Below are 57,671 nucleotides of genomic sequence, written 5' to 3'. Positions count from 1 at the left end.
GAAGAATAAACCATACTTTCTATTTGGAGATCTGTATTGCGAAGTGAACCTGAAATTATTATGACTTGCATTTTGGTTCTTCACATTACCCGGAGCATTGCTAAAACGGTATTCCAATGAAAAGTTGAAATTATCCTTTCGATTTTGTGTGTGCAGTACATTGATCAGTTGTTCTGCCTTACTACCTAACAAATAAGCCAGCTCTGTGTATGGACGGGTGGTTTGATAGAATTTTGTTTGTTGAATGGTAAATTGATAGATATCATAAGCATGAAACCCTGCATCAAAACCCGGGCGCATGTAGGGAGTAAATAAAAGTGGTTGAGCCGCAGTTCCATAATTTCCTAAAGAATGATATTGATATGGAAGTGGGAAGCGGGTATAAAAATCATTAATGGATGAGTCGATCGTTCGATTACGTGTAGAATCAAAATAGCGATAGAAAATAGTGATAGAATCAGCTAAACTATTACGGGTTTTCAAAGAATCACTACCGGGTGTACTCCGAACAGGTCTGCCGTTACGGTCATAGCTAATGGAATTGTTTTGACTTCCTGATTGACCTCCAAAATTACGAGTACGAAAAGGACCTGTCTGAGCATGTAGCACATAGCCCATGAGTAAGAACAGTAAACCAAGAAAAGGTCTTTTAGCTAAACGCATGTGGTGGAATGTACTGCAAAATAAGGGTAAAGCTTTCTTGCAGGTAAGTTAAAACTATCAAATAAATGGGAAGTCGGGATCATAGTTTTTGTACCAATTCCCTGAACAAAAGGGTTAGTTTAGGTTCCGCATCGGTAGCTGCTTGCAATACTTCTTCATGAGTAATCGTATTTTCTTCCTCACGGATACCAAGATCTGTGATCACACTCATGGCAAAGACCTTCATGCCACAATGAACAGCGGTAATGGTTTCTTGTACGGTACTCATACCCACAGCATCACCCCCCAACACTTTTATTAATTTATATTCAGCTCTTGTTTCAAAAGTCGGACCTGTAACACCTGTGTAAACCCCTTCATGTACCTGAATATTATTTGCCTTGGCAATTTCTTTCACTGTATGAATTAATGCCTTACTGTATGGTTCACTCATATCAGGAAAACGGGTTCCGATCGAATCTTCATTTTTGCCCAATAAGGGATTCACCGTAAAAAAGCTGATATGATCTTTGATGATCATCAGATCTCCAACATTAAATGACGGATTCACACCTCCTGCTGCATTTGAAAGTAGCAAAGTATCTACTCCTAGCATTCGCATCACTCTTACCGGATACGCAACCTGGCTTGGGGTATATCCTTCATAAAAATGAAAACGACCACCCATTACCCAAACTTTTTTACCTCCGAGCTCTCCGAAAATAAGTTTGCCTTTATGACCCTCAACAGTACTCACAGGAAAATGAGGAATATCATTATAAGCGATTTCAAACTCGGTAATGATCTCATTGGCCAAATTGCCCAAGCCACTTCCCAGAATAATACCGACCGTAGCTGTTCCTGAAACCTTTTCACGAATAAAAGCTGTTGTTTCTTGCAACTGTTGCATCACCAATGACATAGATGTTAATTTAAGGCGCAAATATAACCAAAGCTAGAAGCATATGTACATTCTACCTGTACATACATAAAAAAACCATCCCGCCGTTGGCGGGATGGTTTATAAGGTTAAGATGTATACTTGAATTAGTTGATACGCTTAACATTAACGGCGTTAGGGCCTTTACGACCTTCCTGCACGTCGAAGATAACTTTATCGTTTGCTTCGATCTGATCGATCAGACCGTTAGCATGTACGAAAGTTTCTTTGCTGGAGTTATCATGCTTAATAAAACCAAAACCTTTTTCCTCGTTGAAGAACTTTACAGTTCCCTGAATTTGTGTGTCCATTTGTAAATTTGTAAATTGTAAATAAGAGTGCAAATGTACAGCTAAAAAGCTCCCCCACCAATTAAATGAACTACTGATGATCATCATGATCCTATTTTCTTACCAGTAATACCATTGCAATACGCTAACAATCAGTACTTAGCAAGCTTTTCCTTCGCCTCTCTCTCTTTTGAGAATGATCTGTTAAATTAGCGTTAGCGTTCACTCATCACAATGATGCGCTTTGAAAATGAAATAGAAAAATTTCTAGATCACTGTTGCCTTTACATTAAAAATATACACACATGAAAAAATTATTTCTACTTTTTATTAGCTACTTTTTTTTCTCTTCATTAATAGCACAGACTCCTGAAGACAAATTAAAAACCATGGGCATTGTTTTACCTGCACCTACAAATCCGGTGGCGAATTATGTGAAATTTGTTCGCACAGGTAATCTCATTTTTTTATCAGGTCATGGTCCTGCTAATAGCGAGGGTAAGTATACAACAGGAAAAGTCGGGAAAGATCTTACAATAGAAGAAGGATATGCTGCTGCAAAATTGACGGGCATCAATTTATTATCGACAATAAAAGCTGCAATCGGTGATCTTTCAAAAGTGAAACGAGTGATAAAAGTATTGGGAATGGTAAACAGTACAGAGACATTTGCAGATCAACCCAAAGTGATCAATGGCTTCTCTGATCTGATGGTGGCGGTATTCGGTGATAAAGGTAAACATGCCAGAAGTGCTGTTGGCATGGTAGCATTACCGATGAATATGGCTGTTGAAATTGAAATGATTGTTGAAGTTGAAGATTAGCTTACTGGCTTTTAGTATGCAATGCCTTATAAGCATAGTAAGTACTAGCGATCATCAATAATGCACCTAAAAAGAATGCGGCGCCCGGAAAATAAACGGGCGCTTCTTTATGAGTAAAGTAGGCAAAAAGATTTGTCATCACAAGCGGACCGACAATAGAGGTAGCGCTCATTAAACTGGTCAGCGCCCCTTGTAATTCCCCTTGTTCATTGGGCGGAACATGGCCAGATATGATCGATTGTAAAGCGGGTCCTGCAATCCCACCCAAACAATAAGGGATCAAAAAAACAAACATCATCCATCCTTCAGTTGCGAATGCAAAGAGTAATAGACCCAATGCATACAGCCCGAGCCCGACATAAATACTTTTTTCATTTCCGATACGGGGATTGATCACACGTACCAATCCACCCTGAACACCCCCTACCAATAATCCAACAATTCCCAAAGAAATACCGATCATCTTAGGACTCCATCCAAAACGTTCAATATTAAAATAACTCCAATTGCTTTGAACGGCATGTCCGGCGATATAAATCAGGATCAAAGAAATGATGAGCCCCGCAACAGAAGGATATTTTCTCAATTGCAATAAAGACCCGATTGGATTGGCTCTTTTCCATTCAAAGGGTCTTCGGTTTTCTTTCGATAAAGATTCAGGCAATACGAAATAACCATATGCACAATTCAGTAATGCCAAACCTGCAGCAACAAAAAATGGAACACGTGCTCCTAATTCGCCTAATAAACCACCGATCATAGGACCCAGGATAAAACCCAATCCGAAAGCAGCACCGATCATCCCAAAATTTTGTGCACGATTCTCATTCGTACTGATATCAGCTATGTATGCAGAAGCAGTGGTGAAACTGGCACCTGTAATTCCTGCAATAATTCTTCCCACAAATAACCATCCGATAGAAGGAGCGAATGAAAGAAAAAGATAATCGATCCCAAACCCCAGCAAGGATAAAAGTAAAACAGGTCTGCGGCCATACTTATCACTCAAATTACCCAAAACCGGAGCAAAAAGAAACTGTATGAATGCATAAGCGAACGTAAGCCATCCTCCATACTGTGATGCCTTACTAATATCAGAAGTTTGTAAAAGATCTTCTATCAATTTTGGCATAACAGGAATGATCAGCCCTAATCCGGTTACATCGATCAATAGTGTAATAAAAATAAATCCGATCGCAGCTTTACGGTTTTGCATACATACTATTTTGAAATGACCGATGCAAAGTTGCCATATTCCCGCGAAGATTGAACAAGGAACCAAAGTTTGGGCATAAAAAAAGAGGAGCCCGAAAGCTCCCCTTAACCCTTGCTCTTGAAAACCTACTTTTTGAGTTCGATAACACCTACATTGGTATTCTTAGGTGCTTCAACTTTAATATTATTAATGGTTGTGTCTTTGTAGTTATTAGAACCATTGATGAATAATGAGTATACACCATCTTTCAAACCTCTCATCTTAAATTCACCATTCTTATTCGGTAATGCATAAGCAGTATCAGTATTGTTGAACAGTGTCAAGACAGCTTTTGCATCCTGAGGTTTTACTTTACCGGAAACACTCGCTGTTCTCTTCTCAACGAAAATGTGGAAGATCGGCTTCAGGTAAAACTTATTGTTATTCACAACGATCACAGATCTGCTGATATCAAAATCAAGCCACAAACGAATTCTTCCCGGCAGGTATTCTTCACATTCGTTTCCTTTCAATTTGATCAGGATATAATTAGGTTTATTTTCAGGCCAGTAAAGCGGATATGTAACACTATCTTTCACTACTGAATTTTGCGTGCCGATCTCGATTCTGATCAATCGAATGGCTCCTTTAGGGATATCGGTAGCTGCCAATAGGGTGTCTACGCCATTACGAAGATTCAAAATATCATAGACGCCTGCACGAATATTCAAATTCGTCCATACCAATCCTGAATCTTTTCTGTTGCCTAATGTAGATCCGATATATGCACCTAATCTATCCCAGTTACAGGTATCGTTCTTGCGGGTATCTTTACTGGTATCCACTAATACCTGAATCGATTTGATATCTACGAATACCTGATCGAAAAAACCAGGACCATCCGTCATATACAAACTAAGATTTTGTTTTCCTGCCGGTGCTTGTGCAGATTCAGATTTTTGACAAGATGTTATTGTAAATGCAATAGCAAATAACATCAGGGTTCCGAGTAATACTTGTTTTGTTTTCATGTGTGCTTGATTTTAGCGTAGCATTCAATCATCGGCATTGATATTTATCTGTATTATTTGGTTAGAGACAAAAAGAATGCCTAATGTGTACTAAGGTTTTGTTAAAGGATATTTTTAGGTTCGCTTATGGATACGATACTGCCCTATACCTCACGATATCAATTTTTCTCTGTAAAGTTTTGGGTGAATGATCGCATCTTCCTGACCACTAACAAACTCATCTCATCAGGTATTTGGCCAAATTCCTGTCACAGATGAATGAAATCTCATTAACTTGGTCTTCATCAAACGAGTTACATGAAAAAGATACAGGCTTTGGTTGTTGCGTTGCTTCTGATCCAAAAAATTTTTTCGCAGGGACTTTCAGATACCGAGATCAAGATCATGAATTGGGTAAAATCGAATCGGATCTATGCGGAAAAATTACTGGAAGAGGCTGTAAATATTAATAGTGGCACATTTAATATTGCCGGTGTCAAAAAAACGGGTGAAGTTTTTAGCAGGGAATTAAAAAAAGCCGGTTTACAAACTGAATGGGTATCATTACCTGACTCATTAAAACGAGCCGGACACCTAGTTGCCTCCAGAAAAGGTAATAAAGGAAAAAAGGTCTTTATTATCGGACATCTGGATACAGTTTTTGAGCCCGACATGCCTTTCACCCCCTATACTAAGATCAATGACTCCACAGCTACCGGTCAGGGTGTGAATGACATGAAAGGAGGCGATGTAGTGGTGGTAATGGCATTACAGGCATTAGCATCATTAGGGCTACTGGAAAATTCATCTATCGTAGTATACTTTACCGGGGATGAAGAAGAATCGGGTAAACCTACCAGTATTAGTCGTGCAGACTTCATTGAAAGAGCAAAAGCAGCGGATGTTGCGCTAGGATTTGAAACTGCGCAAGGAATGAATACCATTGCAATTGGTAGAAGAGGCTTCAGCAGTTGGAAATTGGAAGTAAGTGCTAAAACCGGACATTCTGCAGGTGTGTTTGGGCAAGGATCAGGTTATGGCGCTATTTATGAAGCAGCGCGTATTTTGAACACCTTTCGTGAAAACTTATCGAGTGAAAAATACCTCACTTTTAATCCAGGCATTATAGTTGGTGGATCAGAAATGCAGTATGATCATACACAAATAAAAGCTTCGGTATTAGGCAAGACCAATATCATTTCCCCCGCTGTGATCGTGGAAGGAGATCTTCGTTTCCTCACTGAACAACAAAGAGAGAATGCCCGTGAAAAAATGCGGGCTATTGTTTCAAACCAAAACCTGAATGGTACAAAAGCAAATATCTCCTTCACTGACGGGATTCCTGCTATGGAGCCTACTAAAGGGAATGATGCATTGAGATCATGGGTCGATAAAGTATCCCAGGATATGGGGCTCGGTCCTGCTCGTGCCGGAGACCCGGGTTCAAGAGGTGCCGGAGATATTTCTTATATAGCAAAATATGTAGATTGTATTGATGGATTGGGGGCATCAGGTAAAGGAGCTCATGCAGTTGGTGAAACCATCAATCTCAACGACCTGCCACTTTTGATACAGCGTGCTGCAATTTTAATTTATCGTCTTACACAAGCTCAATAATTATTTATGAAAAAGATATGGATATGTATTTATCTGATGTTGGTCACCTTCTCGGGCTATACACAATCGAAAAGAGATTTTTATCTGATCAGGGTATACCACTGCAAGAATGATGAACAATTAACAAGAACTGAGACGTTCATCGAAAAAGCATGGAAGCCTGCTGCAAAAAGATATGGTGTTACAAAAGTGGGAGTATTCAAGCCTATAACCAATGATACAGCTGCCATGAAAAAGTTATACCTATTGATACCCGCTCCTTCAACAGACTATTTTTATCAACTGGAAGATCGTATGCTAAATGATACAAAATTTCAGGGTGATGGCATGGACTATCTACAGGCTAAACATGATAATCCGACTTATGAACGCTTTGAAACGATTGTATTACGTTCATTCACAGATATGCCTCATTTAGATTTGCCCGCTTTAAAGAATCCGGCTCAAATGCGTATTTACGAATTGAGAAGTTATGAGTCTGCTTCGGAAAAGATCTATCGAAAGAAAGTAGAGATGTTCAATAAAGGAGGAGAGATCATATTGTTCAAGCGATTAAATTTCAATGCTGTCTTTTATGGCGAAGTATTGAGTGGCGCCCGAATGCCCAATCTTATGTACATGACCAGCTTTGAAAATATGGATGACCGTAATGAACATTGGAAAAGTTTTGTTGAAGATCCAGAATGGAAAAGACTTTCAACAATGTCTGAATATCAAAACACCGTCAGTAAAATTGATATTGTGTTTTTAAGACCTACGCAGTATTCAGATCTTTAAAAGTGATAGCCTGATAGGTTTCTATCAGGCTATCATTAGTTTTACTGACAGTTGTTGTATTGTTCGATCAGTTTTGTTATTTGCGTATAATCGGATTGTCCGGACTTGATATTGCTTATTACCAGGCTACAATCAGCGCATAACTTCGTGAGTTCGTCCTTAAAATTCTTTTTTGACAGCCAGTTCAGTTTATCATCATTTTTTAATTGAAGATAATAATCGCCTGATTTTCCTTCTGCAGTAGATACTGATACCACTTCAGCTCCATTATATAAGAGTTTACCGCTGTTATCTGTAACACGTACATAAAGAGCAGCTTTCTTACCGGTTACTATTTCTTTATAAAAATCACTTGCATAAGCGATATACTTACTGCCATTCATGGTAAATCCTGATACATCCGCGGGTGAGTAAGTTTTTTTATCACCTGATGCACTTAGTAATACAATATTTCCTTTTTTCTGTAATTGATCTTTGATCGTCCCTTCTAACACGTTATTGGAACTGGTAATGATAGTGCCTTTGGTTTCTGTTTGCGCAGATAATGACACTGGCAATAAGCCTAAGATGAAGGCAGTGTAAATAAATACTTTTTTCATGGTTTTGATTTTAGATGATATATTACTTACTAATAAGTAAGTAATTTGATTAAAAAAAATTTACTCTTTAAGTTGACGAATGATCGCACGTTTTATTGTATCATAGTCTTTTTTGCCGGTAATACGAGCCAATTGTACACCAGCAGCTAAATTTGTCATCACCAATAAAGCCTTTGTCTTGGGGGTTTCAGCAAATTGAAACTCTCCGGTACGTTTTCCTGCAGCTAGCGTTTCCTCTACCATTTTCAACACCATGGTCACAAGTTGATGTACTTTTTCTTTTACAGATTCAGGCAGTGTATTGTAATCTGAGGCAATAGACCCGATGATGCAAATACTATTACAATCAACTAAAACAGAATAACGTTCTACAAATTTTTCGATGGCAAAAGTGGCACTGGCATTCAACTGAAGCAACTGCTTTTTCAATAGTTGATATTGAGCAATATATTGATCGATCACTTCTGCTAACAGGTCTTCTTTACCCCTGAAATGGTAATGTACTGCCGCATTTTTGATCTGCAATTGTTCTGATATGTCTGCATAACTAAATGCATTATACCCATGACTTTTGATCAACTGAGTTCCGATACGGACAATCTCTTCTCGTGTATCTGTATGACGGGCTGCCATGTTTTGAAGTTAGGAATAACTTACTAAATAGTAAGTTATTGGGTGAAAAATTTGATGAATGGTCGATCTTATTGTTTTTTTCGTGCTTTCAGGTATTGCATAAATGCTACAAAATTATATCCAAGATGTAGTGCATCAATTACTTGTGCGATTCTCGTAGCCTGTAATGACTCTGACTTAACCGCAACCACCCAGTTACTATAATAATTACGTTGCGATAAAGGCAATTGCTCAAAAAAAGTTTTTGCCTGAGGTTCGTCATCCAAACATGCAGCCAAAGCAGGAGGGATTTCGGGTTGCATAGGATCTTTCGCTAGTGAAACTTTGACAAGGGCTCCTTTTCGCTTTCCTAGTGCTTTACGCATTTGTGCATTCACCGGTAGAATAAAGGATCCATCTCCCATCGGCATCACAGCTACCCCTTTGATATTATATTCATCAATCTTTCCTTTAACACGAAATGTTTTTCGACTTCCCGGTGACAATGATAGCGCCATATCTTGTGGAATAAGAATATAGGTCCATCCGGACTTCTCCCCTTTTTCATCAAATTGTTGGAGCGAGGTTGTAAATCGGGTCATAGCACTTACAAAATACAAAAAAGGCGGTTCATGTATGAACCGCCTTTTCATTAATCTTCATTTCTAAATACGACCACTCCATCAAAAGCATCGATCAGTACTTTTTGTGATTTATCGATCTCTCCTGCCAGGATCTTTTTGCTTAATGCATTGACAATTTGTTTTTGAATCAAACGTTTCAATGGTCTTGCTCCCATTTGCGGATCGTAACCTTGCTCACTCAAAAACTCCAGTAGATATTCGGTAAACTCTAATCGAATTCCTGTTTCTGCGACCATTTTTTTCAAGCCGTCAAGCTGGATCTTTACGATACCCATGATCTGTTTTTTCATCAATGGACTAAACATAATGATCTCATCTACCCGATTCAGGAATTCAGGCCTAATGGTTTTACGCAACAGGTCCATTACTTCATGCTTAGCTCTATCAGTAGCTTCTGCTACATTTTCTTCGCGAACACCTTCAAAAGCATCCTGAATCAAGTGACTACCAATATTACTTGTCATAATAATAATGGTATTCTTGAAATTGACAGTTCGGCCTTTATTATCAGTTAAATGTCCGTCATCCAGCACTTGTAATAATACGTTCCAAACATCCGGGTGTGCTTTTTCGATCTCATCCAACAATACAACACTATAAGGTTTTCTTCTTACAGCCTCGGTTAGTTGTCCACCCTCATCATAACCAACATAGCCCGGAGGCGCACCTACCAATCTAGATACTGTGTGCTTCTCCTGGTATTCACTCATGTCTATTCGGGTCATCAAATGTTCGTCATCAAATAAATATTCGGCTAATGCTTTGGCCAATTCAGTTTTACCGACACCTGTGGTACCAAGGAATATAAATGACCCGATAGGTTTACGTGGATCCTGCAGACCTGCTCTACTTCTTCTCACAGCATCAGCCACTGCGGTGATCGCCTCTTCTTGTCCAACTACACGCTGATGCAATTCTTCTTCCAGATGTAATAATTTCTCTCTTTCACTCTGCATCATCTTGGCAACAGGAATACCGGTAGCTTTTGCAATATTCTCAGCGATATCTTCTGCATCTACTTCCTCTTTCATCAACCTTCTGCTTTGTTCACCCAATTGATTCAGTTGCTCTGTATAATCAGCGATCACGGCTTCCTGTTCTTTGATCTTTCCATAACGTATCTCAGCGACCTTACCATAATCTCCATTTCTTTCTGCCTGTTCTGCTTCCAGCTTTAATGTTTCAATACCTGCTTTTGCTTGTTGTATCTTATCTACAATCTCCTTTTCATTTTTCCATTTGGCTTTCAGGGTATCTCTTTGTACACTGAGATTACTGATCTCAATATTGAGTTCTTTCAGTTTCTCTTCATCATCTTCACGTTTGATCGCTTCTCTTTCAATCTCTAATTGACGGATCTGTCTTTCCAAGGTATCTAGCTCCTCCGGCATAGAGTTCATCTCTAATCGAAGTTTTGCTGCACTTTCATCGATAAGATCTATTGCCTTATCTGGAAGGAAACGATCAGTAATGTATCGATTGGATAATTCCACCGCTGCAATGATCGCTTCATCTTTGATGCGAACATGATGGTGTGTTTCATAACGATCCTTTAAACCACGAAGAATAGAAATAGCATCTTCAACTCCCGGTTCTTCAATCATAACTTTTTGAAAACGGCGTTCCAATGCTTTATCCTTCTCAAAATATTTTTGGTATTCATTCAAAGTGGTTGCTCCAATAGCACGTAATTCACCACGTGCTAAAGCTGGTTTGAGAATATTTGCAGCATCCATTGCACCTTCACCTCCTCCGGCTCCAACCAGCGTATGGATCTCATCAATAAATAATATGATCTCTCCATCACTTGCTGCTACTTCTTTCACAACCCCTTTCAATCGCTCTTCAAATTCACCCTTGTATTTAGCACCCGCGATCAACTGTCCCATATCCAATGTGAAGATGATCTTGGATTTCAAATTTTCAGGAACATCACCATTAATGATCCGCATTGCCAATCCTTCTGCAATAGCAGTCTTACCTACACCCGGCTCACCTACTAAAATTGGATTATTCTTACTTCTGCGCGATAAAATATGGAGTGTTCTTCTGATCTCTTCATCCCGCCCAATCACCGGATCCAATTTCCCTTGTCTTGCAGCTTCATTCAGATTACGCGCATACTTATTCAAGACATTAAACTGTGTCTCTTGTGTTTGTGATTGTATGCTCTCTCCTTTACGAAGATCTTTGATGGCGGTCTTCAATCCTTTCTCAGTAAGACCTGCATCTTTCAAGGTCTTTGCGGTATTATCATTGATCTGAAGTAATGCCAACATCAAGTGCTCAGGACTGATGAACTCATCATTAAACTCTTTTAGCAATGCATTTGCCTTTAAGAAAACAGTATTCAAGTCGCGGCTAATAGTTTGCGCCGGCTCGCCTGTTTGATTCTTCGGCAACTTTTCAAACGCCTCTTCCAATTTGGTTTCCAGTAAAGGAATAGCAACATTGTTTTTCTTTAATAAAAAAGCGATTGGACTTTCTTTATCCGCAATCAATGCCTTTAACAAGTGTTCTGTTTCAATAGAAGGATGATTGGCATTGAAAGCCAGCTGTTGAGCAGCTTGTATTGTTTCTTGTGCCTTGATCGTATAATTATTAACGTTCATAATCGTGTATTTGCAATATTTAAAAGGTATTTAGCAGAAATTTGATCTGCGTTCACAAATCAATCCCTAATTTGTAAGCAAAAACTGTTCTATTGTTTTTTTGAGCTGATAAACCCATGAAATCCTGAAATTATGTCTGCAAAATCACATTATTCCTGCATGAAAGTCAGTCTAGTACTGTGTTTTATGCTATTCTTACAGTTTTCAAACGCACAATATGATTTTAGTTCATTAGACAGTAAACTAGAAGCATCTAAAAAAGAATTGGATGGACATGTTGTTGCGATGATCTATAAGGATGGTAAAGTGATTTATCAAAAAGCGATAGGTACTGATTTTAATGCAAAGGTACAAGCGCCTATCGCCAGTGCCAGTAAGTGGCTGACAGCGGCATTGGTTATGGTATATGTAGATGAAGGTAAAATTTCGTTGAATGACAGGATCAGTAAATACCTACCCATCTTCACTAAGTATTCCAAAGGTTATATTACCATCAAAGATTGTTTATCTCACTTAACAGGAATAGAGTCAGAACCGATCCGCAACCTGAAAGAGATGCTGAATCGAAAAAAATATTCAAATCTTGAAGAAGAGATCAATGATTTTGCATCTGAAAGAGAAATCGTGGCAAATCCTGGACTAGAATTCAGGTATAGCAATATCGGTCTGAATATTGCTGCTAAAATTCTTGAAGTGGTTACCAAAAGAAGTTTTGAACAGATCATGGCAGAGAAGATCACAAGACCATTACAAATGCGCAATACCAGCTTTGCAAGTTTCAATGCTGTGAATCCATCCGGTGGTGCACAATCAAGTGCAGGTGATTATATGAGTTTTCTTGCTATGATCCTGAATAAAGGTGTCTATAATGGTAAACGTATTTTAAGTGAGAAAGCCATTGAACAAATGGAAACGGTATATACCACTTCTGATATGATCAAATATGCTCCTAAAGCTGCGGAAGGTTTTCAATATGGTTTTGGGCAGTGGATCATGACCACTGATGAGAATGGTAAAGCCACTTCTATGACTTCTCCCGGTCTATTTGGTACCTGGCCAATGATAGACCGATGCAGAGGGTATGCCTGTATATTTTTTACCAAGGGAACACTCGGAGAAGAAAAAAAACAACTGTATCTTTCTCTAAAAGATATCATTGACGGTATTCTTCCTTCTACTTGTAAATAGTAAGAGCCATGTATGAGAACAAACGTGAACCGCTGGCATCCAAGAGACTTTTTTACAGAAGAGTTGTAAAAAATCTTGTATTTGCGTTGAGTGTGTTGGTCATTTGTTTACTCATAGGTGTATTGGGATATCATTATACCGCTGATGTGGAATGGCTCGATGCTTTTCACAATGCCTCAATGATCTTATCAGGTATGGGACCTGTGGTAGAGATCAAAACAGTAGGTGGCAAATGGTTTTCTTCTTTTTATGCGATCTTCAGCGGAGTAGCATTTATCACCAATATTGGAATCGTTCTTGCTCCTTTGGCACACAGGTTCTTCCACATTTTACATCTCGAGTTGGAATAAATTTTACATATTTTTTTTCCGACATCGTTGATTTTTAGCTAACACGAAATGGAACCCATGCTAGCTAAAGAATTATTCGAGATATCGAACTGTTCGAGTCATTTTACCTTCTGAGTTGATGCCTTCCAGTACTACAAGCAGTTTTCTTGAGAAATCATTGTTATGAAATTCAACCCTGAAACGAGGGGTTCTTTTATTGGTAAGGATATAGGGATTCCAATACAATGTACTCCTCACATCTGGGTCATAAGAAGGGTTTTCTTTGGTATATACCGGATTATAAAATTCTTTGAACTTTGAGTAGCCTGCAAGTATGGTGCTTTCCATTCCTTTTTTACTTGGGTCATTGCGCTGAACATCTCCGCCCTTCTTGGTATAAATAGCAATAGCTCCATCTGCACCACCACCTCCAGAACCAAAGAATGGCGGTCGCATTACTTTGATGTAAGCAATGTCTGTAATAGGAATACTCTGTACCATATCTACATTTGTGATCATTTCATTCAAATACAATGATGGGGTACCGCCACGCCAACTCATTGACATCTGTGACCCACTTCCTGAAATTTGTAATCCTGCGACCTTGCCTTGTAAATAGGTAAGCACATTCAATGCACCCGGCATACGATCATTCATTAAATCAAAACTATACGCATCGCCTCCGGAAAAAAGTCCACTTGCATATTTTTCATCCAATACCTGTATAGGGTCTTTGATCTTTGCTTTTACAACTACTTCTTGTAAAGTAGCACTAGCCATGCTTTTACGTAGTTTTTCCTGCTCTTGTAAAAACAGATTCATCCTTGCCAATCCAATACTATCCGACCATACCTGAAATACAGGTACTTGTCCCATACGAATGGTGCTACCTGGTTCTTTCTTCAAGAGACCATTTCCCAATTGAACTTGTCCTACAAAACCGATTTTATTTTTATCATTAAAATTATAATAGACGCGTGCAGTATCAAAGAATATGGGTAGAGGTTCGTCGAAAGAACCATCCTTTTGTATCGGAACAAAATAAACATTGGAGCTACTATCCTTTCCTTTCAGGATAATGTTCAATAATTCCGGACCACCGGCCCTTCCTGCTTCCATACCATAAACCTTACCTTTGATTTTGAGGAAATCTGTCTCCGGTGCATATTTTAGAACAGGCTGTGTAGCTGCTTTTAATTTATCCCAATCAAACCGTCTCCAACCATTCGTTAGCATCACCAGATCCAACCTAGCTGTGATACTGTCTGCATCACTCTTTAAGTAATATGCGGGATTGTGTATATAACCTCTTAACTGATGACTCAATAAAAAATCTGAGAAAATGGTATGTTGATCTTCTCCGCTCAATGCTGCATCGGTAACAGAGATAGACATATTAGCTGCAGCTGTATCTGACACCAAAATTTCCAGAATATTTTTACCTCGTTTTTCGAGACTCACAATTCCGGGATTGATCTTTGAATTGAATTCATGCATCCTGTTATTCACGAATAAAATTCTTTCCTCCATCGGAATCCAATCATTGGTAAATAAAGAAAATTGAAGGATGCCTGTTTGCAGTTCTTCAATTGGAACCGCCGTGTTGATCACAGTTTTAGCGGTCATATTCAATCTCAGCTTGTATATGGGACGCTCATTCATATGAACTAACAAATACAGCTGCTGCATATTTTCGGGAACATTTGCTGTTCTTTCTACTAAAATCAGTGCTTTATCATTGGTGCTGGCAATACTGAGTGATAGGCCTTCTTTTTGTATTCCGGTTAATGGCGTACTACCCTTGGCTCCATATTCATCTATCCAGTCTACACGATATTGTTCACCAGCTACAGATTTTAGGAAAAAGAAACCCATACCATCATGCTTAACGCGTAAAGTATCCAATACCTGATTTTTGCTGTTCATCAATTGAGCTTTGACCATTACGGGACGACCATTCTGATCAGAAGCCTTGAATGCAATTTTTTCATCTAGGCCTAATACCAGATTACCTCCTTCAGGGAATAACTCAACATGTGTTTTACGTACAGGTTTTGCTTTACTGACCGGAGTACCGTTATTAATAGGGATATCACGCTGATAAATAAAACTGGTATCATCATTCAACATCCAACTGGTATAAGCTTTTACTCTTACGAACTCTCCTTTATAATCAACCGGTATATCGAATGAGCCTTTGGCCGTTGACTGAAACAATGGAGCTACAGTCTGACGTAACATTTTACCTTCTGTATCATACCAGTTTACATATATGTTCTTGCTCAAAGGACTCGGAACATATTCCGCTAACAGGTATAATTTATACCAGATGGTTTCATCTTTATTGTACAATTGTTTATCAAAATGAATATGTACTTTCTCTTTGGGAAAGATATTCGCATGTGCATCCATGATCGAGTCTAGTTGCTGAGCATGGGTTTGTTTAGTCACCATGACAAAGAAAGTCAATACAAAAAGAAGATAAACACGCTTCATTTCACTCGTTTTATGGCGTAAGATAAAACATTAAATTAGTTTGCACTTGTTCTGTTCCACTGATCCCAGAATGCGCACTTTCATTAAAGATGTAAAGCAAAATTAAGTCGAAGAAAAGAAGTTCGTATTCAAGTGATCAAATCCTATGTACATTTGAATAATCCGATCAATTGATACCGTGACCACCACTCAAACCATCAAACATATTGCCTCTACAAACGGGTTTGATTATTGTGGCATTGCGAAAGCAGTTCCACTGGATGATGACGCGCGGAGGTTAGAATCATGGCTTAATCAGCAGAGACATGGCTCCATGTCATATATGGAAAGCTACTTTGATCTTAGGGTTGACCCCACTAAGTTGGTTCCGGGAGCTAAATCTGTGATCACTTTATTAAAAAACTATTTCCCTTCTCAGGAACAAGGCCCGGGTGCTCCAAAAATTTCTAAATATGCCTGGGGTAAAGATTATCATGAAGTGATCAGGCAACAATTACAAAAATTGTTAGATGCTATTCGGATCCATATTGGCGATATACAAGGAAGAGGATTTGTAGATTCTGCTCCGGTATTGGAAAGAAGCTGGGCTACCAGAAGTGGTGCCGGGTGGATCGGTAAAAATGGAAATCTTATCACCAAGCAAAACGGTTCATTTTTCTTTATTGCTACCTTGATCGTTGATATTCCATTGGAATATGATGATCCTTTCGCTAAAGATTTCTGTGGCACTTGCAGAAAATGTATTGATGCTTGTCCAACTGAAGCCATATTGGACAACAAAGTGATTGATGGCAGTAAATGCATTAGTTATTTCACCATCGAATTAAAAGATGCTTTGATCCCGAATGAAATGAAAGGGAAATTTGATAACTGGATGTTTGGTTGTGATACCTGTCAGGATGTTTGTCCATGGAATCGATTCAGTCATCCGCATCAGGAACCCTCATTTGATCCTTTGCCTCAGATATTAAATTTAAGTACCCATGAATGGGAACTCTTGACCGAAGAAGCTTTTAAAAAAATATTTCAGCATTCCCCTCTTAAACGAAGTAAATTCAAGGGTATTCAGCGAAATTTATCTTTCCTGAAACATGAAACCGATCATTCGAAAAAAATATAAGCTTGAAAAATTCCCGGGAAAAGGTGGCTGGACCTATGCTACAATCCCAGAGATAAGTCAAGATCCCAAACAACCATTTGGATGGGTTAAAGTGAAAGGTACAATTGATGATCATGTTATTAGTAACTATAAACTCATGCCCATGGGCAATGGGAAACTCTTTTTACCTATTAAAGCTTCCATCAGAAAAAGTATAGGAAAAGAAGCGGGTGATCATGTGCTGATCACACTCTATCGGGATAATGACCCCATCAGTGTTCCAGCAAATTTTTTAGCGTGTCTAAAAGATGAGCCAAAAGCTTATACCCATTTCTTTGAATTGAAAGAGGGTGAACAAAAACAATATATTGATTGGATCAATGAAGCAAAAAAAGAAACAACCCGAACAGAAAGAATGGCAAAAGCTATTACCAAAATCGCTGCCGGGTTGACACTGAAAACCAACACATGAGAACTAATCAGGCTTACCATAAACGATAAGCCGCTCTGAATGAAAGTCATTTATATGTAGCATCATACTTTCTGCTAGCAGAATTCTTGTTTCCCTACCAATAGTTGATACCTATCTGACACATGCCCCATAAGCGTATTGCATTATGGTGAGTTCTTTGATAACTGCCATGCAACTTTAATCGTGGGACGAAACAAATGCTGATTTACTCCTGCTTGTTTTGAAATATTGCTAAGCATGTACATTGCTTGCGGTGCTACAAATAAGCGTTTATGTTTTCCTAAGGCAAATTCAATCCCGGTAGTAATATCCAGCTGAGCAGTTCGTAATAAAGATCTGTTTTTGAAATAATAAAGATTATTATTTGCAGTACCCAGATGTAACCCATTCCCTGAAACCATTGTATTGAATCCTATACCTGCATACCAGCGAAGATCCGTTTTAGGTATCCATTTCAATGAGCGATAATACTGCACGCCCAATCGTATAAAATGATAGGAGGCAATATAATTGGCACTATCATTTACTCCAAAGTATACTGAAGATTCATTTGATCGATTGACATTAGAGAACTGCAAAGTACCTGTGTTACTATTACCGATTCTAGTACGTGTTTGATACAAATCATATCCCAACTGTAATCCAATACTATTTTTTTTCTTCTTTCCAAAAGTTCTGATCATTTCAATAGAAACGCCTAGTGAAAGATGATCGTTTGATTTTATTCTCGATGATGCAAAAGAACCCGCCCCTGTTGAAGGAGAGCTCGGGAGATTAGATGAAGTAAAAAAGCCTGTATAGGCATCTGCACTATTCGCTCTAAACAATGACCCCCAGGAATTGCGAACACCGCTTTGTCCACCTTGTACGGCCAATCTCCATTTCCATTTAGATATTTTCTTTTGCTTGTCTGATGGGCTCACTGTATCGCGAGATACAAACAGAACTGTTTTGTTTTGTACAGAATCAATGACAGCCTTTTCACTAATACCAACAATTGAAGGGATCACAAATTGACTATCTTTTTGTGGAGTACTGACCTGAGTTGCTGTAGCTACGGAATTAGCATCTACTATCATAGAAGAAGATACTGTATCACTCACAGGCACTACTGATTGGGGTAATTCTTTTTGTACATTGATCTTTTTCTCCTTGGCAGCCGGTTGTAAAAAAGTGTTTGATACCGGTGATGCTAATCGTACTGTCCGATCAGGAATATTTATTTGACTGAGTATTTCGTTATCAGAAGACTTTGGTAATTTTTTGATGGATGCTTTGATCTCTAAGTCATCCGTAATGGATGATTTTTTTTGAGTATCACTAGTGATTTTTGACTTCACAGATGCGGATGTCAGTGGCTGTTGCTCTATGAAAAACCAAAAAGAAGCCCCGGATAATCCGACCAATAATGTAAGAAACCAAATTGCCCATCGACGTTTTCTTTTTTGCTGGAGGCTTGCGGCAACAGACTCCCATATCGCATCATTGGGCTTGATACGCAGACCGGAAAGTTCTTCCCTCACTTGCTCTTCAAAAGACTTATTGGGCATAACGATCTTTTTTTCCGTTAACAGAATATTTTTCTAACCAGCTGATCAATAATGCCCTCGCTCTTGCATATTGTGATCGACTGGTGCCTTCACTGATCCCTAATATTTTAGCGATCTCCACATGTGAATATCCTTCTACCGCATAGAGGTTAAAAATGGTTTGATAGCCGGAAGGCAATTGTCTGATCAGATTTAAAAGGTCCTTCATTTGTATCTTTAGATCAGGCTGATGGCTATCAACCGGATGCAAATGAGTGTCTTCAAAGCTTAGATCTAATTGATATTGCGGCTTTCGTTTTAAATAATTGATCGCAGTATTGACCATAATTCTTCTGATCCATGCACCCAGATCACCTTCAGAACGAAACTGATGCAGGTTCTGAAATACTTTGATAAAACCTTGTTGCATAACCTCCTCTGCATCATTCATACTCTTGGTATAACGGAAACAGGTACCCAGCATTTGCTCGGCAAATGTGTCATACAGCAGCTTTTGGGCAGCCGGATGTTGCTTCAGGCAGTCTTTTACCAGTTTCTGTTCGTCTAACATGCAGTGAATTCAGTGCTTTGACACGGTTGGTTATACCTGCGTTGCATGCAGGAAAAAAATCAGGGCAAAACTACCTGAATCAGTGACTAAACAACTACCATTTACACCCTACATTTGCCGTATGAGTATTGTTTCACGTGATAAAGAATGTATTTGGCATCCGTTTACCCGACAAAAAAACATGGCTGATCCGATAGCCATAGTTAAGGGTAAGGGTTCATTGTTATTTGACGAAAACGGGAATCAGTATATTGATGCAATCAGTAGCTGGTGGGTAAATCTGCATGGCCATGCGCATCCTTATATCGCTGAGAAATTATACCAACAGGCTTTGGAACTGGAACAGGTGATCTTTGCGGGATTTACTCACCGTCCGGCAGTAGAACTGGCTGAACGATTATTAGCCATCTTACCGGGTAATTTTTCAAGGATCTTTTATAGTGATAATGGATCAACCTCTACAGAAGTGGCGCTGAAAATGGCCATACAATACTGGTGGAATCAGAATCAAAAACAAAGAAATAAGATCATCGCTTTTAAGAATAGTTATCATGGTGATACGTTCGGAGCGATGAGTGTAAGTGATCGTAGTGTTTTCACACTGGCATTTCATGAATTACTTTTTGATGTTGTTTTTCTGGATACTCCGACACAAGAAAATATCAGTGAATTAAAAAATACCATGCAGCAACACGCATCACAAACTGCTGCATTCATCTATGAACCTTTGGTACAGGGGGCAGGCGGTATGAATATGTATGACCCTTATCTACTGAATGAATTACTGAATACCGCCAAGCTGAATGATATCATCTGTATTGCGGACGAAGTAATGACCGGATTTGGAAGAACCGGAAAATTTTTCGCAAGTGAATACATGCATAAGAAGCCTGATATCATTTGTTTAAGCAAAGGCTTAACAGGAGGTACAATGGCGCTTGGTGTAACAGCTTGCACTGATCGTATCTATCAGGCTTATGTCGATGATGACGCCATGAAAACATTTTTCCATGGGCATTCCTTTACAGCGAACCCATTAGCCTGTACAGCAGCACTTGCCAGCCTAGATCTATTGGAGAAAGAACAATGTCTGTCACAGATTGAAAATATATGCGCTTCGAATCTTACCTGTGCAGCTGAGCTTCGCAAGAGCAAACTGCCTATCAAAGATGTTCGTACACTGGGAACGATCCTGGCTTTTGAGATCGATCAGGGTAAAAAGGAGTACCTGAATCAGGTAAGTACGGTGATCACCAAGAAAGCGCTAGAAGCGGGCATGTATATTCGTCCATTAGGTAACACTGTATACATCATGCCCCCATATTGCATTGAGGAAGTAGAATTACAAAAAATATACTCCTTCTTATTGGGTGCATGGTGAGTAGTAACCTATTTTGATACTGACTACTCACTTCTCTTAACAGGCGGTTTATAATCAAAAGGTAGCATGGTTGCTAATTTTTCCCACCAACCCCAGTATCCGGAAGAGATGAGGTCTATACCTTCAAAATAGCTACCATTGGCAAGTACTGCAATGGTCTTTTTTCTTGGCAAATAGATTTCAGACATCACGGGTGTTTTAGGTTGAACAGATAGGGTATTCATCCTAACGAATTCATCTGGCACTTGTTTGTATTTGTAGATAATTTGTAGATGATCATCAAAATATAATCCGGCAGTAAAGCTATCAATCGCAAACGCGATGCTATCGCCCGGTAAAAGTTGATTGATCAATACAGCCATTTTTTCCGGCTGTCGCATCACTTTTCGGTAGTAATCAGCACTGTCTTTGTTTCCGTTACCCAGCAAACTATCATTGACGATAATGTTTCCACTACCATTTATATAGGTCCTAGAATTATAAATGCTTCTAACTCTCTTCTTTTCTTCTTCACTGACCTTAATGAGTTTCCTTACTTCAAAACCATTTTCAATCAATTGATTTCTGAATAGTGAACGCATAAAATGCATCATAGACCCTGCGTAAGCATCCGCTCGATTCTTTTCCCAACGATTCAATAAACGTTTCCGATCCGTAATTATGTCTTCAAACAAGGGATATCCCTGAAAGTAAAATATTCTTGTTCCATAATTATATTCAAACACTTTTAAGTCATAGTGTAAAATATATCCGAGTGCTCTATTCTCTAATACAATTGGTTCATCTGCAAATGCCCGAAGAATATTTTCTTTTTTATTGAATCGAAATCGGATCGTCTCAGGATTTTTTAGTTTACAATCAGCTGCCAATGCAGACATCCCTATGAAATTTTCCATGAAAAATTTTCCATACCGATCCCAGCCATTTTTTTCATAAGGTTCTACCACTACTTCTTGCAATACATTTATTCTAGGATTTAGTACTACTTCAATTGAAGCAGGTAATTGAGCATATTGAATAGTGGTCACATAGGTCTCATAACCAATACAGGACACAACTACATCAAAACGTCCTTGGGGAAATCTATCCAAGACAAAAGACCCGTCAGCATTGGTCACTGTTCCAATGGAGGTATTGCTTAAAAAGACATTGGCTAAATGAATAGGCTGCTTCGTATCACCTGCGATGACTTTCCCCCTTAATGTTTGCTGAGCAAAGGAGATTTGAAAACTCACAATACAAGTGATCAGTACAACTACGATTCTCATGCCATGATTTGAAACAACAATTTCAATAAAAAAAGCCATCCGTCTAGACGGATGGCTTAAATATTAACGTCATTTAACATTGATCACAATCCAAATAAGCCGCTATTGAGTAATTGCAATGTTTTAGTCTTGTACTGACTAGGTACCAATAAAGAAATATTGTGAGTGCTGCCACCATAGCTAACCATGGTAACCGGTATTTCCTGAATGGCATTGAACAGTTTTTGCAGAACTGCATCTGTTTGAGCGATCTCATTACCTACAATTGATACGATGGTTTGATCCTTATCAACTTCAACTGTTCCGAAAGGTTCCAGTTCTTTCACGATACTACTCAAAGCAACATCTGTATCAATGGTCACTGATACGGCTACTTCAGAAGTGGTGATCATATCAATAGAAGTTCGATATTTTTCAAAAACTTCAAACACTTTACGTAAGAAACCGTATGCCAATAACATCCTACTGCTTTTGATCTTGATGGCTATGATACCATCTTTTGCAGCTACTGCTTTCACACCTACACTACCAGCTTCTTTAGTGATCACAGTTCCAGGTGCATCAGGCTGCATGGTATTTAATAACTTCACCGGAACATTCTCCTGTTGTGCAGGCCAGATACATGTTGGATGCAAAATTTTAGCACCGAAATAAGCCAACTCTGCTGCTTCATCAAAACTCAATTGTTCAATAGCTACAGTTTTATTAACGATACGAGGGTCGTTATTGTGCATACCGTCAATATCTGTCCATATCTCACAAACACTTGCCTGAATAGCTGCGGCTACCAGTGAAGCGGTATAATCACTACCTCCTCTTTTCAAATTGTCCACTTCTCCTTTCGAATTACGACAGATATATCCTTGAGTAATGAATAATTTTTTGTCTTTATGTAGTTGCAGTTGCTGACTCAATTTCACTTTGATGCTACCCAACTGAGGCTCTTCATTGGCATCAATCGTCATAAATTCCAATGCAGGCAATAGCATATGATCGATACCTTGCTCTTCAAGGTAGCAACTAAATAGTTTGGTACTCATCAGTTCACCTTGCGCTAAAATATCTTTGTTGAGCGCTTCACTGAAGGAAATACGTAAAATGATATTCAGGAATTCAAAATGTTCACTAACAACAGCATTCGCTTTTGCACGAACATGATCTGTCTTCACTAGATCAAGTACAAACTGACGATAATGAGCTTCTAACTGATCGATCTTTTGTTTGGCTGCTTGCCTGTCTGCCAATGAAAGGCTATTACTGATCTCAACAAGAGCATTGGTTGTGCCACTTAGTGCACTTAACACAACGATCTTGGGTTCTGCATCCTTAGTGATCAATTGTGATACTTGGTGCATACGTTCCGGCTTTCCTACGCTGGTACCGCCGAACTTCATTACTTTCATAAGAATCCCCCTCCCCCGATTTTTTAGTTGTTAAATGAGGTGCAAAGGTAACTGATGGAAGGCTAAATCAAGAGGGATTTTAAATGAACAGTCGTTAGCTTGATAGTTTTATGCTGTTATCCAGTCGACTTCCAATTTTGCAGCCACAGTTTTCAGATCCTCTACAACACTTGTTACGATTGGAATACCTTTCTCCATTCTTTCCTTTTCATAAGCACGTTCCGGATCACCTGGAATCAATACACGATCATGACCAGAAGCGGGTTTTGCATTCCTAAACCTGGTGATCCAGTTATCCATATGTGATTTGAATTCTGCTGCAGGACGGAAAGCATCTATTCTCATGGCACCAAAGAAATGACCCAGCCCTTTACCGGGCATATTTTCAGGCATGGGTACATAGGCCGGAAATGGCGGAGCCCAGGGACCATAGCTACCCCCACTGAGTACTGCTGAAAAAATATCTACGATCGCACCTAGTGCATATCCTTTATGACTTCCATGTTCACGATCACTACCCAAGGGTAATAAAGCTCCTTCCTTCTTTAAGATATTGGCATCAGTTGATGCATGTCCATCCTTGTCTTGGACCCAGCCCAATGGGGCTTCTGCATTTTTTCTTTGCAGTATTTCCAGTTTACCATTTGCGGCTGTTGTGGTAGCCATATCTGCCACAAAGGGTGGTTGCTCTCCTGCCGGAATAGCTACAGCGATTGGATTGGTACCCAACATTCTTTCGATGGAAAAAGTAGGTGCTACCAATGCACTTGCGTTGGTCATGGCCATTCCGATCATTTCATTTTCCAATGCCATCATAGCATGATAACCAGCGATACCAAAATGATTGGTATTGCGCACACTTACCCAACCTGTACCTACTTGCTTTGCTTTTTCAATAGCGATCTTCATAGCAAAGGGTGCTACCACCAATCCCAACCCTGCATCTCCATCCACAACAGCTGTGGAAGGCGTTTCATGAACCACTTGAATATTGGGGGTAGCATTGATACGCTCAACTTCCCATAAACGAACATACCCACTGAGTCGGGCCACACCATGACTATCGATCCCTCGAAGATCTGCAGACAACAATACATTTGTTGCAGTAGTGGCATCTACATCTGAACATCCCATTTTAAGGAATACCTTCTTTGTAAATGCATATAAAGATGCATAAGAAAATGTCTGATCCATGACTGCAAGTTACGAAGGGAGTAGCAGTCATCATAAATGCACAATAAATATTACTCTTGATCTGGGTTATAGAGTCCATTCTTGATGGCATAGATCGCGACACCGGCGGTGGTCTTTACATTCATTTTTTCCAGGATCTTAACGCGATGCCCTTCAACGGTCCGAGAACTCATGAATAGCAGTTCTCCGATCTCTTTACTGGTTTTTTCTTCGCAAATGAGTCGGATGATATCTTTCTCTTTATCCGAGAATAATTTAGGAGCATCTGTTTTATAAGGATTGAATTCACTTCGGGCAATCAGTTTTACCAATCGGCTTGATGTGGTTTTACAGTAATAAGGACTTCCGGTAAATACCATTCTGATAGCATCTATGATTTCACCGCGATCTGCATTTTTGATGATATAACCCATTGCTCCGGCTTCTAATGCGTCAATGACCATTGCATCACTATCAAAAGAAGATAAAGCGATGGTTTTAATTGCGGGCAATTGTTCTTTGATGGTTTTAATGGCTTCTATCCCATCTATTTCGGGCATTTTCAAATCGGTCAAAATAATATCCGGATGCAGTTCTTTGGCCATTTGTATCAATCGCTTTCCATTGGCAGCATCTCCCACTAATTCAATCGTGGGCTCCTTCATTAGTAACAATGAAAGTCCGTCTCTGAAAATATCATGATCATCTGCAATTAGTACTCGAATCGGGAGAAGCTGTTCCATGGTCATAAAGGTATTCTGAAAAGATATTCTGTTCCGTTTCCTGGTGCAGTTTCAAGGTATACTTTCCCTTTTAAGATGCCTGCTCTACGAAGAATATTTTGAAGGCCAAGCCCTTTTCCTTGACTCATTACTTTCTCTTTATCAAATCCGCATCCATTGTCTTTGATCAAAAGACAAATTTCTTTTTTCTCCTGATAGAAATGAATATTAATTTCAGAAGCATTGGCATGTTTAATAGAATTATTTAGCACTTCTTGAAACAATCGGAAAATATGGATCTCTTTTTCTTTAGTGATTGCTAAATCCTTTATAGAATTATTGAATTCAATAGATAATTTGTTGCCTTCTACCAATAATTCTGTCATTTCAGCCATTGCTGTTAATAGTCCCTTTCTTTGTAAAGTATAAGGCATGATATTATTGGATATTTCTCTCAGTCTTTTTGCGGTATGGTCGATATGACTGGTCGTTTTACCCAATATGATCAGGTCATTTTTATCTTTTGTATCCAATAAGTGAATATTCATTTTAATAACAGAGAGTAGTGGACCTAGATCATCATGAAGATCAGAAGCGATTCTTCCTCTTTCAGTCTCCAACAATTCAACTTCCATCCGCAAACGGTCCTCATAGAGCTTTGATCTTTTTTTATGTTGCCGGATAATGGTCACAAGAAAAAAAGCGAGGATCGTACCAATGATAAAGGTGGTGATCAGTATCGTAAGGTAAATTCTTGCTTCGCTGGAATACATAATACCGCTAATGTATAGATCAAATGTGATAAAAAATTCACAATAACCATGATACTATATACTCCCCGAAAAAAATCATTGCTGAAATCCTCTTGAAAAAGAAACAACCCTTCAATAAAAACACGGTAGCTGTAATAAAACACTGAAGTAATACTAATCAAGAAAGTTGCATTTTTCCAGAGCATAATGTTATCCTGAAAAATGACTTTATTTAATTGATTGATGGAACACAGTATCAGTACCAGAGAATAATAGATCCTATAATAAGAATTGATTTGAAAAATACTATTAATGATCAGATTATCAAATATCCAGATCACTACACCAATGAGAAATAGTCCGATAAAATAAATCTTGTTGTTTCTGGAGCTCCAATTATAAAAAAGCCATAGAAAAATGGGGAATTCTATTAGAACATAACAGTTGCTGACAAGTGAACTTTTATAACCTGAATAAATAATGATTTTAATCAGTAATTCGAATACAAGTGCCACAATCAAATAGACGTAAAAAGGTCTATAGTAATTCTTCATTCTATCTTTACGGATGATGGCATATACAACCCCTACAATCATTACCATAATCAGAAAAAACGCTATAATTTGTTTAGCCTGGGGAGTCATTTAAATTAACCGTTCAATGGTGAAGGAGGAGTTGGGCATTCCGGTGGGCAACGTTGGCCTTCCTCTAGAATAAGATCGGATGTTTGAATCATATCAGCCCCGGTTTCATCCACACCTACTAATATCGCATGAATGGTATCATCATTTTTTTTACCATAATAAATTCTAAGTGATACACATCCGGGTTGATTCAATAAGGCTGAAACCGATTCTTTGCTAAACGTTTCAGAGTTTACCATTCCTGATGGAATGTTAGATCTGTATAGGGAAGTCATATCAATGGCTTCCTGTAAGGAAATGAGGTGTTGCATGTATCCAAGCAGTTGGTAGTTGTAAATATAAGGTAGGAAATCAGTAAACAGGAGCGGGTTGATCCCCCCATGAACCGACCCGCTCTTGAAATGCCCGGTTTGATGTCACAAACAGTTAGCCGGTATTTCAATAATATCCTGTTATCTGATGAGTATTCTTCTGATGTCCTGGAAGAAATAGAAGACCTCTTTTCAAGGCAATATTATTCCAATCCTTGAGAAAACTACAACGTAGAACTACGCAAAAATGTACGTACAACTACGGTATTTCGCATTATAACTACTTATTGATGAACACATTATAATCTAAAATAATAAAAGGAACCCGTGGGTTCCTTTTATTATTTACATGCGATCAGCAGGTACATTAGAATGGTAAATCATCCATAGGTTCTGTGAGTTCATTCGGGGAAGACACAGAAGGTTGGCTACTGTAAGATGCACTTTGTGGTGCGTATCCGCTATTACCAGCAGACGAGCCATTGCCCCCTTCATTACCTCTCGTTCCTACTAATTGAATACTCTGTACTCTTAATGTAAGTGTAGCACCATTTCTACCATCTTGAGTAGTATAGGTTCTTACATCTGGATTACCTTCTACATACACTTGTGTTCCTTTTTTAAGGTATGGAACAACACCTGTGCGATCAGTCCAATAAGAACAATCAACCCATACTGTACGGTCTTTTTGTACACCCTGAGCATCTTTATATTTTTCAGTATGTGCTACCGTAAAGTTGATCACGTTCTTTCCATTCACATTGTTCAGGATGGCATCTTTACCCAGATTGCCAATCACCAATAATTTTATCATAACAAAGAGTTTCGGTAAATATCGTCAAAATGACCAAACAGAAACCGCGTATTTCCCGCAATTTTTCAACGTTGTTTAATAAGGCAAGGAATTTGGTTTAACAAGCTTTGTAACTCTCAGATAGTGAATATAAATTGTTTTCAAATGCAGGGATTACAATTAACCATTCCAACCTTACAGGACCACGGTCCGATCGTTGAAGCCGAAATTCACACGGATGAAGAAACTTTTTTAAATGTCAAGAACTTCAACGGATACCATACCTATATCACTACAAAATTATTGATTGACACCGGTTCGAATATTTCCGGGTTAGATAAGTCCATCATTGAACGCTTACAACTGAATCAATACCGTGATGATGCAACTGTAGATGGCGCTGGTGGACGCTACGAGTTAAAGCTCTTTCGAGCCATTCTTTACCTTCCCATTTTCCGGGAAAAAGCACTGCCTATTGACGTTGTCGAGGGTGATTATAGCAATGCTCCTTATGATGGCATCATTGGTAGAGATGTTCTTAGGTATTGCAGTTTTGTATATGACGGATGGAGTCATACTTTCAAACTGATGGCCGTAGACCTCTGATTTTTCGTTATTCGAAAGCCATTAAGCATCCCATCACCCCCTATCTACCCCTCAATTCGCGCGCTTACTGTATTTTTGCAGACTAATTTAATTGACATGAGCCGTAAAGGAAAAGTGTTGGTAGCGATGAGTGGCGGTATAGATAGTACCGTTACGGCACTCATGCTCCATAATGAAGGATATGAAGTAGTAGGCATTACCATGAAAACATGGGACTATGCCAGTAGCGGTACAAGTTCCAAAGAAACAGGCTGCTGTAATATTGACTCTTTCAACGATGCCCGTCAGGCTGCCGTACACCATGGCTTCCCTCACTTCATCCTCGATATCCGTGAAGAGTTCGGAGATTTCGTGATCGAAAATTTTGTTGAAGAATACCTCGCAGGTCGTACTCCTAATCCCTGCGTGATGTGTAATACCCATATCAAATGGCGAGCCTTGCTGAAAAGGGCGAATGCACTCAACTGTGATTTTATTGCGACCGGGCATTATGCTGAAATCAGGCAACATACCAATGGCCGCTATGTCATCAGCAAAGGGTTGGATGCAACCAAAGATCAGAGTTATGTATTGTGGGGACTGGATCAAGAATTACTTAGCAGAACCATCATGCCCTTAGGTAAATATCATAAAAAAGATATTCGCCAAATGGCGATGGATATGGGCTACCCAGAACTCGCTAAAAAAAGCGAGAGCTATGAAATATGTTTTGTGCCGGATAATGATTACCGTGGCTTCTTAAAAAGAAATGTTGATGGACTAGAAGAAAAAGTCAATGGTGGTTGGTTTGTGGACAAAACAGGAAAAAAATTAGGTCAGCATAAAGGCTATCCTTTTTATACCATCGGTCAGCGTAAAGGACTTGATATTGCATTGGGTAAACCTGCATATGTCACTGCGATAGATCCGAATACAAATACTGTAGTATTGGGCGACGAAGAAGACCTTGAGCAAAACGATATGCTGGTCACCAAAATGAATTGGATCAAGTACGATGGTATCACGGACGGTATGGAAGCCATGGCTAAAATCCGTTATAAAGACAGTGGTGCGTTAGCCAATCTATACAACCATGAGAATGGTATACGTGTTCGTTTTTATGAACATGTAAAAAGTATTGCTCCCGGACAAAGTGCTGTTTTCTATGAAGGCAATGATGTGATTGGTGGTGGAATCATTCAACGTGGTGAGCTGTCTACGCTTTAGACTTTTCGTTTGAGCAAGGCTGCGAACATTGTATCTGATTTCTGATGGTACCCTGTCATGAGTTGCTGCATAACCAATTCTAGTGTATCATTCTCTTCGAGCAACTGCTTCACGATCTCTTCATTCTCTCTGCGAAATAATGAACAGGTGATGTACATCAAATAGCCGCCTGGTTTTACAGCCTTGGCTACATTTTGACTGATCTTTCTTTGAAGCGTAGTATATAAAGTGATTTTATCCGTACTAAAGAAAGCCAGTTGTTCGGGTGTTCTGGACCAGGTACCACTTCCAGTACAAGGCGCATCACATATGACCAGATCATATGGCTCGCCGTTGAATGCAAAAGTAGAAACAGAAAGATCTGCAATAAAAGATTCATACCGTTCGATCCCTGCTCTGCTAAAGCGTTGCTTAAGATTATGAAGAATAGAATTTCGCGCATCCGATACTGTCAGTGAAAAATCTTGCTTTAAGTGATCATAAGTAAGAATAGATTTTCCTCCACTGGCTGCACAGCAATCCCAAACCCGTAGATTGGATCCTTCTAGCACAGGAAACAATAATCTTACCCGCTGTGAATTCAGATCCTGGATCACCGCTTCTTGATCAATTTCCAATACATTATCGAGCTTAGTGCCATTGGGTAACGCCAATGTAGCTTCTGATAATTCCTGAAAGGCGATCTCTGCATCTTTCAGTTTGCTACGAACGACATTTTCAAATCCGGGTCTTATACGGATAAAAAGATCAGGTTGAGTAAACTCTCCTATACTCAATGCCGGGATATCGATGCCTGCACTGATCTCTTCTTTCCACGGGTAAATATGCTGTATACTAAATACGGGGTAGAGTTGCTCAACAAATGCTATTCGTTGTTCTAATTGTTCATTCCAGTTCTTTACCCAATCAGGTTTATACAAACCGGACCAATAACCAGGAGCTTTCTCTGCAAAGAACAATGCGATCTTCAATCGATCTTTTACAGATAACTCCTTCAGCGCATGTCCTAATCTGTAATAACTGTAACAAAGATGTGAGATATATTTTCTGTCTTTTGCACCATGTTTTTTCTCTTGGGCAAAATAGGCTTTGAGGTAATGCACCAATGGCTGCGATCCGTTATATCCCTGAATAAGAGATATAGCAGTATTGAAATATGACTGGAATCGCATCATGGGGTATGGGATTACATAGGCACATAACATACCTCGTTGTAAGCGAGATCTGTTTCCAGGTATGCCTTATGAATTTACACTAAATTGTTGAAAACTATACTTCCAGTAATGTTTTCACCGGGTCTTTACCGAAGAGCAGTAATTCAGGATTTTCAAGTAGTTCCTTCACTCTTACAAGGAAGCTAACACTTTCACGTCCATCGATGATGCGGTGATCATAACTTAGTGCCAGGTACATCATTGGACGAACAACTACTTGTCCATTAATGGCCATTGGTCTTTCCTGAATTTTGTGCATTCCGAGGATAGCACTTTGTGGAATATTGATAATCGGAGTACTCATTAAACTTCCGAAAACACCACCATTTGTGATGGTAAAAGTTCCTCCTTGTAATTCTTCGGCTGTAAGCTTACTATCACGTGCTTTTCCTGCCAGCTCTACAACTTTCTTTTCGATATCTGCCATGCTCAGGCTTTCAACATTACGCATAACAGGTACGGTTAATCCGCGGGGTGTACTTACTGCAATACTGATATCTGCATAGTCATGATACACAAGCTGATCTCCATCGATATAGGCATTAACAGAAGGCCATTCACCCAATGCAATAGCACATGCTTTTGCAAAGAAACTCATGAAGCCCAGATTCACACCATGTAATTCTTTGAATTTGTCTTTATACTGTTTACGTACTTCCATGATGCGGGTCATATCCACTTCATTGAATGTAGTAAGCATGGCGGTTGTATTCTTCGCTTCTACCAGGCGTTTACTGATGGTTTTACGAAGATTGCTCATCTTTTCCTGACGAACATTTCTGCTATATAGTTCACCACCCGCAAATGCTTTTTTACCCGGATTGGCCAATGCTTCCAGTACATCATGTTTCACGATCTTTCCGCCAGCACCCGTTGGTTTGATATTGGAAGGATCTACTTTCTTATCAGCAATGATCGCAGAAGCAACAGGCGTTGCTTTGATATCATTAGATACTGCCGTTACCGGCGCTTCATTTTTAACCGGTGCAGGTGCAGCAGTTTCTTTTACTGCAGGAGCAGCTGGGGCTCCTTCAGGCTTAGCAGCGGTTTCATCAATTTTAGCGAGTACATCACCAATATTCAATGTATCCCCTTCTTTTCCCACGGTGGTAAGAATACCGGCTTGTTCCGCATTCACTTCAAAAGTGGCTTTCTCACTTTCCAGTTCAGCGATCACTTCATCACGCTCAACCCATTCTCCGTCTTTTTTGGTCCATTTCAACAAGGTTACTTCGTTAATGGACTCTCCTACTGTTGGTACTTTTATCTCAATCATCGGGGATACCTGTTTATTACTTAATAATGATAAGGTTATAATTCGTTTGTTTAAATATCAAATGCGGTATTAATGATCTCAGCTTGTTCTGCTGCATGCACTTTCGCATACCCTGTAGCAGTTGCTGCACTCGCATTACGACTGATCACACCAAAATTGATATTCTTAAGATTCATTTGCAGGAACGACGCAGCACCCATATTCAATGGTTCTTCCTGAACCCAGAACCAGGTTGCTTTGTTGTATTTCTTATGCAATGCCTCCAATTGTTTTTGTGGCAATGGATACAATTGCTCTAAGCGAACGATCGCAATATCTTTTCTGTTTTCTTTTTGCTGCTTGTCAGACATTTCAAAAAACAGCTTTCCTGTACACAACAACACTTTTTTCACTTGTGCAGCACTATCTACAAATGTGTCATCGATTACTTCCTTGAATCCTCCCTCTGACAATTCAGTGATGCTGCTATAGGTAGCAGGATTTCTGAGATTTGCCTTCGGTGAAAAATTGATCATAGGTTTACGGAAATTCCAGGCTAGCTGGCGGCGCAATGCATGAAATAGATTTGAGGCAGTTGTGATATTCGTGATCACCATATTCAACTCAGCACACATTTGCAGAAAACGTTCCAATCTTGCACTGCTATGCTCCGGACCCTGTCCTTCATATCCATGTGGCAATAACATGACCACCCCATTTTGACGCTGCCATTTCTGTTCTCCAGCCGCAATGAACTGATCGATCATGGTTTGTGCACCATTACAGAAATCACCGAACTGTGCTTCCCATATTACCAATGCATTGGGATTCGCCATTGCATAACCATATTCAAACCCTAACACACCATATTCACTCAAAAGAGAATTGTAGATACGGAATGATTCCTGGTTATCAGTAAAATGATTCAAACGATTGTAACCTTTATTGGTATTCTCGTCGCGCAGAATCGCATGTCGGTGACTAAACGTACCACGCTGAACATCTTGTCCACTCATGCGAACGATGTTTCCTTCCATCAGAATAGAACCATACGCAAGTAGTTCTGCAGTTGCCCAATCTATTTTCTGTTCTGTTTCGAGCAATTTTGTTTTGTCCTGCAACAACTTCTCTACCTTCTTCAATGGTTTGAATTCGGCAGGCCAAGTCATCAACTTAGCGAACATTTGCTGGATCTGTTCTTGGGGAACTGCGGTAACAGGAGACTGATCAAAATCTTCATCCGTTGCCTTACGCATGCTTTTCCAAACCAATTCAGGAGTCTGATATTTGTAAGGAAGCGGATTTTGTTTTACTTCATCCAAACGTTCCTGAAGATCAGCCCAGAATTTCTTCTCCATTTCTTTAGCCAATTGCTGTGCATCAGGCTCTCCGTTTTGCATCAGATACTGGGTATAGATCTCACGTGGATTCTGGTGCTTATCGATCAGTGCGTATAACTGAGGCTGTGTATACTTTGGATCATCCCCTTCATTGTGTCCATGTTTGCGGTAACAAACCATGTCAATGAAAATATCGGAATTGAATTCCTGACGATAGCGTGTTGCGATCTCCGCACATTTTACCACAGACTCTGCATCATCTCCATTCACATGTAATACCGGTGCTTGTACCATCGAGGCAATAGAAGTACAATAGTCGGCACTTCTTGCATCATCAAAATCAGTGGTAAATCCAATCTGGTTATTGATCACATAATGAATCGTGCCACCGGTATAATAACCACGCAAATTACTCATCTGCAAAACTTCATAAACAATACCCTGTCCGGCCACAGAAGCATCTCCATGTATAAGTATGGGAAGTATCTTATCAAAGTCACTGTTATACAATACATCTGCTTTCGCTCTTGCAAAACCAACCACTACCGGGTCCACAGCTTCGAGATGAGATGGATTCGGCATTAATTTCAGATGAATGGTTTTCTGATCCGGTGTCTGGATCTCACTACCATAACCCATATGATATTTCACGTCACCACTACCCATGGTTTGATCCATGACAGCAGTTCCTTCGAATTCACTGAATATCTGCTCATAGGTCTTACCCATGATATTCGCCAACACATTCAAACGACCACGGTGTGCCATACCGATCACCACTTCCTGCACTTCATGATTTGCAGCAGTATTGATGATCGCATCCAATGCTGCGATGGTTGTTTCACCACCTTCCAGTGAGAAACGTTTTTGACCGATATATTTTGTGTGCAAGAACTTTTCAAACATCACCCCTTGGTTCAGCTTTTCCAACACACGTTTTTTCTTATCCAGTGAAAGTGGTTTCACAAACTGTTGTTCCATTTCACGGGTCAGCCAATCTATTTTCTTTTGATCACTGATATATTTGAATTCGATACCTACATTGGAAGCATAACAGCTATTTAAATGCTGCAAAATATTTTTCAATGTAGTTGCTCCCAATCCGATGAGATTGCCTGCCTGATAAGTCGTATTCAGATCCGCTTCTGATAAACCAAAGAATGAAAGATCCAGATTAGCGCCACGGTCTTTACGTTGACGGATCGGATTGGTTTTCGCAATCAGATGACCTTTGTTGCGATATCCAAGGATCAAACGATACACTTTGATCTCCTTCATCCAATCAATATTATCTGCAGCAGTGATCTGTCCATTACTGCTCACAACCGTACCGGATGCATTGGACACAGCAAAATCAAAACCTTCAAAAAACTTTTTCAGGTCCGGATCAACAGCTTCAGGATTCTGAACAAATTCCTGATAAAGACTCTCGATGTATGCAGGATGGGAGTTTGTGATATACGAAAAATCCTTCATGTGTAAAGATTGTACAACTGGTTTGATAAACAGGTTGGCAAATATCGGTCATTGAAGGCAGAAAAAATGTCTAAATTTTGACGAAAATCAATTGAAAAATAACCGGTAGGAATGCTGAGGAAATAAGGCCAAGATATCCGGCTGAAGGGTACATTGGGTTCTAAATCAGGGATCTTCGACTTTTTTTGATAAAAATTTCCTCTTTTGGTTTCAAGTCCTTACCTTTGCCGTCCTGAAAAAAAAGAACAATGGCAAATCATTCAGCTACTAAGAAAGATGTGAGACAAGCTGCTAAGCGTCGCGATCGTAACCGTTATTATGGTAAAACTACCCGTAACGCCATCCGTGACCTGAAAGCCGGTACAGACGTTAAAGCGTATACCGAAGGGCTGCCGAACGTTATTTCTATGATCGATAAGTTAGCAAAGCGTGGTATCATCCACAAGAATAAAGCTGCTAACCTGAAGAGCAAATTAGCGAAGAAAGCAAACGTAACTGCTTAATTTTTAAGCTTTTCGTTAGAATATATTGAACCAGCCTATGGCTGGTTTTTTTATGGGGTAGCTTTTGGTAATGTAACCGTGAACCGGTTCACTTGGTTAGGCATCGGCGTATAGGTCAGACTTCCTTTATGCATATTCAGGATTCGGTGTACAATGGTTAGCCCCAATCCGACCCCAGAAGCTTTTTGCCGCGCTTGTTGTCCCCTGAAAAAAGGAATCATGATTTTTTCCCGCTCCGCTTCGCTCAGATGGTCACCTCTGGTTTCAACATGTACCAGAATATCATGTTCGATGAACTCCAAAATGATCTCTACTTTCTTATTGACAGAATAGAGATATCCATTCCGAATCAGATTACTGAACATTGATTTTAATAAAGCTTCATTTCCCCTAACATTCAGGTCATCATCTGAAGATGGGGTATTGGAAAAGACCAATGAAATACCAATGTCCGGAAACATTTTTACACTGATACTGATCTTATCATACAATATCTCATCTACTCTGCAGACCGGCCATGTTTTGTCAAAACCCTGTTGCTCAAATTGAGAGATCAATAAAAGTGAGTTGGTGAGTTCGATCATGCGCTCCTGATCCTGCTGTAAAGAAGCAAGAACAGTTCTGTATTCTTCTTCGCTCAGATGATTCTTTAAGGCCGACTCTGTATGCGATAACATGGTTGCTAACGGAGTTCTCAATTCATGGGAAGCATGATGCACAAAACTCCTTTGAAATTCAAATGTCTTCTCAAGCCTTGCCAGCATTGCATTGAACTTCCCTGCGATCAAATTGATTTCTGCAACCTGAGCATTCTCCGGAATTCTTTTCTTCAAATCAACTCCTGTAATATCCCCCATTTGTTTTCCCAATTCAAGCAGGGGCGCTGTAAAGGATCTGCTCAACCAATAAGAAAGAATTCCCGTGATCATTAATGCCAACGCAAAAGCAAATAATAAAATCCAGAAAAGTCTTGACAATTGCTCCTGTCCAATGATATCAATACCCGAAATAATTACATTGACCTTATCCGCTGGAAAATATACATTGGCATAGAATCGATTACCTACAGCACGTTCAAGCTCTTTGTTCGCTTGGAGGTCAGCGATCATTTGTTGGTAAGTTCCAAGTTGTATAGTAGCAGGATACGCAAATATGACCTTCTGAACAGAATCAAGTATGACGACTTGCTCACCGGCCAGGATATTTTTTTGGATCTCATTAAAAAAAATCAATTCTACCGGTGACTTATATCGAAGCTGCTTTTGATAAAACCCGTAAAACTCTTCTCCTTCATGATGCAACCTTTTGGTAAACTCCTCTTCACGGAAGTCTGCATACAAAAAATAAATTGCACTAAAGCAACTCAGTAAGATCAATGCCACTACAGCTGTAAAACGAAGGGCAAAACGGAGTTTAAAACTCATCCTCTGAATTTATTTGATGTAATAACCAAATCCTGGTTTGGTATGGATCAATTTTTGTTCGAAAGGTTTGTCAATTTTATTACGCAGAAAACTGATGTACACTTCAATGGTATTAGTACCTGTATCAAAAGTCAGGTCCCATACTTTCTCTAAAATCTCTTGCTTGGATATCACGCGTTCACGGTTACGTGCCAATAAAGTCAGTAATGTAAACTCTTTGGCAGTAAGGTTGATATTCATGCCTGCCCTAACCACAGACTTATTTTTCATGTCGATGGTAAGATCATCCACGATGATCTTTTCGTCTTCTTGACCTTTATCTGTTCGCTTTAGCAAGGCTTTTAAGCGAACAAACAGTTCTTCAAAATGAAAAGGTTTTACGATATAATCATCTGCCCCCAAATCAAATGCTTCTACTTTATCCTGTATCTGACCGATGGCCGTTAACATGATAATGGGAATGGTTTTATTGGCTGCCCTAAATTCTCTGCATAACTCAAGTCCACTTTTATAAGGCAGATTCACATCGAGTAAAACAATTGAATATGCTTTATTTTGAAATGCTTGTTCTGCTTCTTTTCCATCGATGGCCAAATCTACCAGGTAACCCTGACGCCTGAGTTCATCCCTAATAATTGGGCCAAGCTTGGCTTCATCTTCAACCAGTAGAATACTATGCGGGTTTTCCATTACTTTGAATAAATTTTCAAATTGAAAATAATGAAAAAAACACTGCTTCTACTACAACTATTTCTGTCTCAACAATTATTTGCACAGAAATGGCAAACAATTTTCGAACAATCCGGAGGTAAACAGACCGTTACCTATGAAGAATGTATCCGTTATTATACCTCTTTGGATGCTGCATTTTCTACTATTCGCATCAAACAATTCGGACTTACAGATGCCGGATATCCCTTGCATTTAGTGCTGTTCAGTACTGATGGCACCCACGATCCTGAAGTCTGGCATAAAAAAAATAAACTGGTGATCATGATCAATAATGGCATTCATCCGGGAGAACCGGATGGAATTGATGCCAGTATGATGTTATTAAGAGATCTGGCCACAGGCAAGGTCAAAGCGCCTGATAATGTGGTATTGGGCATCATTCCGGTGTACAATATTGGAGGAAGCTTGAACAGAACACCTTTTTCAAGGGTGAATCAAAACGGACCGGAGAGCTATGGTTTTCGTGGTAATGCGCAGAATCTTGATCTGAATCGGGATTTCATCAAAAATGATAGTCGCAATGCAAAAGAGTTTGCAAAGATCTTTCATTACCTGAATCCGGATATACTAGTCGATAACCATGTCAGCGATGGTGCTGATTACCAACATACGATGACGCTACTCACTTCTCAGCACAATAAATTGGGACCTGTGATGGGCGCCTATTTACATGATGTTTTCGAACCCTCTCTATACAAAGGAATGGAGCAAAAAAACTGGAACCTGATCCCTTATGTAAGTTTTGAAGGAGGTAATCCAGAAAGAAACTGGACCGCCTTCTATGATGCCCCGCGTTATAGCAGCGGTTATGCTGCCTTATTTCAGACCATGGCCTTCATGCCTGAAACACATATGTTGAAGCCATATGACCAGCGTGTTAAGAGCACTTATGATCTGATGCAAACATTTCTTGAAGAAGGAACCAAACAAGCTGCTAGTATTAAAACAACAAGAAAAAAAGCGATCGAAGCTGTTAAGCAGCAAAAAGAATTTCCACAAACTTATCGTGTTGATACTACGCGATTTGATCAGATCAAATTCATGGGATATACTTCTGCCCAAAAGATCAGTGAAGTTACCGGAATGAACAGGATGTACTATGACCGATCAAAACCATATACCAAAGAGATCAAGTACTACAATTATTTCAAAGGAGAACAATTGATCAGCAAACCTACTGCATACATTATCCCACAGGGATGGCATGAAGTGATCGACAGATTATCGATCAATAAAGTAGAAATGCAACGATTAAAAAAAGATACATCGATTGAAGTAGAAGTATCTCGGGTCGTTGACTTCAGAACTGCTACCCGATCTTTTGAAAAGCATTATCGCCAATCAGGGATACGCATGTCACAACAAACGGAAAAGATCAAATTTTTAAAAGGAGACTACATTATTTATACCGGACAAGCGGCAGATCGTTTTCTGATAGAAACGCTTGAAACCGGTACAGATGATAGTTATTTCTCCTGGAACTTTTTTGATGCAATCCTCCAGCAAAAAGAAGGTTACAGTAACTATAGATGGGAAGATGTTGCAGCAACTTACCTGAATGAACATCCTGAACTAAGGGCTGAACTGGAGGCCAAAAAGAAAGCTGATGAAAAATTTGCAGCATCAGCAAATGCACAGCTAGACTTTGTATACAAGAAATCTCCCTACTACGAGCCGGCACATATGAGGTATCCGGTGTTTAGGTTGAAGTAGGTCATGGTTTAAAGACCATAGACCATAGTCCATGGACCATTAACCATGGACTATGGTCTTTATTGTTCATACCCCCTCAGCTTCTTAGCAATAAACACCGAAGCGAGTACAATGATGATGCTAAGATATCCGACCCAGGAATAATGTACGATCGTATGATCCGGTTTACTGATAACGATCATACCTGCGATCAATGAAGCAAGACCAGAGAATAATTGCTGGATCGATCCATTGAAACTCATGAAACTTCCTCGTTGCTCTGCCGGAACAACATTACTGATGATAGCTTGTGCCGGAATACCTCTTCCCGTACTTAACACAAACCAGATACCTGTGACCATCAATACATAGTAGTATTTGATTGCAGGCATATTGGTGATCAGAAAAATGGGTATCAGAGATACCAATGCAAAGAACATGAACGTGTTGTGTTTTCCATATTTATCTGCCATCTTACCGATCAATGGTGAAGTAATGAAAGTGGCGATACCTCCAACCATATAGATCATGTTTCGCTGCGTATCTGTAAATCCTACATTGAACTCCATATATGGATTTAAAAAAGGGATGATCAGAAAATGACCCAACATCAAAGTTCCGGAAAGCCCTAAAGCAACCAATTGAACCCTGCTGGTCAATACATTTCTAAGCATGATCATTGGCTTTATTCTTTCACCATGAATATGTGCCGACATAGACGGCAGATAACGCATCAACAAAAGAATGATAATGAACCCCAATCCGCCAATCGATAAAAACGGAGCATGCCACCCTAACCATCCTGCCAAATATAAAGCCGAAGGCACTCCCACGATAGAGGCCAGTGAAAAGGCAGAAAACAAAATACCCATCGCTTGTCCCCTTTTTTCATAAGGGAAACTATCTGCCACAATACTTAATACTTGTGCACCGATCAAACCGCCAAACAGACCTGCAGTTATTCTTGCGATCAACAACAGTAAATAAGTCGGAGCGATCCCACAGCAAATAGTGCCGATCGTAAATCCGATATATCCAAATAATAACACTTTTTTTCTATCATATCCGTCCACAAAAAATGCAGCTGCAAAACCTGATACTGCTGCACTGATACTGTAAGACGCAACGATCACACTGAATTGTCCGGGAGAGATATTAAAGTAGGGCATTAAGAAATTTCCCAACGGCATCATGACCATGAAGTCGAGGATGTGGGTAAAGTTGACACTTGCCAATAAGATCAATAAAATCCTTTCTTTCCAATTCATACATCAGCTTTTAAAAATTCCGGGGGCGTAAGGTTAATTACAAAGAATAAAAAAGGTAACCCGCAGAGTTACCTTTCTTCATTATTGTTGTAAACGTTTGACATCCCCACTGCCGCTAACTTTCTGGGATACCACTGCTTCTCCTTTATAATACACAGAACCGATTCCACTTATAGATACATCTAGTTTATTATCAGCAAATATTTTCACATCTCCACTACCCGATATTTTTACAGAGGCATTTTCTGCTTTCAGTGCTTCAGCGTTACAGTCTCCGATACCGCTGATCTGAATTTTCGCGTCCCTCGTCTCACCCGAAAGTACAAGAGATCCACTTCCACTGATCTTGGCATCCAACTCCGGAGTATTGGCTTCCAATTTCAAATCTCCTACTCCTGATACACTTAATTTCAGCTGATCAGCACCGGTGAATTTATTCGTACCCACAATATTCCCTGAGCCAGATAATTTCAATTGCTCTAATCGAGGTGTGGTGATATACACTTTTAATCTTTCACTGGTGATAAAATTGAAGTTTCCCCTCATACGAACCACCAATTCATCATGATCCATTTCAGTGATGATATATTCCTGGAGATTTTCATCTGCCTCCACTTTTACCGTGGTAGTTGCACCTTGGGTTAGTTCAACATCCATAAACCCTTTTAAATGAATCTTATTTGCATCCAGACCGGATCTTTCTTCCACTGTAATATTTCCATTCCCTTTTACCCGTTTGGATCCGAAAAATGTGCAGGAGTTTGCCATAGTTACAATGACCATAGCTACCAGGAGAATTCTCATGTTGTTATTTTAAGAACCCGAAATTATTGAAAAGCCTTATGAAACCATCACCATTCCTGTGGATTTTATGACCATTTATACGGTCTCAAGACCACCAAATTTCATTTACCTTCGCGGCATGACAGAAAAAATCCTCATTCTTGACTTTGGCAGTCAGTATACCCAACTAATAGCCAGGGCCGTTCGTGAAGCCAATGTGTACTGTGAGATCATCCCTTTTCATAAACCCTTTCAATATGAAGCGGGTTTAAAAGGTATTATTTTAAGCGGATCTCCATTCAGCGTCAATGAAGAAAACGCACCCAATGTTGACATTGCCACAATGATCAGCAAATTACCTGTACTAGGTGTATGCTATGGCGCACAGCTGACCGCCAAGAATTTTGGAGGAAGAGTAGATAAATCCAATAAGCGTGAATATGGTCGTGCAAAAATGGAAGTGCTAAAAGAAGACCAATTATTAATGGGTGTTGCCAATGGATCTCAGGTCTGGATGAGTCACAGCGATTCCATTGTGGCTTTGCCTGATGGATTTGAGATCACAGCCGTTACTGAAAGCATTCCTGTTGCAGCCTTCAAAAAAAATGGAACAGATACCTGTCCATTATACGGTATTCAATTTCATCCGGAAGTATATCATTCAACTGAAGGAAAGAAAATCATCAAAAACTTCCTGGTGAATATCTGTGGATGTTCACAAGACTGGACACCCGCTTCTTTTGTACATGAAACAGTAGAACAACTCAAACAACAGATCGGTGATCATCATGTGATCATGGCATTGAGTGGTGGCGTTGACAGTACCGTTGCCGCAACCCTTATCAGCAAAGCCATCGGAAATAGATTACACGGAATATTTGTAGACAACGGTGTACTGAGAAAAGATGAATTCAAACAGGTATTGGATACCTATAAAACCATCGGATTAAATGTAACCGGTATTGATGCCAGTCAACGTTTTTATGATGAATTCAAAGACAAAACAGATCCCGAAGCCAAAAGAAAAGTAATTGGCCGCCTATTCATCGATGTATTTCAGGAAGAAGCGAAAAAAGTATCGGGTGTTAAATTTCTCGGACAAGGTACGATCTACCCTGATGTTATCGAAAGCGTGAGCGTACACGGTCCTTCTCAAACCATTAAATCACATCACAATGTGGGTGGGTTACCTGATACCATGCATTTGGATCTGGTTGAACCCTTGCGTTATCTATTCAAAGATGAAGTAAGAAAAGTAGGATTGGAACTTGGCATACCAGCTGATATGATCAATCGTCATCCATTCCCAGGTCCGGGCTTGGCTATCAGAATTTTGGGAGAAGTCACAGCTGAAAAAGTTGCATTGTTACAAGCTGCCGATGATATCTACATCAAAGCATTGAAATCATTTGATCTTTACAAAGATGTTTGGCAAGCTGGTGCTATTCTACTTCCTGTTAAGAGCGTAGGGGTAATGGGTGATGAAAGAACTTATGAATTTACCGTTGCACTTAGAGCTGTAACCTCAGTTGATGGCATGACGGCTGACTGGGCTCATTTACCTTACGAATTCCTTGCACATGTTTCAAATGAGATCATTAACAATGTGAGAGGTATTAACAGAGTGGTATATGATATCAGTAGTAAACCACCTGCTACCATTGAATGGGAATAGGCATTATTTTTGGAATAGTAAGACCACTATGCGTATACTCAGACAAACCATACTCTTATTCTGCATTTTCATGAGCGCTCTCGCAGTTCATGCACAAGAAAATGGTAAAGTCTGGAAGATCGCTGTATTTGCACCCGTATACCTTGACTCGGCTTACACAGCAGATGGCAACTACCGTTTGGGCAATCAAATACTCCCGCGTTATATGATGCCCGGTTTAGATTTTTATAATGGTGTAATGCTGGCCATCGACTCGCTCAATGCAGAAAAACAACCTATCGAAGTGGTATTGTATGATTCGAAAAGTATCAAAGGCAATACGAGTACTGCGACCCTCGATTCCTCGCTTTCAACTGCATCATTGATCATTGCCTCTTTTAATAACAGAAACGAGATCAAAGCATTGGCTGATTTTGCACTTGAGCATGAGATACCTTTGATTTCATCTACCTACCCAAATGATGGCGGACTAACAGAAAATCCTTATTTCGTTCTCATCAATCCAACGCTGAGAACACATCTAGAAGGAATTTACAGCTATTTACAAAGAGTGTACCCTACTAGTTCAATGACCATGTTTAGAAGAAAAGGGGCAGTTGAGGATATGATTCAAAATACTTTCGGAGAAATAGCAAGAACATCAAAAACAGTTCCCTTAAAAATAAAAACGATAGAACTAACAGACAGCTTTACAACTCAAGAAGTGATCAGTTACCTTGATAGTACACGTCAAAATATCGTGATCTGTGGTTCTTTGAATGAAAATTTCGGCATCAACCTGGTAAAGTCTTTGAGCGAGTCCAGAAAATACAGAAGTATTGCTATCGGTATGCCAACCTGGGATGCTTTAAGAGGAGTAGATAAAAATGTTGAGATCGTCTATACTACCCCTTATCATTTTATCAGAACTGATAAAATAGGATTAGATATTACCAATAACTATAGAAATAAATTCTCCGGAAGACCCAGTGATATGGTTTTTAAAGGATTTGAAGCCATGTACCGGTTTACGAAATTGCTTATCAAGCATGAAGGTTCATTGATGAAAAATCTTTCAGATAAAAGTCTCAGATTATTCAATGAATTCGATATTCAATCAGTGAAGCCCTACACCAATAATCCCAATGCGGTTGATTATCTGGAAAACAAAAAACTTTATTACATCCGCAAATTAGATGGGCAAATACGCTCTGTCAACTAAATGCCAACAAAAAAACAGTCGATTTGTTAGAATGGTATGAAAGATTTCAAAGGAAATAAATCTTGTTTACCATCCAAGATCTGTGTAACCTGTCAACGCCCTTTTTCTTGGCGAAAAAAATGGGAAAAGGTTTGGGAGGATGTCAAGTATTGTTCTGAAAGATGTAGAAAACAACTGAAAGCCTCAAGCACCCAGCCTCAGGCTATGAGGAGATAGTTTTTTGCTAAAATTATTGTATAATTTTTCTAAGTAATACTCGAAGCTTGTAGCTTGAGGCTTATTGCTCACCATGGCACTCATCACTTTTACAGATCAAGGACTTTATTGCGAAGCAGGTCGATTTTATATTGATCCTTGGCGTCCTGTTGATCATGCTGTGATCACTCATGCCCACAGTGACCATGCCAGATGGGGATCCGGACATTATTTGTGCCATCATGATACGTTACCGATTCTTCGCTTACGTCTTGGTAATATCAATACTCAATCCGTAGCATGGGGTGAAACAGTGTATAAAAATGGAGTGAAAATATCCTTACATCCTGCGGGACATATCATTGGATCTTCACAGATCAGGATTGAATATAAAGGAGAAGTGTGTGTTGTCAGTGGCGATTACAAAACAGAACCGGATGGTATCAGCGGAAGTTTTGAGCCGGTGCGTTGTGATAATTTTATAACCGAATCAACATTTGCGCTTCCTATCTATCAATGGGAACCACAAGACCTCCTCTTTGATAAAATGGGGAAGTGGATACAAAACAACCAACAAGAAGGAAAAACCAGTGTATTGATCGCTTATAGTTTAGGAAAAGCACAACGAATCTTACAAGCAATTACACCCGTGACTCAAAATATTTTTGTTCATGGTGCTATTTGGAATACCCATAAAACGTTACAAGATCATGGCATTGTATTGCCTGATGTTCAAAGAGTAACTCCCGATATTCCCAAAGAAAAGTTTCGGTCATCGGTGGTGATCGCACCCCCAGGCGCTACAGAAAGCAGCTGGATGAAAAGATTTCAACCATACGTGACTGCTGTTTGCAGTGGGTGGATGCAGGTTCGAGGTAATTTCAGGAGAAACAATACAGACGCAGGTTTCGCATTGAGTGATCATGCAGACTGGAGCGGACTGCTTAGTGCTATTGATGCTACCGGAGCTTCAAAAGTTTTTGTTACTCATGGCTTTCAATCTGTTCTAAGCCGTTACCTGAATGAAAAAGGAATAGAAGCAGCAGAGGTAAAAACAGCTTATGGTGAAGAAGAAACTATATCACTCATTGAAAATCCCGATGAGATATGAAAGCTTTTGCATCATTAGTTCAACTCTTGGGTAATGCAACAGGTGTTCATGAAAAACTGAATGCACTATCTAACTATTTTTCATCGACGCATCCTAAAGACAAGGTTTGGGTCATTGCGATATTCAGTGGCAGAAGACCCAAAAGAGCAGTCACAACTTCGCAACTCAAACAATGGTGTATTGAATTAACAGGCTTACAAGAATGGCTTTTTGAAGAATGCTACCATACTGTTGGTGATCTCGCAGAAACGATCGGATTACTACTCCCCTCTTCTTCCTCCCCAAAAGATCCGCTTCCATTACATTATTATATCGATCAATTGATCCACTTACAAAACAGTGATGATGATCAGAAGAAAGCATTCATCACAACAACTTGGCAAACATTAAGCAGGGATGAATTATTTGTCTTCAATAAATTGATCACTGGCGGATTTAGGATCGGAGTATCACAAAAAATGATGGTGAATGCTTTAGCTAAAGCCACACAATTAGATCCATCACTGGTTGCATATAAGATCAGTGGCAATTGGGATCCACAAAAAATCAGTTTTGAAAACTTACTATTCGCTGACAGTGATCATAAAGATGATTCAAAACCTTATCCATTCTACCTTGCACATGCATTGGATGAAACATTGAATGACTTAGGAGCTCCTTCTGAATGGCAGGCAGAATGGAAATGGGACGGAATACGTGGTCAAATCATCAAGAGAAATGGAACACATTATGTGTGGAGTCGAGGAGAGGAATTAATGACAGATAAATTCCCCGAATACCTATCCTTTATCCCTGCTATTCCGGATGGTACAGTATTAGACGGAGAGATCATGCCAGTAAAAGACAGACTACCACTTCCGTTTAGCATTTTACAAACAAGAATTGGCAGAAAGACCATCACAAAAAAACAATTACAAGATGCACCTGTAGGTTTCTTTGCTTATGATGTGTTGGAATGGGAAGGACAAGATATCAGACACTTACCAACTATACAGAGAAGGACTTTATTGGAACAACTACTCTATAATTTTAAAGATCACCCTACGCTTTTTTTATCGCCATCCATTGAATTTACAGTTTGGGATGAGCTAACTGCAATTCGTTCTAATGCCAGAACAAATTATGCAGAAGGATTAATGCTCAAAAGAAAAAGTGGTCCCTATCAAGTGGGAAGAAAAACCGGAGACTGGTGGAAATGGAAGATCGATCCTTTGGTCATAGATGCAGTGATGATCTATGCGCAAAAAGGACATGGCAGAAGAAGCAATTTATATACTGATTACACTTTTGCAGTAAAAGATGGTGATAAGTTGGTAAGTTTTACAAAGGCTTATTCCGGTCTAACAGATAAAGAGTTTGCACAAGTAGACGCGTTTGTAAAGAATAACTCTATCGAAAAATTTGGTCCTGTAAGAACAGTAAAACCCGAACTTGTATTTGAAATCGCTTTTGAGGGAATTGCTGCATCCAACAGACATAAGAGTGGTGTTGCCCTGAGATTCCCAAGGATCAACAGATGGAGAACTGATAAAAAGCCTGATGAAATCAATACTTTAGATGATCTAAAGCAGCTCTTGGCTGTGTATGGAAAATGAAACTGACTGACACACACGGATATAAAGTAATAGCTGATTGGCTATCCTCAAAAGGATACAGTCCGTTTGCATTTCAGGCTGAAGCATGGGAACATATTTTCCAACATCATTCCGGTCTCGTGAATGCACCGACCGGGTGCGGGAAAACATTTTCTGTGTTTCTGGGAGCAGTTATACAATTCATCAATGATCATCCACAAACATTCAGATCATCCCAAAAAAATGGTTTGAAATTATTATGGGTCACCCCCCTACGTGCACTTGCAAAAGATATCGGCAGGGCAATGGAAGAAGCTATTCAAGAAATAGGCATTTCATGGAAAGTGGGCATCAGAAATGGTGATACAGATACTGCTGAAAGACAAAAGCAAAAAAGAAATATGCCGGAAGTGTTGATCATCACGCCGGAGAGTTTACACCTGCTACTTGCACAAAAAGGATACCCCGAAACATTTAAATCGCTTTCAATCGTTGCAGTAGATGAATGGCATGAATTGATGGGTGGAAAGAGAGGCATACTGGTTGAGTTAGCACTCTCTCGTTTGGTAGCGTTAGCTCATCAGCAAAAGACAACACTATCTATTTGGGGTATTAGTGCCACGATTGGGAATTTAGAACAAGCTATGGAAGTGTTATTACATGCTTCCAAAAAGAAAGGACATATCATCAAAGCCAATATCCATAAACCCATAGAAGTACTTTCTGTAATTCCCGATGAAATTGAAAAATATCCTTGGGCAGGGCATTTGGGTATCAAGCTGGCAGAAAAGATCATTCCCATCATTGAAGAGAGTAATACTACGCTCATTTTTATCAATACCAGAGGAATGAGTGAAACCTGGTATCAAACCTTACTCAATGTTGCCCCGCAATTGGCTGGTGCTATTGCATTACATCACGGTAGTATTGAACAAGAGCTGAGGTTATGGGTAGAGGAAGCCCTTCATACACAAAAATTAAAAGCTGTAGTTTGTACAGCCAGTTTAGATCTGGGCGTTGACTTTCGTCCGGTAGACACTGTGATACAAGTAGGTTCTCCAAAAGGCGTTGCACGATTTTTACAGAGGGCAGGCAGAAGTGGACATCAACCCGGAGAAATCAGTAAAATTTATTTCTTACCTACACATTCTCTTGAACTTATAGAAGCAGCAGCCTTAAAAAAAGCTATTGGTGAAACTGCAATTGAAACAAGAGACCCACTAGTACTGTGCTTTGATGTTTTACTGCAATACCTCTGTACACTAGCGATTAGCGAAGGATTCAGAGCCCATGAAATGTTCGAAGAGATCAAAACAACGCACTGCTTTAATGAAATGAATGAGCAGGAATGGCAGGAAGTGCTTCTACATATTACACAAGGTGGCACTGCATTACAACAGTACGATGAGTATCGGAAAGTAGAAATTGAGAACGGAGTGTATAGAATCAAGAGCAGAAGAATTGCCATGCGACATAGAATGCACATTGGCACTATTGTGAGTGATGCTATGTTGAAAGTAAAATTAATGAATGGAAAATTCATTGGTGTGATCGAAGAATGGTTCATCAGTAGGTTAGAGCCGGGTACAGTCTTTACGCTCGCTGGAAGAAATCTGGAATTGATCGGGATCAAAGAAATGACGGTGACCGTGAAACCTTCCTCGTCAAAAAAATCGATAGTCCCAAGCTGGATGGGTGGACGTATGCCGTTGACCGCTAACCTAGGCTTGATGCTGAGAAAATCACTAGACCTTGCATTGACTAAAAAAGCCAAAGAACCTGAGTTACAGGCTTTGACTCCGTTATTCGAGTTACAAGAGGAATTATCACATATTCCTAAACAAAATGAATTACTGATTGAGCATATTGAAACAAAAGATGGCTTTCACTTATTCGTATACCCATTTGAAGGCAGATTGGTACATGAAGCAATGGCTGCATTACTGGCTTGGCGCATTAGCCGAAAAATTCCGATCACTTTTTCCTTCGTGATGAATGACTATGGTTTTGAACTATTAAGCGACCAGCCCATTCCGGTAGATGACAGTAATGTGTATGAATTATTTAGTACAGAAAATTTGATAAACGATATTACACAAAGTGTGAATGCTGTGGAGATGGCCAAACGAAAATTCAGGGATATTGCCGTGATTGGCGGATTGATCTTTCAAGGATATCCGGGTGAACAAAAAAAGGCAAGACACTTGCAATCTTCTGCATCGCTTTTATTCAAAGTATTCTCCGATTATGAGCCGAATAACTTATTGCTACGTCAAGCATATCAAGAAGTATTTGATCAGCAAATGGAAGAAGTCAGACTCAGAAATGCCTTATCCAGAATTTTAAATAGTAAGATCGTCATTACGTTCCCGCGACAATTAACGCCTTTCTGTTTTCCGATCAAAGTAGATAGCATGAGGGAAAATATGTCCTCAGAACAACTGGAAGATCGTGTAAGAAAAATGCAACAACAGTTGCAATAGGTTTACTTCCATCAATATCTTTGTCCGCTATGACAGCTCCCCTCCTGCACAAAATCTTCGATCAGCATTTCTGGTTGTCACCGGAAAGGGTTTTATTTTGGGAGCAAGAAAAAACATTGATCGTTTCAGACCTGCATTTTGGCAAAACAGGTCATTTCAGAAAAAGCGGGATCGCAGTACCACAATCTGTCTATAAAGAAGATCTGCAAAGATTGTTTGCACAGATCAGCTTTTTTAAGGCTGAGCAGTTATTGATCGTCGGTGATCTCTTTCATAGCATTGTCAATAAAGAAATGGATTTTTTTCTGAAATGGAGAAAAGATATCTCACAACTGCCATTTCTTTTGATCAAAGGCAATCATGATATTTTACCATTAAGCTGGTATCAGGATGCTTCTATTGAAGTGAAAAATGATCATCACCTTCATCAATTCAGCTTTATTCATGATCCAACAGAATCTTTAACAACAGAGAATGCTAGATTTATTTTTTCAGGTCACTTACATCCGGGTGTTGTCGTACGTGGCATGGGTAAACAAAGTCTTCGTTTTCCTTGTTTCTACTTTACAGAGAACCAAGCCATCTTACCTGCTTTCAGCCATTTTTCCGGGCTTGCGATTATTGAGCCAAAGAAAAAAAATCAGGTATATGCTATTGTAAACAAGACCATTTTACAGATACAATGATCCGTATTGCTTTTGACCCGATTTATGCACATCCACTTCCTGAAGGCCATCGCTTTCCTATGCTCAAGTATGAGTTAATACCCGGTCAGCTTTTACATGAAGGTGCCATAACAAAAGAGCATTTTTTTACTCCCGGCTTATGTGATGAATCTACAGTACTCCTCACACATGAAAGATCATATCTTGATAAGCTTTTACATCAGACACTGAGTGCATCAGAACAAAGACGTATTGGATTTCCACAGTCACCTGAGCTCACCCGAAGAGAACTGATGATCACACAGGGAACCATTGACTGTTGTGAATTTGCATTTCAACAGGGTGTAGCACTCAATGTTGCAGGCGGTACCCATCATGCATTCGCCGACAGAGGTGAAGGATTTTGTTTATTAAATGATATGGCTGTAGCCGCAAACAATTTATTACACCAAAACAAAGTCCAAAAAATTCTCATCATTGATCTGGATGTTCATCAAGGAAATGGCACTGCCAAACTTTTTGAAAACAATCCATCCGTATTCACGTTCAGCATGCATGGCGCACATAATTATCCATTTCATAAAGAAAGATCCGATCTCGATATTCCTTTAAAAGATGGTACTACCGGAGAAGAATACTTGAAAACATTGCGTGAGATACTTCCAGAACTGATCAAAGAAGTGAACCCTGATTTTGCATTTTATCTATCGGGAGTAGACATTCTTGAAACAGATAAATTTGGAAAACTCAAAGTCACTCTTGAAGAATGTAAAGAAAGAGACCGTATCGTTTTCACAGCATTACAAAAGAATAATATTCCTGTTACAGTAGCCATGGGAGGCGGATACTCTCCTGATGTAAAAGTGATCGTTGAAGCGCACTGCAATACATTCCGGCTCGCTGCTGATCTTTATTAAATTTCTTTGCGTTTTTTCTGTAAAGTGAGATAATCAATAAAATAGATCAATCGAAAAGTGATCTCATTACCCAATGGTTGTTGAAATACTTGTCGAAGATTATCAACGTAGTTTTTGTGTGAAGTACCAGATATCGGGAAATCAGTACCTAGCCAATTTTTCCATCCGATGATAAAACGACTACCGTATTTAAAATCCCAGGTATAGAACATATCCAGATTAAAGGCATTAAAGTTCTGATCACGTCCCGGTGTAAAAGGTCTGGGTGTTAACCAGCCATCCGGTGTAACATCAAAGAAGCTTACATATTGTACTTTGCTCCAATAATGTCTTGTACGCAAGGTCAGGTTCATTCGTGGTGTGAAATTGTAGACACCATTGATAAGCGTAGTAAAGTTGGTGATTTTTCTTCTACCTGCGATCGGCTCTCCATTGGTATCACGATAAGCATACCCAAATTGCCCATTATCACGATCTCTCCGAGTTTCAATATCCAGACTAAAATGTTCATTGAATCGATAACGCTGTCCAATGGTTGTTACGATAAAAGGGTCATTAGGTATAGGCGATTCTGCAAATCCGACATTGAAGCGGAAAAAATATTTTTTACGACTGTCACTGCTACCTCCTGCACTTGCATACCAATACGGTGTTTTACGGATCATACGTCCTGGTGTACGAAGATCAAAATAATCACGTTGCCAATCAGGCTGCCAGTTGAAGTTCACACTCAGATCCCAGAAATTTTTGAAGAACCAAAATGCTCTGGTCTGAATCACAAAATTTGAGTAGGCATTTGGTTTATAGAGATATGTTGGTATCAGTGTCAGGCTATAGTTATAACTCAAGAATTTTTTTGTAGGTGTAAACTGATTATAGCTGACACGTGCGGTCGTAGTGATCTCATTTGGCGCTTGTAAGAACCCCAGATCATTGGGATCATATCTATCTGACTCAATCACATTTTGAAATAAATACTGAATTCTGCCGCTCACTTTTCCATATGAAAGAACGTTTGTAAATCCATTATAATTTTCTCTTCCGGTAATATGACTAAAACGTCCACTCCATTTGAAATTGGTTCGATTGTTTCTATCAAAAAGATTTACATCCATCGAACTCACATTCGAATTCCTGCTGCCGCCACTTCTCCATACATTGGCATTTGTAAAAGTAATAGAGGAGCGATTAGCCAAGGCTTGGTCTAAAACAAAAATGTTATAGTTAGCCAAAGGTTCTGTCTCTATTCTTGTTTGTTTACCAGTGGTTTTATCTTCTATCACAGCATGCATGGGTGCACCAATGGCATTGAACACACCGATACCCAATTTCTTTTTATTGCGTCCTGAAAATTTAGATGCATTGTACAACTGTGTGATACCGGGATTGGATATGATATTGAGATTAGGATTATTATTCACCATATTCCTAACAGCATTGTACCCTGCGGGAGTATTTCCTACCCTTCTCGAATAAAACAATCCGGCTTTATTGAATAATTCGATCCCTTCTGTAAAAAAAGGTCTATTCTCCTGGAATTGTACTTCAAATGGAGAAAGATTCAATACCACATTATCTGAGATCACTTGTCCAAAGTCAGGGATCAGTGTTGCATCCAATGTAAAACTTTCATTAATGCCATATTTAAGATCCATACCTCCATTTCTCAGAAACTCGGTTTTTGTTTCTCGATTGGCATAAGGCACAATACGTGTACCGGCTGTAACATAAGGCAGAAAAGATAAACGCAGTGGTGGAATGATATTTTTGATCTCTTGTAGATTCCCAAACTGATTCACAAATCCATTTTGATTAGGATCGATCTTATTCCAGAAAGAACTTTCATTGTTTCTTCTACTGTATCGTTGAAAGTTAACACCCCAATCCTGTATTTCTTTTTGCGAAAATCGAAGTGCAGAATAAGGAATTTTCATTTCGACTGTCCAGCCGTCTTTTTGCATCTGTACTTTACTTTCCCAAACAGCATCCCAACTATAATCTGAAGGCGGACCAAACTGAGAATTCAGGTTGGGTAATAAACGACCATCTGATTGTACATTTCTTGAAGTAACTAAGAATTGAAATCCGTTTTGGTCATCATTATACGTATCAAAGAAAACACTGAAATAATCAACATCATTTCTTTGCTCTCCATCACGTGAGGTTAACTGTTTACGCACCAATGATGGATCATCATATAAATAAGCTCCTACATAAATGGCTTGATCGCTGTAAAGTACTTTTACAACAGAACGTTGACTAGCCGGGTCGCCGAACTTGGGACTATTCAGAATAAAATCTTCTGCTGCTGATGCCTGTTTCCAAATGGCTTCATCCAGTTGACCATCTATTTTAACAGGTACATCAATTTTCAAAGCCTTAAGACTTCGTTCTTGTGCAGACAAAAAAACGCTTAAACAGCAACCGAGTGATAGCAACAGTGTTCTCATGTAAGATAAAGTGCCGCAAAAATAACGGAATCAGTTTGCGTCGACATTAAAATTGATAGACGGAACAAGAAAAAGCCTGTGATTTGGACTCACAGGCTTTGATGCAAACTTTAATTGAGTTTCTTTTTCAAAGTACTCACTTGTTCTTGTAAGTTGTTGACCATGCCTGCTAATTGATTCACATCCCAGCGAGGACCGGCATTGGCTTTTTGAAGAATATAGACAGCTTTCCATACTTCCAGCACATCTTCAGAACTCACATTGTAAGGTTCATACTGGGGATTATCACTGATCAAAGTTATCTTATTTTTCACCCTGTTATTTTTCATGATACGTTTGTATACTACCCCTTCATTCCTAGAAAGTACAACATAAGTATTACTATTCTTTACATCTTCCAGGTCTTCTACTTTCTCACCAACGATCACGCTTCCGCTAGGTGTGGGCAACATACTGTCTCCTACTATTTCGAATGCACGGTATTGACCCGGAGCGAGCATGGGTAGTGTGAATGTATTCAACTCATCTACAAATTCAGGATCAGCATAACCTGCCAAATAACCAGCGGCTGCTTTAACAGGCACAAAACGAACTTCGGCCACTTCAGCTACCATTTTCAGCTGACGTCTTTTCTCGATATAAGAACCGCCACCTTTAGTCGCTGTTAGATCTTTGAGTAAAAAATCTTCCAAGCTTAATTTAAAAATTTGACAGATCTCTTTCACCACTTCCAGCCTTGGTTCGGCACGTTCTTCCTCATACGCTCCTACCAATGATCTTTTGATCTTAAGCTTATTGGCGAATTCCTCCTGCGTCCAGCCACGTAGCTTGCGCAGATGTCTTAAATTCTTTCCGGCGTTTGACATAGCTAATTGATTTAGCTGCAAAATACTAAATTTTTTAGTTCTTCCAAATTTATTTTACACGCCCCCATCGCCCACTACCAAGGAGGGGAAGAGGCGGGTAGCGAAGTCGGGGAGGGTTCGTATCTTGCGGATATGTCGAAATCAGTCAAAAAAGAAAACAAGCCCGTCATTTTAGTCACCAATGATGACGGAATCAATGCACCTGGTATCCGTGCCTTAGTAGATGCAGTAAGAGGCCTCGGTAAGATCATTGTGGTGGCGCCTGATAAACCACAAAGTGGTATGGGACATGCCATCACGATCGGACAACTACTCCGCTTACAAAAGTCGAGTGTTTTTGAAGGGATAGAAGCGTATAGTTGCAGTGGTACTCCGGTAGATTGTGTAAAGATTGCGGTTGATAAGGTGTTGCATCGCAAACCGGATATCTGTATCAGTGGTATCAATCATGGTTCAAATCATTCTATCAATGTGATTTATTCGGGTACCATGTCGGCTGCATTGGAAGCTTCTATTGAAAGTATTCCGAGTATTGGTTTTAGTTTAACAGACCTCAGTATTGATGCAGACTTTACAGCAGCAGGTAAATATGCGCGCATCATTGTTGAAAAACTCCTAAGTGGAAAAACATTGGATAAACATTTATGCCTGAATGTAAATATTCCGGCTGTAAGTGAAAAGCTGATCAAAGGCATTAAGATATGCAGACAAGCATATGCGAAATATGAAGAAGAGTTTGATGAAAGAAAGGATCCGCATGGCAAGAAATATTATTGGCTCACCGGAGAGTTCGTGAACTTTGATAAAGGAAAAGATACCGACGTGTGGGCATTGAAAAACAATTATGTAAGCGTGGTTCCTGTTCAGTTTGACTTGACCAATTATAAACTGAAACAGCAACTGGAAACCAAATGGAAATTCTGATGCTCAAGAAAGATGATCTTAAACTGGGAATTGTATTAGGCTTTCTAGCACCCGTTCTGGGCTTCTTTGGATATTACCTGATCAAATTCCGACTCTTTAGTTTTCAGGAATTCCTTCATGTATTACGCGTGCAGCCTTCTCTGCTAACTGGTATTATCAGTCTGGCCCTGATCGCTAATGCTGTTGTATTCACGATCTATGTGAATCAGCAAAAAGATAAAACAGCAAGGGGTATTTTTATTGCCACTTGTATTTATGCATTGATTACTTTAACCATTAAGTGGTTATTATAAATGTTAGCCACAGATTCCCAAATGTTCAATCGGTGAATCTGTGGCTAAAAATATTGATAAAAGACTTTATCATTCTTCAGATACCATAAACGTTACCGTCTTTTCAATTCTCGAGATAACAGATTTTCCATTCACTTTGGCTGGGTTCCAGTTAGGCGCTTTAGCAAACATCCGAAGTACCTCAGCTCCTGTACCATAACCCGGATCCGTTTCTAATTCAAACCCACCAAGCTTACCTATTTTATCAACTAGGAAAGAAACTTTTACCACATATTTTCCAGGAGGACAACCATTGTTAATTGGCACATCTCTATTCAAATGTTGCATCAGAAAGTTACGCCATGCGGAATCACCACCGGGAAATGATGGAGGTGTTTCAGGGTTGATATATACACTTTCTAGAACAACATCTTCGAAATGAACAATTGGATTTTTTTCAGGGCTTGATGGCGGCATCATTGGAGGTGGAGGCGGCGCAATAGGAAGTTTTCCATACTTTTTGATAGCTCGGTTTTTACTTTCCGCTTTCTCCAAATCATACACTTCAGCTGTACCATTTTTCAACTCAATGATTATTCTAAAGGGTGATCGCTGCCAGTGCACCTGTTTTACATCGGGGTTTCTTTTTCGAAAATCCTTGATTCCTGACGGATCATTATTCTGATCATTTTTTTGGGCTGCAAAGGTTTCTGTTGCAGCCGAATTCACAGCTTCAAAATACGGTTCCTTACCATTTTGTTCTCGCTGCTTCAAATACAATTCAACACCCTGAAGAATAGAAGCAGCCATTTTACTTTGATAAGACTCATCTTTTAATAATTTCAGCTCTTCTCTATTACTGACAAATCCTGTTTCAATCAATACTGATGGACATTTGAGCGTTTGTAGGACATAAATTCCTTTTTCACGCGATTTAATTCCAAGAAAAGGATTAGCTACCTCACTAATAGTATTACCTAACATATTCGCCAGCTGATAATTGCCTTCATAATCGAATGCCTTTGCTTTAGAAGCGATATATAACTCAACACCTTTCTGAGGATTTTCTTTTTGCTTATTGCCTGCCAATTTTATAGGCATTGCATTATTTGCATGAACAGAAATCAATAAATCGGGTGATAATTTTTGAGCAATCGCTGCTACTTCAACAACAGAGTTAAATACATCACTTTCTCGCGTAAGCACCACTCGAATGTTGGGGTTTGAATTCAGCTCCTTGATTTTTTTTGCAAATGCCAGACTCAAATCAGATTCCTTTGTTCCATCATATCCTCTTGCTCCAGCATCTTCTCCCCCATGACCCGGGTTGATGACAATCGTATATGTTTTATTGAGTGCTGCATTACTTATAGGCTTTGCCGAAAAGGTTTTATCGGGGTTTCCAATAACATGCGATCTAAAATCACCTACTACATTTTCAACAACTGATGCAACGGAAATGGGACTATCGATCCTGGATTGCTTACTTCTAAAAGCAAATAATATCACAAGTACTGCGAGTAGCGGCAAGGCAACTAATCTGCGCAGGTAACTGAATCTTGGGTTCTTATTATTCGTCAACATTTGTAACCTCCTTTTGATGGGTGAAAAAAAGAACGGATGTGTTAACTTAAAATGCTGTTGCGGATATACCGCTGTTAAGAGCATCTGAGCCAACGCCGCTGTGTCACCATCACTTACCGATTGCTTATCTGCAATGAATTCATGGATCATATCCATCTCTTTTTTCAACAACCAGAAAAATGGATTGAACCAACCCGCTATGAGCACCAATTGAATCAGCATTTTATCAACTGAGTGACGTTGCTGAACGTGTGTTAGCTCATGCTGCAGGATCTGCTTACCCGATGCGCTTCGGATATCGATCTGATCATTCCAGAAAATATATCGGAAGAAGGAAAAGGGCGTCCCCTTTGCCTGTGTGA

Annotated in this window: 51 protein-coding genes (2 of these 51 cut by a window edge); 22 read left to right on the top strand and 29 right to left on the bottom strand. The window is 39.5% G+C overall.

Translation table 11 applies throughout. The annotated features are described in order from the left end of the window. The 3 genes from ABXG83_RS13720 to ABXG83_RS13710 form a co-directional block, all read right to left on the bottom strand. Positions 1-663 carry the start of a putative porin gene (locus tag ABXG83_RS13720; RefSeq protein ID WP_353549433.1) on the bottom strand. Its footprint begins 1,383 nt before the window's first position, so only the first 663 of its 2,046 coding nucleotides appear in the window; its start codon is at positions 661-663; its stop codon lies off the left edge, out of view. Positions 664-742: 79 nt separating this feature from the next. Further along, complete coding sequence (locus ABXG83_RS13715) at positions 743-1,564, bottom strand: purine-nucleoside phosphorylase (RefSeq protein ID WP_353549432.1); 822 nt, start codon at positions 1,562-1,564, stop codon at positions 743-745. 125 nt (positions 1,565-1,689) lie between these two features. Beyond that, on the bottom strand, positions 1,690-1,893 hold the full coding sequence (locus ABXG83_RS13710; protein WP_178887176.1) for a cold shock domain-containing protein: 204 nt from the start codon (positions 1,891-1,893) through the stop codon (positions 1,690-1,692). Positions 1,894-2,177: 284 nt separating this feature from the next. Between ABXG83_RS13710 and ABXG83_RS13705 the strand changes: the two genes are divergently transcribed. Continuing rightward, the gene (locus ABXG83_RS13705) at positions 2,178-2,696 is read left to right on the top strand and encodes a RidA family protein (protein WP_353549431.1); all 519 of its coding nucleotides are present in this window, start codon (positions 2,178-2,180) and stop codon (positions 2,694-2,696) included. A gap of 1 nt (position 2,697) precedes the next feature. Here the strand turns inward: ABXG83_RS13705 and ABXG83_RS13700 are convergent, their stop codons facing one another. Both ABXG83_RS13700 and ABXG83_RS13695 read right to left on the bottom strand, forming a co-directional pair. Then, positions 2,698-3,912 carry a TCR/Tet family MFS transporter gene (locus ABXG83_RS13700; protein ID WP_353549430.1) on the bottom strand — a complete coding sequence of 405 codons (1,215 nt, stop codon included), beginning with the start codon at positions 3,910-3,912 and terminating at the stop codon, positions 2,698-2,700. Positions 3,913-4,037: 125 nt separating this feature from the next. Further along, positions 4,038-4,922, bottom strand: a complete 885-nt coding sequence (locus ABXG83_RS13695) for a DUF4382 domain-containing protein (protein WP_353549429.1) — start codon at positions 4,920-4,922, stop codon at positions 4,038-4,040. 297 nt (positions 4,923-5,219) lie between these two features. Between ABXG83_RS13695 and ABXG83_RS13690 the strand changes: the two genes are divergently transcribed. Both ABXG83_RS13690 and ABXG83_RS13685 read left to right on the top strand, forming a co-directional pair. Beyond that, the gene (locus ABXG83_RS13690; RefSeq protein WP_353549428.1) at positions 5,220-6,518 is read left to right on the top strand and encodes a M20/M25/M40 family metallo-hydrolase; all 1,299 of its coding nucleotides are present in this window, start codon (positions 5,220-5,222) and stop codon (positions 6,516-6,518) included. A gap of 6 nt (positions 6,519-6,524) precedes the next feature. After that, entirely contained in the window at positions 6,525-7,295 is a 771-nt protein-coding gene (locus ABXG83_RS13685) for an NIPSNAP family protein (protein ID WP_353549427.1), read from the top strand. 41 nt (positions 7,296-7,336) lie between these two features. Here ABXG83_RS13685 and ABXG83_RS13680 read toward each other — a convergent pair whose 3' ends face one another. From ABXG83_RS13680 to clpB, 4 genes are all read right to left on the bottom strand, one after another. Then, positions 7,337-7,894 carry a hypothetical protein gene (locus ABXG83_RS13680; RefSeq protein ID WP_353549426.1) on the bottom strand — a complete coding sequence of 186 codons (558 nt, stop codon included), beginning with the start codon at positions 7,892-7,894 and terminating at the stop codon, positions 7,337-7,339. A gap of 60 nt (positions 7,895-7,954) precedes the next feature. Beyond that, positions 7,955-8,527 (bottom strand): TetR/AcrR family transcriptional regulator, encoded by a 573-nt coding sequence (locus ABXG83_RS13675; RefSeq protein WP_353549425.1) that lies wholly within the window; start codon positions 8,525-8,527, stop codon positions 7,955-7,957. Positions 8,528-8,595: 68 nt separating this feature from the next. Further along, positions 8,596-9,159: a YdeI/OmpD-associated family protein gene (locus tag ABXG83_RS13670; RefSeq protein ID WP_353549424.1), complete on the bottom strand. Its 564-nt coding sequence runs from the start codon at positions 9,157-9,159 to the stop codon at positions 8,596-8,598. Beyond that, complete coding sequence (gene clpB / locus ABXG83_RS13665) at positions 9,159-11,762, bottom strand: ATP-dependent chaperone ClpB (RefSeq protein ID WP_353549423.1); 2,604 nt, start codon at positions 11,760-11,762, stop codon at positions 9,159-9,161. Before clpB ends, ABXG83_RS13670 begins: the two co-directional genes overlap by 1 nt. A 159-nt stretch (positions 11,763-11,921) precedes the next feature. Here clpB and ABXG83_RS13660 point away from each other — a divergent pair, with 159 nt between their 5' ends. Further along, complete coding sequence (locus tag ABXG83_RS13660) at positions 11,922-12,950, top strand: serine hydrolase domain-containing protein (RefSeq protein WP_353549422.1); 1,029 nt, start codon at positions 11,922-11,924, stop codon at positions 12,948-12,950. Between the two features lie 8 nt (positions 12,951-12,958). Next, positions 12,959-13,300 (top strand): hypothetical protein, encoded by a 342-nt coding sequence (locus tag ABXG83_RS13655; RefSeq protein ID WP_353549421.1) that lies wholly within the window; start codon positions 12,959-12,961, stop codon positions 13,298-13,300. Positions 13,301-13,372: 72 nt separating this feature from the next. On the opposite strand, the gene ABXG83_RS13650 is transcribed toward ABXG83_RS13655, so the two are convergent. Beyond that, the gene (locus ABXG83_RS13650; protein ID WP_353549420.1) at positions 13,373-15,775 is read right to left on the bottom strand and encodes a hypothetical protein; all 2,403 of its coding nucleotides are present in this window, start codon (positions 15,773-15,775) and stop codon (positions 13,373-13,375) included. Positions 15,776-15,953: 178 nt separating this feature from the next. Between ABXG83_RS13650 and queG the strand changes: the two genes are divergently transcribed. Together queG and ABXG83_RS13640 are read left to right on the top strand one after the other, a co-directional pair. Next, complete coding sequence (gene queG / locus ABXG83_RS13645; RefSeq protein ID WP_353549419.1) at positions 15,954-16,895, top strand: tRNA epoxyqueuosine(34) reductase QueG; 942 nt, start codon at positions 15,954-15,956, stop codon at positions 16,893-16,895. Then, entirely contained in the window at positions 16,867-17,346 is a 480-nt protein-coding gene (locus ABXG83_RS13640) for a YdeI/OmpD-associated family protein (protein WP_353549418.1), read from the top strand. The genes queG and ABXG83_RS13640 overlap by 29 nt, the downstream gene beginning before the upstream one ends. Before the next feature lie 143 nt (positions 17,347-17,489). Here the strand turns inward: ABXG83_RS13640 and ABXG83_RS13635 are convergent, their stop codons facing one another. Both ABXG83_RS13635 and ABXG83_RS13630 read right to left on the bottom strand, forming a co-directional pair. Beyond that, complete coding sequence (locus ABXG83_RS13635) at positions 17,490-18,896, bottom strand: hypothetical protein (RefSeq protein ID WP_353549417.1); 1,407 nt, start codon at positions 18,894-18,896, stop codon at positions 17,490-17,492. Next, positions 18,886-19,446, bottom strand: coding sequence for an RNA polymerase sigma factor (locus ABXG83_RS13630; protein WP_353549416.1), 561 nt, complete (start codon positions 19,444-19,446; stop codon positions 18,886-18,888). Before ABXG83_RS13630 ends, ABXG83_RS13635 begins: the two co-directional genes overlap by 11 nt. 121 nt (positions 19,447-19,567) lie before the next feature. Between ABXG83_RS13630 and bioA the strand changes: the two genes are divergently transcribed. Continuing rightward, positions 19,568-20,827 carry an adenosylmethionine--8-amino-7-oxononanoate transaminase gene (gene bioA / locus ABXG83_RS13625; RefSeq protein ID WP_353549415.1) on the top strand — a complete coding sequence of 420 codons (1,260 nt, stop codon included), beginning with the start codon at positions 19,568-19,570 and terminating at the stop codon, positions 20,825-20,827. 23 nt (positions 20,828-20,850) lie between these two features. On the opposite strand, the gene ABXG83_RS13620 is transcribed toward bioA, so the two are convergent. The 7 genes from ABXG83_RS13620 to ssb form a co-directional block, all read right to left on the bottom strand. Continuing rightward, positions 20,851-22,095 (bottom strand): carboxypeptidase-like regulatory domain-containing protein, encoded by a 1,245-nt coding sequence (locus ABXG83_RS13620; protein WP_353549414.1) that lies wholly within the window; start codon positions 22,093-22,095, stop codon positions 20,851-20,853. 83 nt (positions 22,096-22,178) lie between these two features. Beyond that, entirely contained in the window at positions 22,179-23,489 is a 1,311-nt protein-coding gene (locus ABXG83_RS13615) for an aspartate kinase (protein ID WP_353550768.1), read from the bottom strand. Positions 23,490-23,606: 117 nt separating this feature from the next. After that, on the bottom strand, positions 23,607-24,692 hold the full coding sequence (locus ABXG83_RS13610) for an Ldh family oxidoreductase (protein ID WP_353549413.1): 1,086 nt from the start codon (positions 24,690-24,692) through the stop codon (positions 23,607-23,609). A 50-nt stretch (positions 24,693-24,742) separates the two neighbouring features. Further along, positions 24,743-25,414, bottom strand: coding sequence for a response regulator transcription factor (locus ABXG83_RS13605; protein ID WP_353549412.1), 672 nt, complete (start codon positions 25,412-25,414; stop codon positions 24,743-24,745). 2 nt (positions 25,415-25,416) lie between these two features. Beyond that, positions 25,417-26,166: an ATP-binding protein gene (locus tag ABXG83_RS13600; RefSeq protein ID WP_353549411.1), complete on the bottom strand. Its 750-nt coding sequence runs from the start codon at positions 26,164-26,166 to the stop codon at positions 25,417-25,419. 628 nt (positions 26,167-26,794) lie between these two features. Further along, a complete protein-coding gene (locus tag ABXG83_RS13595; protein ID WP_353549410.1) occupies positions 26,795-27,100 on the bottom strand; it encodes a hypothetical protein in 306 nt (101 codons plus the stop codon). 367 nt (positions 27,101-27,467) lie between these two features. Further along, positions 27,468-27,914 (bottom strand): single-stranded DNA-binding protein, encoded by a 447-nt coding sequence (ssb, locus tag ABXG83_RS13590; protein WP_353549409.1) that lies wholly within the window; start codon positions 27,912-27,914, stop codon positions 27,468-27,470. A gap of 144 nt (positions 27,915-28,058) precedes the next feature. Between ssb and ABXG83_RS13585 the strand changes: the two genes are divergently transcribed. Both ABXG83_RS13585 and mnmA read left to right on the top strand, forming a co-directional pair. Then, a complete protein-coding gene (locus ABXG83_RS13585) occupies positions 28,059-28,499 on the top strand; it encodes an aspartyl protease family protein (RefSeq protein ID WP_353549408.1) in 441 nt (146 codons plus the stop codon). A 96-nt stretch (positions 28,500-28,595) separates the two neighbouring features. Further along, positions 28,596-29,705, top strand: coding sequence for a tRNA 2-thiouridine(34) synthase MnmA (gene mnmA, locus ABXG83_RS13580; RefSeq protein ID WP_353549407.1), 1,110 nt, complete (start codon positions 28,596-28,598; stop codon positions 29,703-29,705). On the opposite strand, the gene ABXG83_RS13575 is transcribed toward mnmA, so the two are convergent. From ABXG83_RS13575 to ABXG83_RS13565, 3 genes are all read right to left on the bottom strand, one after another. Then, positions 29,702-30,880, bottom strand: a complete 1,179-nt coding sequence (locus tag ABXG83_RS13575) for a methyltransferase domain-containing protein (protein WP_353549406.1) — start codon at positions 30,878-30,880, stop codon at positions 29,702-29,704. The genes mnmA and ABXG83_RS13575 overlap by 4 nt on opposite strands. Before the next feature lie 94 nt (positions 30,881-30,974). After that, a complete protein-coding gene (gene odhB, locus ABXG83_RS13570; RefSeq protein ID WP_353549405.1) occupies positions 30,975-32,195 on the bottom strand; it encodes a 2-oxoglutarate dehydrogenase complex dihydrolipoyllysine-residue succinyltransferase in 1,221 nt (406 codons plus the stop codon). Positions 32,196-32,245: 50 nt separating this feature from the next. Beyond that, complete coding sequence (locus ABXG83_RS13565) at positions 32,246-34,990, bottom strand: 2-oxoglutarate dehydrogenase E1 component (protein WP_353549404.1); 2,745 nt, start codon at positions 34,988-34,990, stop codon at positions 32,246-32,248. Positions 34,991-35,238: 248 nt separating this feature from the next. Here ABXG83_RS13565 and rpsT point away from each other — a divergent pair, with 248 nt between their 5' ends. Then, entirely contained in the window at positions 35,239-35,493 is a 255-nt protein-coding gene (rpsT, locus tag ABXG83_RS13560; RefSeq protein WP_353549403.1) for a 30S ribosomal protein S20, read from the top strand. 50 nt (positions 35,494-35,543) lie between these two features. Here rpsT and ABXG83_RS13555 read toward each other — a convergent pair whose 3' ends face one another. After that, positions 35,544-36,917, bottom strand: a complete 1,374-nt coding sequence (locus tag ABXG83_RS13555; protein WP_353549402.1) for an ATP-binding protein — start codon at positions 36,915-36,917, stop codon at positions 35,544-35,546. Between the two features lie 9 nt (positions 36,918-36,926). Continuing rightward, positions 36,927-37,607, bottom strand: coding sequence for a response regulator transcription factor (locus tag ABXG83_RS13550; RefSeq protein WP_353549401.1), 681 nt, complete (start codon positions 37,605-37,607; stop codon positions 36,927-36,929). A 30-nt stretch (positions 37,608-37,637) separates the two neighbouring features. On the opposite strand from ABXG83_RS13550, the gene ABXG83_RS13545 reads away from it, so the two are divergent. Further along, the gene (locus tag ABXG83_RS13545) at positions 37,638-39,362 is read left to right on the top strand and encodes a M14 family metallopeptidase (RefSeq protein WP_353549400.1); all 1,725 of its coding nucleotides are present in this window, start codon (positions 37,638-37,640) and stop codon (positions 39,360-39,362) included. A gap of 59 nt (positions 39,363-39,421) precedes the next feature. Here the strand turns inward: ABXG83_RS13545 and ABXG83_RS13540 are convergent, their stop codons facing one another. Next, positions 39,422-40,609, bottom strand: coding sequence for an MFS transporter (locus tag ABXG83_RS13540; RefSeq protein ID WP_353549399.1), 1,188 nt, complete (start codon positions 40,607-40,609; stop codon positions 39,422-39,424). A gap of 81 nt (positions 40,610-40,690) precedes the next feature. Further along, positions 40,691-41,413: a head GIN domain-containing protein gene (locus ABXG83_RS13535; RefSeq protein WP_353549398.1), complete on the bottom strand. Its 723-nt coding sequence runs from the start codon at positions 41,411-41,413 to the stop codon at positions 40,691-40,693. A gap of 118 nt (positions 41,414-41,531) precedes the next feature. Between ABXG83_RS13535 and guaA the strand changes: the two genes are divergently transcribed. The 8 genes from guaA (at position 41,532) to ABXG83_RS13495 (ending at position 51,213) form a co-directional block, all read left to right on the top strand. Continuing rightward, a complete protein-coding gene (gene guaA / locus ABXG83_RS13530) occupies positions 41,532-43,067 on the top strand; it encodes a glutamine-hydrolyzing GMP synthase (RefSeq protein WP_353549397.1) in 1,536 nt (511 codons plus the stop codon). Beyond that, the gene (locus tag ABXG83_RS13525) at positions 43,024-44,268 is read left to right on the top strand and encodes a hypothetical protein (RefSeq protein ID WP_353549396.1); all 1,245 of its coding nucleotides are present in this window, start codon (positions 43,024-43,026) and stop codon (positions 44,266-44,268) included. Before guaA ends, ABXG83_RS13525 begins: the two co-directional genes overlap by 44 nt. Positions 44,269-44,304: 36 nt before the next feature. Next, positions 44,305-44,484, top strand: coding sequence for a DUF2256 domain-containing protein (locus ABXG83_RS13520; protein ID WP_353549395.1), 180 nt, complete (start codon positions 44,305-44,307; stop codon positions 44,482-44,484). A 73-nt stretch (positions 44,485-44,557) separates the two neighbouring features. Continuing rightward, entirely contained in the window at positions 44,558-45,574 is a 1,017-nt protein-coding gene (locus ABXG83_RS13515) for a ligase-associated DNA damage response exonuclease (protein ID WP_353549394.1), read from the top strand. Further along, the gene (locus ABXG83_RS13510; RefSeq protein ID WP_353549393.1) at positions 45,571-47,169 is read left to right on the top strand and encodes an ATP-dependent DNA ligase; all 1,599 of its coding nucleotides are present in this window, start codon (positions 45,571-45,573) and stop codon (positions 47,167-47,169) included. The genes ABXG83_RS13515 and ABXG83_RS13510 overlap by 4 nt, the downstream gene beginning before the upstream one ends. Beyond that, complete coding sequence (locus tag ABXG83_RS13505; protein WP_353549392.1) at positions 47,166-49,631, top strand: ligase-associated DNA damage response DEXH box helicase; 2,466 nt, start codon at positions 47,166-47,168, stop codon at positions 49,629-49,631. Before ABXG83_RS13510 ends, ABXG83_RS13505 begins: the two co-directional genes overlap by 4 nt. A 29-nt stretch (positions 49,632-49,660) precedes the next feature. After that, positions 49,661-50,317, top strand: a complete 657-nt coding sequence (gene pdeM, locus ABXG83_RS13500; protein ID WP_353549391.1) for a ligase-associated DNA damage response endonuclease PdeM — start codon at positions 49,661-49,663, stop codon at positions 50,315-50,317. Continuing rightward, positions 50,314-51,213, top strand: a complete 900-nt coding sequence (locus tag ABXG83_RS13495; protein WP_353549390.1) for a histone deacetylase — start codon at positions 50,314-50,316, stop codon at positions 51,211-51,213. The genes pdeM and ABXG83_RS13495 overlap by 4 nt, the downstream gene beginning before the upstream one ends. Here the strand turns inward: ABXG83_RS13495 and ABXG83_RS13490 are convergent. Together ABXG83_RS13490 and ABXG83_RS13485 are read right to left on the bottom strand one after the other, a co-directional pair. Then, entirely contained in the window at positions 51,210-53,663 is a 2,454-nt protein-coding gene (locus ABXG83_RS13490; protein ID WP_353549389.1) for a DUF5916 domain-containing protein, read from the bottom strand. The two genes, ABXG83_RS13495 and ABXG83_RS13490, sit on opposite strands and share 4 nt — an antisense overlap. 110 nt (positions 53,664-53,773) lie before the next feature. Then, the gene (locus ABXG83_RS13485) at positions 53,774-54,529 is read right to left on the bottom strand and encodes a LexA family transcriptional regulator (RefSeq protein WP_353549388.1); all 756 of its coding nucleotides are present in this window, start codon (positions 54,527-54,529) and stop codon (positions 53,774-53,776) included. 132 nt (positions 54,530-54,661) lie between these two features. On the opposite strand from ABXG83_RS13485, the gene surE reads away from it, so the two are divergent. Beyond that, a complete protein-coding gene (gene surE, locus ABXG83_RS13480) occupies positions 54,662-55,453 on the top strand; it encodes a 5'/3'-nucleotidase SurE (RefSeq protein WP_353549387.1) in 792 nt (263 codons plus the stop codon). Then, positions 55,441-55,746, top strand: coding sequence for a hypothetical protein (locus ABXG83_RS13475; RefSeq protein WP_353549386.1), 306 nt, complete (start codon positions 55,441-55,443; stop codon positions 55,744-55,746). Before surE ends, ABXG83_RS13475 begins: the two co-directional genes overlap by 13 nt. A gap of 69 nt (positions 55,747-55,815) precedes the next feature. On the opposite strand, the gene ABXG83_RS13470 is transcribed toward ABXG83_RS13475, so the two are convergent. Continuing rightward, positions 55,816-57,671: the 3' portion of a M56/M15 family metallopeptidase gene (locus ABXG83_RS13470; protein ID WP_353549385.1), read on the bottom strand. Its footprint extends 412 nt past the window's final position; the window shows 1,856 of its 2,268 coding nt (coding positions 413-2,268); its start codon lies beyond the right edge, outside the window — the gene reads right to left on this strand; it ends in the stop codon at positions 55,816-55,818.

The organism is Sediminibacterium sp. KACHI17 (genome assembly GCF_040362915.1).
Lineage (GTDB): Bacteria > Bacteroidota > Bacteroidia > Chitinophagales > Chitinophagaceae > Sediminibacterium.
The sequence above is the reverse complement of the archived record's forward strand: the minus strand, read 5'-3'. Positions and strand labels throughout refer to the sequence as shown.

What these genes read in the sequence shown, in the direction of transcription:
- rpsT (WP_353549403.1), top strand. Translation starts at nt 35,239, where the DNA reads ATGGCAAATCATTCAGCTACTAAGAAAGATGTGAGACAAGCTGCTAAG.
- clpB (WP_353549423.1), bottom strand. Translation starts at nt 11,762, where the DNA reads ATGAACGTTAATAATTATACGATCAAGGCACAAGAAACAATACAAGCT.
- ABXG83_RS13680 (WP_353549426.1), bottom strand. Translation starts at nt 7,894, where the DNA reads ATGAAAAAAGTATTTATTTACACTGCCTTCATCTTAGGCTTATTGCCA.
- odhB (WP_353549405.1), bottom strand. Translation starts at nt 32,195, where the DNA reads ATGATTGAGATAAAAGTACCAACAGTAGGAGAGTCCATTAACGAAGTA.
- ssb (WP_353549409.1), bottom strand. Translation starts at nt 27,914, where the DNA reads ATGATAAAATTATTGGTGATTGGCAATCTGGGTAAAGATGCCATCCTG.
- ABXG83_RS13640 (WP_353549418.1), top strand. Translation starts at nt 16,867, where the DNA reads ATGAAACCGATCATTCGAAAAAAATATAAGCTTGAAAAATTCCCGGGA.
- ABXG83_RS13620 (WP_353549414.1), bottom strand. Translation starts at nt 22,095, where the DNA reads ATGAGAATCGTAGTTGTACTGATCACTTGTATTGTGAGTTTTCAAATC.
- ABXG83_RS13630 (WP_353549416.1), bottom strand. Translation starts at nt 19,446, where the DNA reads ATGTTAGACGAACAGAAACTGGTAAAAGACTGCCTGAAGCAACATCCG.
- ABXG83_RS13715 (WP_353549432.1), bottom strand. Translation starts at nt 1,564, where the DNA reads ATGTCATTGGTGATGCAACAGTTGCAAGAAACAACAGCTTTTATTCGT.
- ABXG83_RS13525 (WP_353549396.1), top strand. Translation starts at nt 43,024, where the DNA reads ATGATATCAGTAGTAAACCACCTGCTACCATTGAATGGGAATAGGCAT.
- ABXG83_RS13475 (WP_353549386.1), top strand. Translation starts at nt 55,441, where the DNA reads ATGGAAATTCTGATGCTCAAGAAAGATGATCTTAAACTGGGAATTGTA.
- ABXG83_RS13595 (WP_353549410.1), bottom strand. Translation starts at nt 27,100, where the DNA reads ATGCAACACCTCATTTCCTTACAGGAAGCCATTGATATGACTTCCCTA.
- ABXG83_RS13610 (WP_353549413.1), bottom strand. Translation starts at nt 24,692, where the DNA reads ATGGATCAGACATTTTCTTATGCATCTTTATATGCATTTACAAAGAAG.
- ABXG83_RS13600 (WP_353549411.1), bottom strand. Translation starts at nt 26,166, where the DNA reads ATGTATTCCAGCGAAGCAAGAATTTACCTTACGATACTGATCACCACC.
- ABXG83_RS13520 (WP_353549395.1), top strand. Translation starts at nt 44,305, where the DNA reads ATGAAAGATTTCAAAGGAAATAAATCTTGTTTACCATCCAAGATCTGT.
- guaA (WP_353549397.1), top strand. Translation starts at nt 41,532, where the DNA reads ATGACAGAAAAAATCCTCATTCTTGACTTTGGCAGTCAGTATACCCAA.
- ABXG83_RS13695 (WP_353549429.1), bottom strand. Translation starts at nt 4,922, where the DNA reads ATGAAAACAAAACAAGTATTACTCGGAACCCTGATGTTATTTGCTATT.
- ABXG83_RS13635 (WP_353549417.1), bottom strand. Translation starts at nt 18,896, where the DNA reads ATGCCCAATAAGTCTTTTGAAGAGCAAGTGAGGGAAGAACTTTCCGGT.
- ABXG83_RS13705 (WP_353549431.1), top strand. Translation starts at nt 2,178, where the DNA reads ATGAAAAAATTATTTCTACTTTTTATTAGCTACTTTTTTTTCTCTTCA.
- ABXG83_RS13545 (WP_353549400.1), top strand. Translation starts at nt 37,638, where the DNA reads ATGAAAAAAACACTGCTTCTACTACAACTATTTCTGTCTCAACAATTA.
- ABXG83_RS13700 (WP_353549430.1), bottom strand. Translation starts at nt 3,912, where the DNA reads ATGCAAAACCGTAAAGCTGCGATCGGATTTATTTTTATTACACTATTG.
- ABXG83_RS13535 (WP_353549398.1), bottom strand. Translation starts at nt 41,413, where the DNA reads ATGAGAATTCTCCTGGTAGCTATGGTCATTGTAACTATGGCAAACTCC.
- ABXG83_RS13495 (WP_353549390.1), top strand. Translation starts at nt 50,314, where the DNA reads ATGATCCGTATTGCTTTTGACCCGATTTATGCACATCCACTTCCTGAA.
- ABXG83_RS13490 (WP_353549389.1), bottom strand. Translation starts at nt 53,663, where the DNA reads ATGAGAACACTGTTGCTATCACTCGGTTGCTGTTTAAGCGTTTTTTTG.
- ABXG83_RS13485 (WP_353549388.1), bottom strand. Translation starts at nt 54,529, where the DNA reads ATGTCAAACGCCGGAAAGAATTTAAGACATCTGCGCAAGCTACGTGGC.
- ABXG83_RS13670 (WP_353549424.1), bottom strand. Translation starts at nt 9,159, where the DNA reads ATGAAAAGGCGGTTCATACATGAACCGCCTTTTTTGTATTTTGTAAGT.
- ABXG83_RS13540 (WP_353549399.1), bottom strand. Translation starts at nt 40,609, where the DNA reads ATGAATTGGAAAGAAAGGATTTTATTGATCTTATTGGCAAGTGTCAAC.
- ABXG83_RS13565 (WP_353549404.1), bottom strand. Translation starts at nt 34,990, where the DNA reads ATGAAGGATTTTTCGTATATCACAAACTCCCATCCTGCATACATCGAG.
- ABXG83_RS13615 (WP_353550768.1), bottom strand. Translation starts at nt 23,489, where the DNA reads ATGAAGTTCGGCGGTACCAGCGTAGGAAAGCCGGAACGTATGCACCAA.
- ABXG83_RS13550 (WP_353549401.1), bottom strand. Translation starts at nt 37,607, where the DNA reads ATGGAAAACCCGCATAGTATTCTACTGGTTGAAGATGAAGCCAAGCTT.
- bioA (WP_353549415.1), top strand. Translation starts at nt 19,568, where the DNA reads ATGAGTATTGTTTCACGTGATAAAGAATGTATTTGGCATCCGTTTACC.
- ABXG83_RS13605 (WP_353549412.1), bottom strand. Translation starts at nt 25,414, where the DNA reads ATGGAACAGCTTCTCCCGATTCGAGTACTAATTGCAGATGATCATGAT.
- ABXG83_RS13650 (WP_353549420.1), bottom strand. Translation starts at nt 15,775, where the DNA reads ATGAAGCGTGTTTATCTTCTTTTTGTATTGACTTTCTTTGTCATGGTG.
- ABXG83_RS13675 (WP_353549425.1), bottom strand. Translation starts at nt 8,527, where the DNA reads ATGGCAGCCCGTCATACAGATACACGAGAAGAGATTGTCCGTATCGGA.
- ABXG83_RS13655 (WP_353549421.1), top strand. Translation starts at nt 12,959, where the DNA reads ATGTATGAGAACAAACGTGAACCGCTGGCATCCAAGAGACTTTTTTAC.
- ABXG83_RS13710 (WP_178887176.1), bottom strand. Translation starts at nt 1,893, where the DNA reads ATGGACACACAAATTCAGGGAACTGTAAAGTTCTTCAACGAGGAAAAA.
- ABXG83_RS13585 (WP_353549408.1), top strand. Translation starts at nt 28,059, where the DNA reads ATGCAGGGATTACAATTAACCATTCCAACCTTACAGGACCACGGTCCG.
- ABXG83_RS13555 (WP_353549402.1), bottom strand. Translation starts at nt 36,917, where the DNA reads ATGAGTTTTAAACTCCGTTTTGCCCTTCGTTTTACAGCTGTAGTGGCA.
- ABXG83_RS13510 (WP_353549393.1), top strand. Translation starts at nt 45,571, where the DNA reads ATGAAAGCTTTTGCATCATTAGTTCAACTCTTGGGTAATGCAACAGGT.
- ABXG83_RS13690 (WP_353549428.1), top strand. Translation starts at nt 5,220, where the DNA reads ATGAAAAAGATACAGGCTTTGGTTGTTGCGTTGCTTCTGATCCAAAAA.
- ABXG83_RS13515 (WP_353549394.1), top strand. Translation starts at nt 44,558, where the DNA reads ATGGCACTCATCACTTTTACAGATCAAGGACTTTATTGCGAAGCAGGT.
- mnmA (WP_353549407.1), top strand. Translation starts at nt 28,596, where the DNA reads ATGAGCCGTAAAGGAAAAGTGTTGGTAGCGATGAGTGGCGGTATAGAT.
- surE (WP_353549387.1), top strand. Translation starts at nt 54,662, where the DNA reads ATGTCGAAATCAGTCAAAAAAGAAAACAAGCCCGTCATTTTAGTCACC.
- ABXG83_RS13505 (WP_353549392.1), top strand. Translation starts at nt 47,166, where the DNA reads ATGAAACTGACTGACACACACGGATATAAAGTAATAGCTGATTGGCTA.
- ABXG83_RS13660 (WP_353549422.1), top strand. Translation starts at nt 11,922, where the DNA reads ATGAAAGTCAGTCTAGTACTGTGTTTTATGCTATTCTTACAGTTTTCA.
- ABXG83_RS13575 (WP_353549406.1), bottom strand. Translation starts at nt 30,880, where the DNA reads ATGATGCGATTCCAGTCATATTTCAATACTGCTATATCTCTTATTCAG.
- ABXG83_RS13685 (WP_353549427.1), top strand. Translation starts at nt 6,525, where the DNA reads ATGAAAAAGATATGGATATGTATTTATCTGATGTTGGTCACCTTCTCG.
- pdeM (WP_353549391.1), top strand. Translation starts at nt 49,661, where the DNA reads ATGACAGCTCCCCTCCTGCACAAAATCTTCGATCAGCATTTCTGGTTG.